The following is a 56,205-nucleotide window of genomic DNA, read 5'->3' on the forward strand; positions in this document are numbered from 1 at the left end:
TCGAAGACGTCGCCGAACTTCCCGGAGCTGGTGTAGGAGCCGCGCAGGAGGAGCAGGCCGAGGGTGGCCGCGGTGAGCGCGACCCACCCCGAGACGACGAGCCGCTGCACGGCCCGTACGCCCGAGCCGCGCGGCCAGCAGGCGAGGACGAAGGCGGCGCCGCCGGCCAGCACGGTGAAGCCGGCGTACGACACATACCGCCCGAACCCGTACAGCCAGCCGACGACCCCGCCCCCCGCCGTCTGGTCCGACACCGTGACGGAGGTCGAGGAGGGGGCGCCGATGGAGAAGGTGTAGGCGCCGGCGACGGGATGGCTGTCGGCCGACACCACCTGGTAGGTCACGGTGTAGGTGCCGTCGGGCAGGCCCGAGTGCAGTTTCACGGCGTACGTCGTTCCGCTGACGTTGCTCGCCGCGCCGGTGTCGGCCCGCTTGCCTTTGGGGTCGAGCACGCGCAGCGAGTCGTCGGAGAGCGAGACGGTCTCGGAGAAGGTGAGCGAGACCTGTGCCGGGGCCTTGTCGACCACCGCCCCCTGCTGGGGGTCGCTGCCGGTCAGCGCGGCGTGTGCGGAGGCCGGTGCGGCGCCGGCGAGGAGCAGGCCGGCGGCGGCCAGGAGCAGCAGCACCAGGCTTCGGACGCGGGGGGCGATGGTCTGCGTCAAGGGGTTCCCTCCCTCAGTGCCCGGTCTTCGGGGTGTACGTCGCCGACTTCACCGGCATGTCCACGGTGACCACGGCCGTGGCGAAGTGCAGCTCGACGGAGACCGTCTCACCCTGCTTCGGCTTGCGCTTCAGCTTCTCGAACATCAGGTGGCTTCCGCCGCTTCTGAAGACGAGCCGACCGTGGGCGGGCACCGCGACCTCCTGGGCCTCGTGCATCGCCTGCCCGACGGTCTCGTGCACGGTGACCTCACCGATGTCGCTGGTGACCGAGGTCAACTCGGCTGCCTTGCCGCTCGAGTTGGCGATCGTCAGGAAGCCCGCCGCCATGGAGTCGGAGACGGGTTGCGGCATGTAGGCGGAGCTGACGGAGAGGGCGCCCTCGGCGTCGTCGGAGTCGGCGCCGCAGCCGGTGAGGGCCAGTGCCCCGGCCGTCACCGCCGCCGCGACAGCGAGACGCCTCACGGGGTCTGCCCCTTGACGAGCTTGGGGAGGTCCTTGGTGTAGTCGTCGACGGTGGCGTCCTCGCCGTAGAGGACGTAGCCCGCGTCGGTCTTCGGGGAGAAGGCGACGACCTGGGTGCCGTGCGTGGAGACGATCTTGCCCTTCTCCTTCTTCGGCGGATCGATCGAGATGCCGAGCGTGCGGGCGCCGGCCTGGATGGTGTCGAAGTCGCCGGACAGGCCGACGGCTTGGGGGTCGATGCCCTTGAGCCACTTGCCGAGCGCGGCCGGGGTGTCCCGCTCCGGGTCGGTGGTGACGAACACGACCTGCAGCTCGTCCTGTTCCGCCTTGGGCAGCTGCTTCTTGGCGACGGCGATGTTGTTCATCGTCAGGGGGCAGACGTCGGGGCAGTTGGTGTAGCCGAAGTAGATCAGCGTCGGCTTGCCCGCGGTCTCCTTGCGGAGGTCGTACTGCTTGCCCCGGGTGTCGGTCAGGACCAGGTCCGGCTTCTCGAAGGGCTGGTCGAGGACGGTGGCGGCCCGGTCGGAGCCGGCCTCCTCGGACACCATGGTGACGGGCGATCCGCCGTCGTCACCACTGCTGCAGGCGGACAGGGTGAGGGTTGCGGCGGCGAGCAGCGCAGCCGCGGTGAACGTCTTCTTGCGCATGGAAAGTCCCAGATGTGAGGTCTCCGGTGCGCGCCGGGGTGCAGGACGACGCCTCATGCATCGTCCGGACCCGGTGCGCACCGACGGAGCGGAAGGCTTCAGGCGTTGCTGCGCCGACGGCCGGCCAGCACGCCGTACGCCACACCGGCCGCGCCGACGACGATGCCGACGACGGCGAGGACACGGGCCGTGGTGTCGGTGCCGTCGGCGGGCTCGGCGGTGTCGGACGCGGTGTTCGCGGCGGCGGCCGAGGCGTCGTCGGTGGCCTCCTCGGAGCTCTTCTCCGCCTCCGAGGAGCCGTGGCTGTGGCCGTCCTCCTCGGCCTCGGACAGCGCGAGCACCGGCGCCGGGTTCTCCGGCTCCTCCTGGCCCTCCTGCGGGACCTCGATCCAGCGGACGACCTCGTCGTCGGAATACGTCTGGATGGCCTTGAAGACCAGCTCGTCGGTGTCCTCGGGCAGCGCGCCGACGGAGACCGGGAACTTCTGGAAGAAACCGGGCTCGATGCCCTTGCCGTCGGCGGTCCAGGTGACCTTGCTGACGGCCTCGGTGATCTGCTGGCCGTGCGAGTCGATCGGCTTGTCCAGCTTGGACTTGGTGACCTTGACGTCCCAGCCCTGGACCGGCTCCGGCATCACGGAGGCCAGCGGGTGGTCGGCCGGGAAGTTGATCTCGAGCTTCGTGGTCGAGGCGTTGTCGCGCTCGTTGGGGACCTTGAAGTCGACGACCGCGTACCCACCCTTGGCGGCCGCGCCCTCGGGCTGCACGGAGACGTGTGCGAAGCAGGGGGAGGACAGAACGACGACGGCCGAGGCGGCGACGGCGCCGACGGTGGCGATACGGGAAGCCTTCATGGGCGGTGAGCACTCCACTTCGAGTGAGGATCCGGTGGTGGTGAAGAGGGGTACGCGCGCGTGCGGGTTGATTGCTCGACGACCCTGGACAGGGCTGCACGCGCGTGTGCCGCGTGACGGCGGCAGGCACCCTCCGGCCGGATTCCGAACGAAGTGGCGGTCGCGTCGCGTCAGGCGGCGAGAGCGAGCGCGGCGGACGGCGGGCCGCGCCGGATCACCGTGTGCTGGAGTGCGGTCGTACGGGGCTGGGGGCAGGTGGGCGCGGCGGCGCGCCGGAAGCGCGGGCCGGCCTCGGGCGCCGCCGGGAGCCCGGTGCACAGGGCGCGCACCAGCGCGAGTGCCCCGCGCAGGGACCGTACGAGCGCCCCCTCCGTGACCGAGTACGCCGAGAGTTCCGTCAGGCGCAGCAGGGCGAGGTCCCCGCGGCGCAGCAGCCAGCCGGCGACGATCGCCGCGAGGACGTGGCCGAGCAGCATCGGCAGGGACGGCAGCAGCGCGACCGGGGAACCGGCGGCGGTGGCCATGGCGTCCGCCGGGTGGTGCGCGGCCTGCGCTCCCGCGCCGGGGGAGATCCCCGCGTCCGTGAGGATCCGCTGGGCCTGCGCCGGGCTGATCGCCGCCGCCGTGGTTCCGCACACCAGCCGTGCGGCCTGTTCGACCAGGGAGGCGTCGGACGGCGGCGTGGCGGAGGCCGTGAGCGGGGCCGACCCGTGCTGTCCCAGCCCGAACAGTGTGTGCAGCGCGATCTGTCCGGCCGCGAGCAGCGCCACGATCCCGGGCAGCGAGCGCTCACGACCGGCGAGCGGCGCGGCGACCACGAGCACCGCGAGGAATCCCGCACCCAGCGTCCACATCGGAACCCCGCCGGAGGCGAGCGCGTGCCCGCCCGCGGACAGCACGACGCAGACCGCGGCGAACACCGCGGCCCGCAGGATCCGGAGGTCGGTTCCGGAGCGCACCGTGCGCGGCTGGGGGGCAGTCATGGCGGGCTCATCATCGCACTGGCCGGGTCGCCGCCGTACGGCAGGTCCGCAAGGTTCCGTACCATCCGGAAGATCACCCGATGCCCCGGACCGGCCCGACTGGTACCCGCCTGGTGTATGCAGGCCCCACATACACCGAGGGCCACCCCTGGCGCATCCACCATATGGGCGGCATCACGTCGGTTTCGCGCTTACACCCGGGCACGCGCGGTAATACGTAACGGTATGTCGAGCCGCGGCCAGGAGGCTGGAGCATGAGCATCTGGTGGTCACTCCATCTTCGGCGCGAGGCCGCAAGCGTTCCGCTCGCCCGCCGCCTGCTGCTCGGCACGATGGAGACCGCGGGCGTCGACCCCGACGTCTCGTACGACCTCTCCGTCGCGCTCACCGAGGCCTGTGCGAACGCCGTGGAGCACGGCGGGGACACCGTGCACGGCTGCACCTCGGAGGCGTACCGGGTCACTGCCTACCTGGACGGCGAGAAGTGCCGTATCGAGGTCGCCGACTCGGGTCCGGGATTCGCCCGTCCCCAGGCCCGTCCGGTGCCCGCCCGCCCAGACGCCGAGCACGGCCGTGGCCTGTGCCTGATCGAGGAGCTCGCCGACCACGTCCACATCGGCAACAAGCCGGGACCGGGCGGGGCGGTGGTGAGCTTCGACAAGATCCTCAAGTGGCGTGACAACTCCCCGCTGATGACGGCGTCCTGAAACCGGCCGGGGAGCGGACCTCCGGCCGGGTACCCCGTAGGTACCCGGCCGTCGGTCCGGACGTCAGCCCTTCAACGAGGCCATCCACGCCTCGACCTCGGCGGAGCGACGAGGCAGCGCGGCCGACAGATTCCGGTTCCCCTCCGCGGTCACCAGGATGTCGTCCTCGATGCGGACACCGATACCGCGGTACTCCTCCGGCACCGTCAGGTCGTCGGCCTGGAAGTACAGGCCCGGCTCCACCGTCAGGCACATCCCGGGCTCCAGGACGCCCTCCACATACGTCTCGGTCCGCGCGGCAGCGCAGTCGTGGACGTCCATGCCGAGCATGTGCCCGGTCCCGTGCAGCGTCCACCGCCGCTGCAGTCCCAGCTCCAGCACCCGCTCGACCGGCCCCTCGACGAGCCCCCACTCGACCAGCTTCTCGGCGAGCACGCGCTGTGCGGCGTCATGGAAGTCCCGGTACTTCGCGCCCGGCTTCACCGCCGCGATCCCGGCCTCCTGGGCCTCGTACACCGCGTCGTAGATCTTCTTCTGGATCTCGCTGAAGCGCCCGTTGACCGGCAGCGTGCGCGTGACGTCGGCGGTGTAGTACGTGTGCGTCTCCACACCCGCGTCCAGCAGCAGCAGGTCACCGGAGCGCACGGGCCCGTCGTTGCGCACCCAGTGCAGCGTGCAGGCGTGCGGGCCGGCCGCGCAGATGGAGCCGTAGCCGACGTCGTTGCCCTCCACGCGCGCGCGGAGGAAGAACGTGCCCTCGATGTAGCGCTCGGAGGTCGCCTCGGCCTTGTCGAGGACCCGCACCACGTCCTCGAAGCCACGCGCCGTGGAGTCGACGGCCTTCTGCAGCTCGCCGATCTCGAACTCGTCCTTGACCAGCCGCATCTCGGAGAGGAACACCCGCAGCTCCTCGTCGCGCTCGGCGGTGACCTTGTCGGTCAGGGCCGCCTCGATGCCGGCGTCGTAGCCGCGGACGACCCGGACCGGGCCGGTGGCCTCGCGCAGGGCACCGGCCAGCTCGCGCACGTCGGAGGCCGGGATGCCGTACAGCTGCTCCGCCTCGGTGAGCGAGTGCCGGCGGCCGACCCACAGCTCGCCCTGGCCGGAGAGCCAGAACTCGCCGTTCTCGCGGTCGGAGCGGGGCAGGAGGTAGATCGTCGCCTGGTGGCCCTCACCCTTGGGCTCCATGACCAGGACGCCGTCCTCGGTCTGGTTGCCGGTGAGGTACGCGTACTCGACCGAGGCCCGGAAGGGGTACTCGGTGTCGTTCGAGCGGGTCTTCAGGTTGCCCGCGGGGATCACCAGACGCTCGCCGGGGAAGCGCGCGGACAGCGCGGCACGCCGGGCGGCGGTCTCGGCGGCCTGGGCGATCGGCTGCAGGTCGTGCAGCTCGGTGTCGGCCCAGCCGGACTTCATGTTCTCCGCCAGCTCGTCGGACACGCCCGGGTACAGGCCGTTCTTCCGCTGCTTGATCGACTCTTCCTCAGAAGCTTCCACCGGGGTCTCCGGGAGCTCTTCGGCCACGGTCATCCTCCTAGATACGGCACTGGACCCCCTCCATCGTACGGTCGCAGGGAAGGGGACCCAGGGCCGAAAGACCTCTTACCGCCTCACTCGAAACGCGCCGCCAGCAGGACGACGTCCTCCTCGCTGTCCCCCGCGTCCAGCCCGTCCGGCAGGACGGTCCGCAGAATGTGGTCGACGATCGCCTCCGGGTCGCGCCGCTTGGTCCGGGACAGTCCGGCCGCCGCCGCATGGAGCCGGGCGAAGGCGCGGTCGACGGGATCGCCGGTGCGCTGCAGCAGCCCGTCGGTGTAGAGCAGAACCGTCTCTCCCGCCGTCGCCTGCACCTCCACGCTCGGCGCCTCCCAGCAGGCGAGCATGCCCAGCGGGGCCGAGACGGAGGTCTCCACGAACGCCGTGCGCCGCTCCCCGATCAGCAGCGGCGGGGTGTGCCCGGCACCGGCCAGCGTGATCTTGTGAAGGTCGGGCTCGCAGTAGGCGAACAGCGCGGTGGCCGAGCGGGCGGGCTCGGTCAGCCGCAGCAGCAGCTCCAGGTCGGACAGGACGGCGACCGGGTCCTCGCCCTCCATCACGGCGTACGCCCGCAGCGACGCCCGCAGCCGTCCCATCGCGGCGACGGCGCTGGGCCCCGACCCGGTGACCGAGCCGACGGCGAGGCTGAGGGCCGCGTCGGGCAGCGGCAGCGCGTCGTACCAGTCGCCGCCGCCGCGCGGGCCGGTGTGGTGCCGGGCGGCGAGCTGGACGCCGGAGATGCGGGGCAGCCGGGAGGGGAGCAGTTCCTCGGAGATCGTCGCCATGCACGCGCGCGTGCGCTCGACTTCGAGGAGCCGCGCGAGGTGTTCGGCTGCGTAGCGGATGTACAGGCCGACGAGGTGCCGTTGCCGCTCGACCGGTTCGGCGGGCTCGTCGTAGACCCACATGGCGGCGCCGACCCGACCGGCGGTCTCGGCGGACAGGGGGAGTGCGTAGCTGGCGGCGTAGCCGAGGCGGGCGGCCACCTCGCGGTGGCGGGGGTCGAGCCCGTCCTCGGCGAACAGGTCGGGCCGGACGATCTCGCGTACCTCGGTGGGCGGCCCGGGCGGCGTGTCGAGCAGTTCGCCGTACGGCATCGAGGCGCGCGGCACGGTCTCGAGGTGACCGAGGTCGGCCTGGCCGAGGCCGAGCCCGAGGGTCGTGCGGGGGCCGAGTCCGTCGGCCGGTTCCAGAACGACGAGCCCGCGCGAGGCGCCCACCAGGGCGGCTCCGGCGCGCAGCAGTTCCTGGAGCGCTGCGGGCAGTGCGTCCGTGCGGGCCAGGCGTTCGGTGAGTTCGTGGAGGGTCGTGAGGTCCGAGACCCAGCCGGCGAGCCGGTCCTGGAGAAGGGCTCCCGGGCCGGTGGTGACGGCGGACGCGGTGGGGGCGGAGGGGGCGACAGTGTGTGCGGGCGCCGGAACCGTTGAATCGATTCCGGCCACTTTCGAAGGATGCGGGGCGTTCATGGCGTCCGGCTTTCCGACCGGTGCGTTTTGCGCAAAAGCATCGCGAACCCCCATGTCATTCTGCGCCGCTAGCAGTGTCTCCACATGTACACGCACTCGTGAGGAGATGTCCAGCATTGTCCTGCTGGGATTCCTGGTGTCCGTGGGGCTGCCGTGGTCTCGGGACGGATCTCCTGGGAACTCTTGCGAAAAGCGGAAGTTGGCTGAAAACTGCCTCGGGTAAGGGCCTATTGCGGTCGACTGGGCTTGCTCGACGGAGCGTCACAGCGGTCGTGATGGGTACGTACTCGGAGAAGGCCAGGGGTGGTTGGGGGTCACCCGGAACCTGGCGACGGACCCGGGCGTCTTAACCACCGACGACCGAGCCCCATCCTCCCGTGGCGGCGGCGGAGAGAAATACTCGGGACGGCAAACGCCACACTTCGCCACCCCACGCCACGCCCATGCTTTTGACAGACGCAGTATGGACGCGGCCGCAGCCAACGCTCGGCCCATAGGGGTTCCCCGTGTTTGAAGAGCACGGGTGTGATGCGCCAACAGGTACGCACAGTGAAGTGATCGACACATGGTGTGATGTGGTCCACGGTGTTGCCAGGCGTGCAACGGAAAGGAACGAGCGCTCATGCGCGAGATCCTCGGAAGGCGACGCAGGCTCCTGTCCAGGCGGAACAACGGGAGGCCTGAGGTGCTCAGCGCGGCCCTGACCTTCGCGACGGAATGGAAGTGGCCGGTACTCCCGGGTGTCACGGCGGACCCGCAGGGACGGGCCCGCTGCGGCTGCCCCGACCCCGAGTGCACGGTGCCCGGAGCACACCCCTTCGACCCCGGCCTGCTCGCGGCCACCACCGACGAGCGCATGGTGCGCTGGTGGTGGACCAACCGGCCCACGGCGCCGATCATCCTCGCCACCGGCGGCCGGGCCCCCTGCGCGGTCAGCCTCCCCGCCCCCGCTGCGGCCCGCGCCCTCGACGTGCTGGACCACAAGGGAATGCGCCTCGGTCCGGTCCTCGCCTCCCGCACACGCTGGGCGCTGCTCGTCCGGCCGTACTCCATGGAGCAGTTGGGCGAACTGCTCTACGCCAAGGACTTCGTCCCCGGTTCGCTGCGCTTTCACAGTGAGGGCGGCTATCTCGCGCTGCCTCCGTCCGAGACCGGCCAGGGTCAGATTCGCTGGGAGCGGGCTCCGCTGCCCGGCTCGGCCGCTCCCTGGGTGCCCGACGTGGAGGCCGTAGTGGACGCGGTGGTCGAGGCTCTCACTCGTACGGGTGTGAGCGCGCCCGAGTTCTAGGGGTGTCGGGCGCGCACGGAACCGGGCGCGCCGGCCGGCTCGTTATCGTCCCTTCATGAATGTCCGCCTGCTCGCCCTCGCGGGCGTCGTGGCGTGCGCGGTCGCGCTGCCACTGGCCGTGGCGTCCGCGGGCCCCGTGGGCGAACCGGACCCCCTGACCGTACGGCTGTCCCCGCGCGGCGACGCCAAAGGTTCCGGCGCCGTGGGTTCCCGCGACGGCGCCGCGGGTTCCCGCCCTGACGCCGGTGCTCCTCACGATGACGCCGTCGGCGAGGGCGCGGCGGCGTCCGCCGACCGGCCCGCGCCGGGGCGCTCCCCGTTCCTGCTCGGCCTGGGCCTGGCGACCGCCGCCCGCTGCGGCCCCGAACTCGCCTCCCCCGACGGCATCGAGGCGCAGACCTGTGTCCTGACACAGGGCGAGCAGACCTGGGCGCGCACCTACTACCGCAATGCGACCGGCGACGCCCTGGACGCCGTACTGAGCCTGATGGGGCCGGGTGACCGCACGGTGCAGATGCGGTGCGCGGTGGGCGCGGAGGACGAGCCGGCCAGCTGCGAGACGCCCCGCGAGCGGACGCAGGGGGACCCGGGGGACTACTCGGCGGTCGCGGAGTACGCGGCGCGCGGCGGACGGGGTCCGCTGCTGCTGCGCTCGGGCAGCAACTTCAGTGCGCCTACGGGCAGTTGACACGTGGCGGCGTTCCGTGAGCGACGCCGCACAGAGAAGGACCCGGTTGCTGGCGACGGGGGATGCACCAGCAACCGGGCTACTGGAACGGTAACAAGAGATCGGCTGTTCGCAAATTCGATCTCCGGTTTTCCTCGGCAATCCGGACACCGACTGGCCTGTTAGAAACGGGAGTTGTGGGTCGATGCGCCGTTTCGCCGGGTGGTTCGGCTGACCGACCGGTCAGCCGAACCCGGTGACTTCGCTGTGCGTCAGCTGAGAGTGACCTGTCGGTTGGTCAGGCCGCCGCGCGCGCGGCGCTCGTCCGCCGTGAGCGGCGCGTTCGTGGCCAGGGCGGCGGCGAGACGCTCGGCGAACTCGACCGCCGGCTTCTCGATGGCCTCGGCGGTGACACCGCTCGGCAGGTCCCAGACCGGGACGGTGAGACCGTGCGCCCGGAAGGAGCCGACGAGCCGGGTGCCCTCCCCGAGGTTCGACCGGCCGGCCGCGTGCAGTCGCGCGAGGGCGTCCAGAAGCTGCTCCTCCGGGTGCGGCATGACCCAGCGCAGGTGGTTCTTCTCCGGGGTCTCGCACCAGTAGGCGGCGTCGACGCCCTGGAGCTTCACCGTCGGGATGGCGGCGGCGTTGGCCCGCTCCAGGGATGCGGTCACCTCCGGCGTGGCGTTCTCCGGGTCCGGGACCCAGAACTCGAAGCCCGGGTGCACGACCGGCTCGAAGGCGCCCTTCGGGTCGAGCAGATCCTGCAGTCGCGGGCCCTCGGCCGGGGCGCGGCGGCCCTGCACCGGCGTGCCCGGCTTGGCCTCCAGGGCGCGCTGCAGGGTGTCGGCGAGATCACGGCTGATGTCACCGGACGCCGTGTCGTTCTGCAGACCGAGCAGGACCGAGCCGTCGTCGCGGCGCAGGGCGGGCCAGGCCATCGGCAGAACGGTGGCCAGCGTGACCGACGGGACGCCCTCGGGGAGGCCGCTCTTCAGGGTCAGCTCGGCCGTGGCCGCCGGGACCAGCTCGCGCAGGGCCACCCAGTCGCACTCGCCGGGCAGGCCCTCGAACGGGCGGTGCACCAGCTCGGTCGCGGCCTGTGCGGCGGCCCTGCCGTGGCAGGCCTTGTACCGGCGTCCGCTGCCGCAGGGGCAGGGCTCACGGGCGCCGACGACCGGGATCTCTCCGTCCGTGAGCTGCGGGCGCGTGGCCTTCGTCTGGGGTCGCTTCTTGGCCATGGTGGGTGTCTCCCGGTTACGGCTCGTCTCGTACGGGCGGGAGCCTAGCCGTTCGTACGCGGGGTGACGGGAACCTGTGGATGACGGCGGCGTTGTGGACAACGGGAGCTGTCGGCGGGTGCCCGGTGCGAGGTGCGGCCCGGGTCGCCCCGTCGGCGGAGCGTTCAGTCCAGGTCGTCGAACGCGTCCGCGAAGTCCAGGTCCGGTATGGACGACACCGAGGGGGCCGTGACACGCGTAGCGAAGTCGTCGCGTCGGTGCGCCGCGTCGGGATCGTGTACGTCGTCGTGGACCACGACCCACACCGTGACCTCGCCCCGGGTGTCGTCCCGGACGCCCCAGTCGTCGGCCAGTGCCGTGATGATGTTCAGCCCGCGGCCCCCGTGTGCGGTGACCGAAGGGGTCGCCGGGGCCGGCCGCGTCGGTCCGCCGCCGTCCGTCACCTCGACGACCAGCCGGCCCCCCGGGTCCACGCGCCATGCGGCCCGGACGTCGCCGTCACCGGCCAGGGCGTCGCCCAGTGGTCGGCCGTGTTTGCACGCGTTGCTCAAAAGTTCGGAAAGGATCAGTACGGCATCGTCGATGACCGATTCCGCAACGCCACCCCTGCGCAACTGGTCACGCATCCGGTGCCTTGCTTCCCCCACGCCCGCAGGGCCATGGGGTACGGCCATGCTCGACGACGTGGGCACCTCCTGTGCCACCACCAACGCCACCCCCGAGACCTCCTTCGCCCCACGCCACGGTGTGGATGCCCCAATGGCCTGTACCGGAAACCGGCCAATCCACCTCCGGTGACGCATTCGCAACGATCGAACACGTACCGAACGCGCCGGTGCACTCCCCGTGATGAGCCGGTCGGCGTGTGGCTGGATTTCGACGGTGTGGCCGAGACGGGAGAATGGTGCAGGTGAACGATCGGGTCAAGGTTGGTTTCATGGGTCAGCGACCCAGCCACCCCAGTACCGCGCGGGGGCGGTTGGTGATGATGGCGTCAACGCCCAGGCCGACGCAGAGATCCACGTCCCCGGGCTCGTTCACGGTCCACACGTGCACCTGGTGGCCGGCCCGCTTCAGGCGCTCGATGTACGTCGGGTGATTGCGCACGATCCGGATCGAGGGGCCCGCGATCCGGACACCCGCGGGGAGCCGTCCGTCGCGCAGCCGGGGCGAGACGAACTGCATCAGATAGACCGTCGGCAGCGTCGGCGAGGCCGCCCGGACGCGGTGCAGCGAGCGCGCCGAGAAGCTCATGACCCGTACCTGCGACTTCTCGGGGGCTGCCGGGGCGTCGAGCCCGAACCGCTTCAGGAGCAGCAGCAGCCGCTCCTCGACCTGTCCCGCCCAGCGCGTGGGGTGCTTCGTCTCGATGGCCAGCTCCACCTGCCGCCCGGAGTCGGCGACAAGCTCCAGCAGCCGCTCCAGGGTGAGGACGGAGGTCTCGGCCGGGTCCTCCGGACGGTGCTCCCAGTCGGGCTCCTCGTCCCGGTGACGCGGGGAGCCGCGGTGCTTCCAGGAACCGAAGTCCAGGGCGGTGAGGTCGGCGAGCTCCAGCGCGGAGACCGCGCCGCGACCGTTGGACGTACGGTCGACGCGGCGGTCGTGGACGCAGACGAGATGGCCGTCCGCGGTCAGGCGGACATCGCACTCGAGAGCGTCCGCCCCGTCCTCGATCGCCTTCTTGTACGCGGCCAGGGTGTGCTCGGGGGCGTCCTCGGAGGCACCACGGTGGGCGACGACCTGGATCCGGTGCTGTCGTGCGTGGGTCACCGCGTCATGGTGCCACCGGGAAGGGGTGGCCGTCGGCTCGGAGGCGTCCCCGCGGCGGTGAGAAGACATCCCTTTAGTCGGAGAGGTTCTATATAAAGGAGAATCGAACACCCACAGCGACCGCTTATGGTGCCCTGACAGCCCGTGGGAAAAGCTGACGGCATACAAAAGCACAAGCGAGCACATGCACAGCTGCATAGCCAGAACAACAGCCGTGGACCGAGGAGAAAAGCTGTGAGCACCGAGAACGAGGGCACTGCGGTACCCCCGGCCCCGTCTGCACCCCCCGTGCCGGTGGACACCCCCGCAGCCTCCCCGCAGCCGACCCCGCCCGCCGCCGACGCGCCGACGACCCCGATCCCGGCCGCGCCGCCGGCGCCTGGGGCCCCGGCTCCCGGCGCCCCTGCCCAAGGGGCGCCCGCATACGCGTCGGCGACCCCCGAGGGCGGCTCCTCGAACCCGCACCACGGCCCCGGAGCCTCCGGCTCCGCACCCGAGGGCGGCTGGCCGCCCCCGCCGCCGCCCACCCCGGCGTACGCCGCCGGCAGCGGCGGGGCGGGTGACGGCTCCGGCTGGGGATCCTCGTACCAGCAGCCCGCACCGAAGCCCGGCCGCCGGCGCGGCGGTCTGCTCGCCGCGGTCCTGGTGGCCGCGCTGGTCGCGGGCGGTCTGGGCGGCGGACTCGGCTACACGCTCGCCAAGAACGAGGACGACACCAGCTCCACCACCGTCTCCGCGTCCGACAGCGGCGGCGACCTCAAGCGGGACGCCGGTACGGTCGCGGCCGTGACCGCGAAGGCGCTGCCGAGCACGGTCACCATAGAAGCCGAGAGCAGCAGCGGCGAGGGCGGCACGGGTACCGGCTTCGTCTTCGACACCGAGGGCCACATCGTCACCAACAACCACGTGGTGGCGGACGCGGTCGACGGCGGCAAGCTCACGGCCACCTTCCCGAACGGAAAGAAGTACGACGCCCAGGTCGTCGGCAACGCACAGGGCTACGACGTGGCGGTCATCAAGCTCGAGGACGCCCCCTCGGGCCTCAAGCCGCTCACCCTGGGCGACTCCGACAAGGTGGCCGTCGGCGACTCGACGATCGCCATCGGCGCCCCCTTCGGCCTGTCCAACACGGTGACCACGGGCATCATCAGTGCCAAGAACCGCCCGGTGGCCTCCAGCGACGGCACCGGCAGCCAGGCGTCGTACATGAGCGCGCTGCAGACCGACGCCTCGATCAACCCCGGCAACTCCGGCGGCCCGCTGCTGGACGCGCAGGGCAATGTCATCGGCATCAACTCCGCGATCCAGTCCAGCAGCAACGGCGGGTTCGGCACCGGCCAGTCCGGCTCCATCGGCCTGGGCTTCGCCATCCCCATCAACCAGGCCAAGTACGTCGCCCAGGAGCTGATCAAGAACGGCAAGCCGGTGTACGCGAAGATCGGCGCGTCCGTCTCCCTGGAGGACTCGGGCGACGGCGCGAAGATCACCGACACGGGCGCCGGCGGCTCCGACCCCGTCGAGGCGGGCGGCCCTGCGGACGAGGCGGGCCTGAAGCCCGGCGACGTCATCACGAAGCTCGACGACACGGTGATCGACAGCGGCCCCACCCTGATCGGCGAGATCTGGACCCACAAGCCCGGCGACAAGGTCACGATCACCTACGAGCGCGACGGCAGGACCAACACCGTCGAACTCACCCTGGGCTCCCGAGTCGGCGACAACTGACCCACACGGCGCGCATGCCAACCGGTTACTCTTGTCCCGCGCCGCCCGTGATCGGCGGCGCGAGGTGGGTTGCCCGAGCGGCCTAAGGGAACGGTCTTGAAAACCGTCGTGGCGCGAGTCACCGTGGGTTCAAATCCCACACCCACCGCAGTGATAGAGAGCCTCTGACCAGCAAGAATGGTCGGAGGCTCTCGGTTTCTCCGCTTACCGTGGTCCCCCGTGGGTTCCCGCCCGATGGCCGTTTCAGGGCCGTACGGGCCTCACTGCCGCTGCTGCGTCAACCGTGCCGCGGACGCGATCGTCGCCCGGGCCTCCCGTTCGCTGAGGCCCCTTCCCCGGGCCGCCTCGATCAGGGCGGGGACCAGTTCGGGGCCCAGGCCGTTCTCGTAGGCGCGGCAGGCTGCCCAGAAGAGGCGGGTGTTGCGCTGGCCCTCGTGTGCCGCGAGGACGAACTGGACCAGGCCCTGGCCGTGTCCGGCGGTCGATGGGCCCGTCGTGCGGTGGGGTGGGCGGGGCGGTGGGAGCAGGAGGCGCAGGAGGGTCGGCGGGCACGGGGCCGGGGCCAGGTGGGCGGTGCCCGGCGCGGTGCTGTACACGCCGTGGTCGGTGCGGGAGCCGGGGCCGACGAGGTAGCCGCCGGCGCCCCGGACGTCGATACCGGGGGCGAGGCGGCCGGCCGAGTTGGGGACGGCCACGTCGGGCGGTCCGGTCAGCCACAGGTGGCGGCCGCCGCTGGGCGTCAGGACGACCACTGTCGCGGGGATCGTGAACAGGTGGCGCAGGGCCAGTTCGCGCAGGGCGGCGGAGGAGTCGGTGCCCGACTTGGTGTCCAGGTCGATGCCGATCAGGTGGTGCGGGGGCAGGCCGCAGGCGATGCCGTAGCCGGTGGCCCAGGGGGCAGCGGCGAAGAGTTCGCGGATGCGGCGCGGGTCGGTCGAGGCGTCGTACACACCGTGTCCGAAGCGGCCGCATTCGCCGTGGCACACGGGGGCGGTGGGGTCGTCCCGGTGCGGGGAGCGCAGGGCCGGGAGTTTCGTCCGGGTCAGGGGGATGACGGCCAGTCCGCGTTCGGCGGCTGACAGGGCGTGTGCGAGGGCCAGCGTCGTGGCCTGCCGGTGGGTGGTGGCCATGGCTTCATTTTCGTACGTACGTTCGAAGAAGGGAAGAGGGGCGGGCGCGGCGCGCCGCTCGCCGGGAGGTTGGCCGGATGTGTGGCGGAACCTTTTACCTGTTGCGGTGCTTGGGCCGGACCCGTCTGTCCCGTCCTGGCCTGTGGGGACAACGTGGTGAAAGGGGTTTATCGACTTGTCATCACGCTTGAGGGCGAATCACGGCTTCCGGGATGGTTCGCCGGGGATTCGGTGGGCAACTCTGGTCTCGCGACGTCGTGCTCACAGCACCGGGGCGGTCGGCCAACTTCCCTGGTGAAAGCCGTACTTCAGCGCTCTCGGCCGCCCGGCCGGTGCGTATTTGGTTCTGGAGGAAACACACATGGCAAACATCCGTACCGCCCGCGTTGTGGCCGCACTGTCCGCCCTTCCGCTCGCAGCCGCCCTCTTCACCGGTGTCGCGACGGCGGACAACGGCTCGTTCGCGGACAACGGATCGAACGCCTCGACCGCCGTCGCGGGCGTCGTCGGCAGTGGTGTCGGCGACGACAACAACGGCAACTCGTCCACCACCCAGCAGCAGGTCGTCGGCTCCGGCGCCTCCAACCAGTCCAACACTGCGCAGGTCGACGGCTCCGCGTTCACGGCCATCAACCAGGGCAACGACAACACGGCCGTCTACTTCACCCCCCTCTGGTGGTGACCCGAGGGGGCCGGCGCCGGCCCCCTCGACTCCCGTGTGGGGTGTGCTCTGTGGGGTGAGCAAGGTCCGTCCGCGCGGCGGTGCTTCGGCACCGCCGCGCAGGCGTGTGCGCCGACCTTGACACAGAGCCTTATCTGACGGACAGTCAGAAACCCGTCGCGGGAAGCACGAGAAGCATCGAGAAGTGCCGGCAAGGGCAGGCAAGGACCGGACGTGCGGGAGGGGATACGACCGTGGAGGACGACGCCGCCGACCTGTCCGCCCGCCTCAAGGCCTACGAAGGCATGCCCGCCACCGTCGCCGGGAGGGGCAAGGACCCCGTCAACCTGCCCATGATCCGCCACTGGTGCGAGGCCCTCGGCGACACCAACCCGGCGTACACCGGCCCCGACGCCGTCGCCCCGCCCACCATGCTCCAGGCCTGGACCATGGGCGGCCTTGCCGGGCACACGGCGCGTACGACGGCGTACGACGAACTCCTCGGCCTGCTGGATGCGGCGGGCTGTACCGCGGTGGTCGCCACCGACTGCGAGCAGGAGTATCTGCGGCCGCTGCGACCCGGCGACGAGCTCACCTTCGACACGGTGATCGAGTCGGTCTCCGACCGGAAGACGACAAAACTGGGCGCCGGATACTTCGTCACGACCCGCACGGACATCCGTACGGCCGGCGAACTCGCCGGCACGCACCGCTTCCGCATCCTCAAGTACGCGCCCGCACGGCAGCAGCAACCCCCGTCGCGGGACCGCCGCCCCCGCCCCGTCGTCAACCGCGACAACGCCGGCTTCTGGGCGGGCGTCGAGCGGCACGAGCTGCTGATCCAGCGCTGCACGGACTGCCGGAGCCTGCGTTTCCCCTGGCTGCCCGGCTGCAACGCCTGCGGCTGCCTCGACTGGGACACCGTCCGCGCGGTCGGCGAGGGCACGGTCCACTCGTACGTCGTCATGCACCATCCCCCCTTCCCTGCCTTCGACCCGCCGTACGCGGTGGGGCTGATCGAGCTCGCGGAGGGCGTGCGGATGGTCAGCAACGTGATCGGGGTGCCGTACGACAAGGTGCGGATCGGAATGCCGGTACGGCTCGAATTCCGGCGGTACGACGAGGAGTTGGTACTGCCCGTGTTCCGAGGGGGGACGGTGTGAGCGTGCGTGTGGGCGACGAACTGCCGCCGCTGGAGATCGATATCACCCGGACGCTGATCGTGGCGGGGGCGGTCGCCTCGCGCGACTACCAGGACGTGCACCACGACCCGGAGTCGGCCCGGCAGAAGGGCTCCCCCGACATCTTCATGAACATCCTGACGACGAACGGCCTGGTCGGCCGCTACATCACCGACCACTTCGGCCCCACGGCGACCCTGCGCAAGGTGGCCGTCCGGCTCGGCGCGCCCAACCACCCCGGCGACACGATGGTGCTGACCGGCCGGGTCGAGGCGGTCGACGCGGACACGGCCGTGGTGCGGGTGACCGGCGACAACGGCATCGGCAGACATGTGACCGGCACGGTCACGGTCACGCTTCCCGCTCGGGGCCCCGTATGAGCGGGCGCGCCGCGATCGCCGGCATCGGCGCCACCGAGTTCTCCAAGGACTCCGGGCGCAGCGAGCTGCACCTGGCCGTGGAGGCGGTGCGGGCGGCCCTCGACGACGCCGGGCTGACGCCGGCCGACGTGGACGGCATGGTCACCTTCACCATGGACACCAACCCGGAGATCACCGTCGCCCAGGCCTGCGGCATGGGCGAGCTGTCCTTCTTCTCCCGCGTCCACTACGGGGGCGGCGCGGCGTGCGCGACCGCGCAGCAGGCGGCGCTGGCGGTGGCAGCGGGCGTGGCGGAGGTCGTCGTCTGCTACCGCGCGTTCAATGAACGCTCGGGCCGGCGCTTCGGTTCCGGCGTACGGCACCGGGAGCCGTCGGCGGAGGGTGTGGCGCTCGGCTGGGTGATGCCGTTCGGGCTGCTCACCCCGGCCTCCTGGGTGGCGATGGCGGCCCAGCGCTATCTGCACACGTACGGGCTGACCGCACAGGAGGCGTTCGGGCCGGTGGCGGTCACCGCCCGCCGCCATGCCGCCACCAACCCGGCGGCGTACTTCCACGGCCGCCCGATCACCCTCGCCGACCACGCCGCCTCCCGCTGGATCGCGGAGCCGCTGCGGCTGCTGGACTGCTGCCAGGAGACGGACGGCGGCCAGGCCCTCGTCGTCACGTCCGTGGAGCGGGCCCGCGACCTGCCGCATCCCCCGGCCGTGATCGCGGCGGCCGCCCAGGGCGCGGGCCGGGCGCAGGAGCAGATGACGAGCTTCTACCGGGGCGACCTGACCGGGCTGCCGGAGGCGGCAGTTGTGGCGCGGCAACTATGGCGGACCTCCGGCCTGGGCCCGGCCGACATCGATGTGGGCATCCTCTACGACCACTTCACGCCGTATGTGCTCATGCAGCTGGAGGAGTACGGGTTCTGCGCCCCCGGGGAGGCGGCCGGCTTCGTCGCCGCGGACCGGCTGCCGCTGAACACGCACGGCGGCCAGCTGGGCGAGGCGTACCTGCACGGTATGAACGGCATCGCGGAGGCGGTACGGCAGCTGCGCGGCACCTCCGTGAACCAGGTGCCGGGTGCGGCACGGGCGCTGGTGACGGCGGGGACGGGAGTGCCGACCTCGGGGCTGGTCCTCACCGCGGACGGATGACCCCCCAGGGGTAAACCCGCAGTACGTCTCCTCCCCTCGTCCACCTCCAGGAGGTGCAGCCGGCACCACCCCTACAACCTGAGGGGGACTCGTCTTCGGCACCTGCGGCCGATCCGCCCGAGGCGGTCGCGAACCTAGCGTTGAGCCATGACCACACCCGTCTGCACCAGCGCTTCGACCGCCGCTGCTTCAGCGAGGCAGAGCCATCCGTGCGCGACGTACCCGTCGTTCTCGTCGTACGTACGGGCCCGCCGGCCGGTGCTGCTGCGCACCGCCCGGTCGCTCACCGCGAACCCGAGCGACGCGGAGGACCTGCTGCAGACCGCGCTCACCAAGACGTACGTCGCCTGGGAGCGTATCGAGGACCATCGCGCGCTGGACGGCTATGTCCGCCGCGCGCTGCTGAACACCCGCACCTCGCAGTGGCGCAAGCGCAAGGTGGACGAGTTCACCTGCGACGAGCTGCCCGAGCCGGAGCCGGTGCCCGGCGGCGACGATCCGGCCGAGCAGCAGGCGCTGCACGACGCGATGTGGCGGGCGATCATGCGGCTGCCCGCGCGGCAGCGGGCGATGGTCGTCCTCAGGTACTACGAGGATCTGAGCGAGGCCCAGACGGCCGAGGTGCTCGGCGTGTCCGTGGGGACTGTGAAGTCGGCGGTGTCGCGGGCGCTCGGCAAGCTGCGCGAGGATCCTGAGCTGGGGCTTGTTCGATAGCGCAGCGTCGTGTCCGGTAGCAGCGCGCTGTTGTGTGCGGCAACGTGATGTGATCGATCGCCGGGATCTAGTGACATACCGCGCGGTATGTGCGCAGAATCAGCGCAACCCTTACCGCCGCGTAGGCAATGTCGCCCCGGGAGGAACCGTGCTGAGCACCATGCAGGACGTACCGCTGCTGATCTCAAGGATCCTGACCCATGGATCCACGATCCACGGATCGTCTCAGGTGATCACCTGGACCGGCGAGGGGGAACCGCACCGCCGCTCCTTCGCCGAGGTCGGCACCCGCGCGGCCCAGCTGGCGCACGCGCTGCGCGACGACCTCGATGTCACCGCGGACGACCGCGTCGCCACTTTGATGTGGAACAACGCCGAGCACGTCGAGGCCTACTTCGCGATCCCCTCCATGGGCGCGATCCTGCACACCCTCAACCTCCGTCTGCCCCCCGAACAGCTGGCCTGGATCGTCAACCACGCCGCCGACCGGGTCGTGATCGCCAACGGCTCCCTGCTGCCGCTGCTCGCCCCGCTGCTGCCGCACCTGAAGACCGTCAAGCACGTCGTCGTCACCGGCCCCGGTGACCGCTCGCTGCTCGCCGACGCGGCCGTCCAGGTGCACGAGTACGAGGACCTGATCGCCGGCAAGCCGACCGCGTACGACTGGCCGGAGCTGGACGAGCGCCAGGCCGCCGCCATGTGCTACACCTCCGGCACGACGGGCGACCCCAAGGGCGTGGTCTACAGCCACCGTTCGGTCTACCTGCACTCCATGCAGGTCAACATGACCCAGTCGATGGGGCTGACCGACCAGGACACCTCCCTCGTGGTGGTCCCCCAGTTCCACGTCAACGCCTGGGGCCTGCCCCACGCCACCTTCATGACCGGCGTCAACCTGCTGATGCCGGACCGCTTCCTGCAGCCCGCCCCTCTCGCCGAGATGATCGAGCGCGAGAAGCCGACGCACGCCGCCGCCGTCCCCACCATCTGGCAGGGCCTGCTCGCCGAGCTGACCGCCCGTCCCCGCGACGTCTCCACCCTCACCCAGGTCACCATCGGCGGCTCCGCCTGTCCGCCCTCGCTGATGGAGGCGTTCGACAAGCTGGGCATGCGGGTCTGCCACGCCTGGGGCATGACGGAGACCTCGCCGCTCGGCACGGTCGCCCGCCCGCCGGCCCACGCGGTCGGCACGGCGGAGGAGTTCGCGTACCGGCTCACCCAGGGCCGCTTCCCGACGAGCGTCGAGGCCCGCCTCACCGGCCCCGGCGGCGAACGCCTCCCCTGGGACGGCCAGTCCGCCGGCGAGCTGGAGGTCCGCGGCCCGTGGATCGCCGGCGCCTACTACAACGGCCCCGACGCCGAACCCCTGTGCCCCGCCGACAAGTTCAGCGAGGACGGCTGGCTGAAGACGGGCGACGTCGGCACGATCTCCCCCGACGGCTTCCTCACCCTCACCGACCGCGCCAAGGACGTCATCAAGTCCGGCGGCGAGTGGATCTCGTCGGTGGAGCTGGAGAACGCCCTGATGTCCCACCCGGACGTGGCGGAAGCCGCCGTCGTCGCCGTCCCCGACGAGAAGTGGGGCGAACGCCCGCTGGCCACCGTCGTGTTGCGGGAGGGCGCCACCGCCGACTTCGAGACGTTGCGGGCCTTCCTCGCCGACGAGGGAAAGATCGCCAAGTGGCAGCTCCCGGAACGCTGGACGATCGTCCCGGCGGTGCCGAAGACGAGCGTCGGAAAGTTCGACAAGAAGGTGCTGCGCAGGCAGTACGCGGAGGGGGAGCTGGACGTCACGCAGCTCTGACGGACGACGGCCACGGCGGTACGGCGGCCTGCACCGCCGTACCGCCGTGGCCGCCCACCGGCATACTGCCTGGCCGCCCACCGCGGTAGCGCCGTGGCCGCTCACCGGCGTGCCACAGCGGCCGGTCACCGCCGTACGGCAGCGGCCGGTCACCGCCGTACGGCCGTCGTCGTCCACCCCAGCACCAGCCACACCGCCGCCACAGCGCACACGCCACCCCAGCCCCAGTGGCTGAAGGCGGAGCCGGCGAGGGCGGACGCGGCGGCGCCGCCCGCGAAGCCGGCGACCACGTAGGCGGTGTTGGCGGTGGCCGGGGTGGAGGTGGTGGTCAGGGCCAGGGTCTGGTTGGCGACGTGCGAGGCGACCAGCGCGGTGTGGATGACGACCGCCGCCACGAACAGGGCCCACAGCACCTGCCCGCCCAGCCAGAACAGCGGCACGGCGACGGCGGCGAGCAGATACGCGGACCGTACGACCCTGGCGGCGCCGAAACGGTCCACCAGACCGCCCGCCAGCGGAGCCACCACGCTGGCCGCGAGCCCGAAGAGGCCGAAGAGCCCGGCGGTGGCGGTGGACAGGCCGTACTCCGGCCCTGTCAGCAGCAGCGCGAGCGAGGTCCACAGGGCGCTCCACGCGCCGAACATTCCCGCCTGCCGCACGCACGCCCGCCACAGGTCGGGGGAGCGGCGGACCAGGCCGGGCAGCGCGGGGATGCCGGAGAACAGACCGCCGGTACGCGGTCGGCGCTCCGACGGCAGCACCAGGGCCGTGGCCAGGCCGAGGGCGAGGGTGAGCACGCCCGCGCCCAGGAACACCGCCCGCCAGCCGAACGCCTGACCGGCCAGTCCGCCGACCACGCGGGCCGCGACGATGCCGGCGAACAGTCCCGCTATCACCGCCGCGACATGACGGGCCCGGCGATCGGCCGGGGCGCGCTCGGCGACGAGGGGGACGAGAAGCTGCGGGACGACGGTCGCCGCGGACGTCACGAACACGGCGGCCGCGAGGGCGGCAGTGCCGGGGGCGGCGGCGGAGGCGGCCAGCGCGGCCGTGGTGACCACGGTCAGGCCGGTGACCAGCCGACGCCGGTTGACGCTGTCGCCGAGCGGGGCGAACAGCAGCAGGCCCACCGCGTAGCCGAACTGCGCGACCGAGGCGATCCACGCCACGGCCGAGGGGGCCGAGCCGAAGTCGCGGGCGATGAGGGAGAGCAGCGGGGCGGCGAGGTAGATGTTGGCGGCCGTGACCGCGCTGCAGACGGCGATGAGGGTGAGGAAGAGGGCGGAACCGGGTTTCCGTTCGGGGGGCGTCGTCTGGTGGGCGGTGGTTGTCGTCTGGTCGGCGGTGGTTGCTGAGGGCATGAGCGGAAGGACTCCTTCGAGTCGGACTCGTTCGAGCCCGCTCTAGCAACTAACTGGTTGGTTGACCTCCGGGTCAACGGCCTGTGAGGCGCATCGATTCCCCCTCAACCAAACAGTTGGTTATTTCGGCCCGCTACCCTGTGCCCATGGCAGTCAGGGACCCCGAGGCCACCAAGGCCCGCATCTTCGAGGCGGCCGTCGCCGAGTTCGCCCGCCACGGGATCGCCGGCGCCCGCATCGACCGCATCGCGAGCGAGGCCAGGGCGAACAAGCAGCTGATCTACGCCTACTACGGCAACAAGGCGGAGCTGTTCGCGTACGTCCTCGAGAAGAAGATGCTCGACCTCGCCGTCTCCGTCCCCATCGACCCGGACGACATCGAGGGCTGGATCGACCGCCTGATGGACTACCACGCCGCCCACCCCGAGCTGCTGCGCCTGCTCTTCTGGGAGGGCCTGGAGTACGGCACGGCCGAACTCCCCGACGAGGCCGAGCGCCAGGACCACTACATCCGCAAGGTCGCCCTGGTCCGGGACGGCCAGGACCGCGGCGTCATCACCGACGCCATCCCGGCCCCCGACCTGCTCTTCCTGCTGACCGCCCTCGCCAACTGGGCCGTCGTCGTCCCCCAGATCAAGCGCATCGTCGTCGGCGCCGACGACACCGACCGCGACCGCCTGCGCACCTCGATCAAGGAGGCGGCGCGCCGGCTGACGGCACGGTGAAGCCACCGACCCGCTTCCGGCGAGCTACCAGCCTCAGTTCGTGCCGATCCGTGCCAGCAGGTCCACGATCCGGCTCTGCACCTCGGAGCTGGTGGACCGCTCCGCGAGGAACAGCACCGTCTCGCCCGACGCGAGCCGCGGCAGGTCGGCCTGGTCGACGGCGGCCGTGTAGACGACCAGCGGGGTGCGGTTGAGCTGCCCGTTCGCGCGCAGCCAGTCGACGATCCCGGCCTGGTGCCGGTGCACCTGGAGCAGATCCATCACGACCAGGTTCGGCCGGAACTGCCCCGCCAGCGTCACCGCGTCCGTGTCGCTCGCCGCCCGCGCCACCTGCATCCCGCGCCGCTCCAGCGTCGCCGTCAGCGCCAGCGCGATCTCCGCGTGCTCCTCGATGAGCAGCACCCGCGGCGGGTGCTGCTCGCTGTCGCGCGGCGCGAGCGCCTTCAGCAGGACGGCGGGATCGGCGCCGTACGCCGCCTCGCGCGTCGCCTGCCCGAGCCCGGCCGTGACCATGACCGGCACCTCGGCGGCCACGGCGGCCTGCCGCAGCGACTGCAGTGCGGTCCGGGTGATCGGCCCGGTCAGCGGGTCGACGAACAGCGCCGCCGGGAACGCGGCGATCTGTGCGTCCACCTCCTCGCGCGAGTGCACGATCACCGGCCGGTAGCCGCGGTCGCTGAGTGCCTGCTGGGTCGACGTGTCCGGCGCGGGCCAGACCAGCAGTCGGCGCGGGTTGTCCAGCGGCTCGGGCGGCAGTTCGTCGTCCATCGGCTGCGGCCGCGGCGGGTCGGCGACCTCGACGGCTCCGCCCGGACCGTCCAGCGGTTCCGGTCCCTCGGCGGCGTTCTCGTCCGGTGCGCCTATCGCGTACGAGCGTCCGGCATCCTCAGTGGCCTGCGCCCCCGCCTGCGCGGCGAGCCGGGACTGCCCCGCGAGAGACGGCTGCGGCTGCTGCTGTACGGGGGGCTGCTCGGCCGGCGGATGCGGGCGGGCGGACTGCTCCGGGCGCGTGCCGGCCGGGTCCGGCGGCGTACCGAGCTTGCGGCGTCGTCCTCCGTTGGTGGACTGCTGCGGGGGAGGCGTGGCGCCGCCCGACGGCTGCTGCACCTGCGCCGCCTGCCGCGTGAACGGCACCCCCTGTCCCAACGTCCGCACACTGATCGCCCGGCCCTGCGTGGAGTTCGGATCCGCGGGCGCGGCGGCGGCCTCGGCGGGCAGCGGCTGCGCGACCCGCGCCTGCTGTGCGGGAGCCGCCTCTGGGGGGAGGGGGGTGCCGGAGGCGGGGGTCTGCGGCGCGGGTCGGGCTGTGCCGTTGGGCGGGGTCTGGGTCTGGGGCTGGGCTGCGGCCTGAGGCTGAGGGGTCGGCTGCGGAGCGGGGGCAGGGGCTGGGGGGACGGGGGTTCCGGCGGTGTTCGGCGGTACGGCGGCGCCCGCGCCCTGCGGAGGTACCGGGGTGCCCGTGCCGGCGGTGTCGTCGGGGTCGGCCGTGCCGGGCCACTGCTGCGGGGCCGGGGTGTCGTGCCCGGGGGTCGCCTCGGCGGGGAGGGGCCGGCCCTGTGCCGTGCCGTTCTGCGCAGGAGCGGCCTGGCCCGGCAGAGGCTGCGCGACGGCCTGGGCGCCCGGCGCGGCAACGGGTGGGACCGGGGCCTGAGCGGGCGCGTGCTGTGCAGGCACGGCTTGGCGCAGGCCGGCGGGTGCGGTCTGGGTTGCTTGAGCACCCTGGGCTGCAGATGCAGCCCGGGGCGCCTGGCCCGGAGTCCCCTGACCCGGGGTCATCTGGGCCGGAATGGCCTGCGGGGACGTCACGGTCGCCGCCTCCGCCGGCTGGGCAACGGCCCGTCGCCGTCGGCCCGTCGGTGCGCTCGCGGGGTGCGGCTGGGGCGGCGTGTGGTCCTCGGACTGGTCGTGCGGCACGGCGTCGTGCCGACCGTGGTCCTCGGCGTGCCCGGCACCACCCGGGGTGGTGCCCTGCCCCGGAACCTGCGCCTGCGCCTGACCCGCCATCTGCACGGACTGCACCTGCGCTTGCGGCTGACCCGGCATCTGCACGGACTGCGCCTGCGCCTGCGGCTGACCCGGCACCTGGGCGACGGCAGCCGGCTGCTGCTCGCCGGACGACCGGTCCGCCTCCGCCGGCGGCAGCGCGAAGACCGTACGCGGCTCCGCTTCCTGCGCGGCGGCACGTTCCTGGGCGGCGGCGAGGGCACGCCGACGCCGCCCGGTCGGCTGCTGGTCCTCGACACCTGAGCCGGCCGGGGCCGGTGATGCCGCTGCCGCGGGCAGCGCCGGCGGCAGGGCGTGCTGTTCCCCCGCCGCGCGCCGGGCCCGCCGTCCGCCACCGGGCGCGGGCACGCCCTGCGGCGGAACGGTCCCGCCCAGCCCCGTGCCCACGGCCGCGGCGCCCGCGGCGTGCTCGGCAGCCATGACGACGGCACCCTCGGCAACACCGCCTGCCCCGGCCTCCGGTGCACCGTCCACCCCGCCGGCGTCCTCGGCCGGCCGCCCGCGCCTGCGCCCCGTACCGCCGGCGACCTCGCTCGCCTCGACCGGCGCTTCCAGGGCCTGGGGTGCGGCAGCACGCCTGCGCCGCCGCCCCGTGGGCGCGGCCGCCTCCGTCTCGGACCCGGCTCCCGGTACGTCGCTCTCCAGGAAGGCGTCCACGGAGGCCCGCCGGGCCCGCCGCCGCCCCCCGCCCGAGGTCTGCTCGGACGAACCGGAACCGGCCTCCTCGCCGCCGGCCTCGGGCGCGGCCGGCGCGGGAACGGCCCCCGCCCCACCCCCGAGCGGAACCTCCAGGACGTACGCACTGCCGCTCATCCCCGGCACCTCGTGCGTCTGCAGCACACCACCGTGCGCCCGCACGATCCCGCGCACGATCGGCTCGTGCACCGGGTCTCCCCCGGCGTACGGGCCGCGCACCTCGATCCGTACGACCTCACCGCGCTGCGCCGCCGCCACCACGACGGTGTTGTCCATGTAACCGCCCGCCGAGACGGGCGAGTTGCCGGTCGCGTCGACCCCGGCGACATCGGCGACGAGGTGCGCGAGGGCGGTGGCGAGAAGCTTCGGGTCGACCTCGGCCTCGATGGGCGGCGCGTGCACGGCGAACTGCATCCGCCCCGGCCCGATGAGCTCGACGGCCCCGTCGACACCGGCGGCCACGACGCTGTCGAGCATGACCTTCGTACGGGTGATGTCCTCGGTCCCGGCGTCCAGCCGCTGATAGCCGAGGACGTTGTCGATGAGCTGGGTGATCCGCGAGTACCCGGCCGAGAGGTGATGCAGCACCTGGTTGGCCTCGGGCCACAGCTGCCCGGCGTCGTCCGCGGCCAGCGCCGCCAGCTCGCGGCGCAGCTCGTCGAGCGGCCCGCGCAGCGACCCCCCGAGCAGCGTCAGCAACTGATCGTGCCGCCCGGCCAGCGCCTCGTACCGGTCCTTCTCCCGCTCGGCGAGCGCGGCGTACCGGTCCTCGCCGGCCGCCAGCTCCTCCTCGTGCCGCTCGCGCAGCTCCTCGAGCTCGGTGACGTGCTGCTGGCGCAGGGCGGTGAGGTCGGAGGCATGCTCCTCCGAGACCCGCTCGAGCTCTTCCGCGTGCTGCTTCTCCGCGGCCGCCTTCTTCTCGGCGAGCGTGTCGTACGGCCGCCGGTCGGTGAACGTCATCACGGCGCCGACCAGCTGGTCGCCGTCGCGAACGGGTGCGGTGGTCAGGTCGACGGCCACCTTGTCGCCGTTCTTGGACCACAGCGCCTGCCCGCGCACCCGGTGCTTGCGCCCGGAACGCAGGGTGTCGGCGAGCGGGGACTCCTCGTACGGGAAGGGCGAGCCGTCGGCCCGCGAGTGCAGGAAGAGCGGGTGCAGTTCCTTGCCGCCGAGCTCGCCGGCGCGGTAGCCCAGTATCTGCGCGGCAGCCGGGTTGACGAGCACGATCCGCCCGTCGGTGTCGGTCCCCACGACGCCCTCGGAGGCGGCCCGCAGGATCATCTCCGTCTGCCGCTGCGAGCGGGCGAGCTCCGCCTCCGTGTCGACGGTCCCGGAAAGATCCCGCACGACGAGCATGAGCAGCTCGTCGCTGCTGTAGCCGTAACTGTCGTAGGCCTGCTGACCGTTTTCCAGATTCGCGCTGGTGACCTCGACGGGGAACTCGCTCCCGTCCGTCCGCCGGGCGATCATCCGGGTCGGCTTGGTAGGCCCATGGGGATCGATGTGATCGGGCCGCCGCATCGAACCCGGGATGAGCTTCGAGTCGAACTGCGGCAACAGATCGAGCAGCCCGCGCCCGACGAGCGCGGTGCCCGGCGCCTCGAAGGCCTCGAGCGCGATGGTGTTCGCGTTGACGACGGTCCCGTTGGCGTTGACCAGTACCAACGCGTCGGGCAGCGCGTCGAGTATGGCTGCGAGGCGAGCAGCGCCTCGGGATGGCCTGCTGCTCACGAGACGCTTCCTCCCTGTTACCGCACCTAGCCGACCGCTCGGGCCATCTTGCCAACCTGCCCGCGACGTGTCACGCGAGGGAGTCTAAGGGCTGGGGTTGCGCTCGCGACGCCGGATGAGAGAGAGCTCGCACGACGAGGCGACGTCCGACGGACGACGAACCAGTGCGGATTCCCCGCCCGTGCACGCCCACGGCACGTGCCCTCCGCGAGACCTTTACAGCACTGTCGTTTCCGCCGGGTTCCCTTGCTTCCGTCGACCGGCCCTGCTGCCGGAACAGCCGCTACGCAGTGCCGCCGGGCCCCGCCTCCGACGGCATCTCCGGCAGCAGCGGCACGAGCCGGTTCCAGCGGGCGATCTCGCACCCGTTGCGGCGGTCGAACGTGGCGTCGACGGGGCGTCCGGCCCACGTTCCGGTGACGTGCGCGGTGGCGGGCCCGCCGTACTGCATGGTGCACACGCTGCCCGACGGCACGGGCGCGAAGGCGCCCACGCCCCACCGCGTCTCCCGGTCGAGGACCCGACACGCCCCGCTCACATCCGGATGACCGCCGCCCTCCGGATGACACCGCAGCTCATACGTCCCGTCCGCGCGCCCGCCGGAATTCCGGACGGTGACGGTGAGGTGATCACCGTCCTGGCCGCGGTCGGGGACGGGCGGAGGTGCTGCAGGGGAAGGAGCGGCCGGTGTGCCGGGCGGGGCGCCGGCGGACGCGGCGGCGGCTGCCGGCGCCGCGGCGAGGGCGGTGAGCGCGGCGAGGGAGGCACCGGCGGCGACGGCGAGCCGCCGGAGCCCCGGGCGGGCTGGGGAGAGGGGGGTGACCTGCAACATGACCTGACTAACGCGGTACGCCCCCGGATGTTGCGCGCCCGCCGTTGCCCGCCGGACGCGCGGCTAAGCCCTTTGCTCTGCGACCCGCCTGCCTAGTACCGTGGGGGGCGATTGGTGACAGCACGCTCGACTGTGTCATCATCTGCACACACCACTCGCGCTCGCGCGGGCGGCTGTGCTGGAGGCGTCGCCTAGTCCGGTCTATGGCGCCGCACTGCTAATGCGGTTTGGGTCTTAAAGCCCATCGAGGGTTCAAATCCCTCCGCCTCCGCGCGATCACCGAAGCCCCGGTCCAACCCGACCGGGGCTTCGCCGTTTCACCCCCTCAGAGTGCATTTCCGCAGGTCACAAGGGGTACGGCTAACGGATTTCACATGGCGGCGGCAGTCATGTAATGTTCTTCCTGTCGCCGCGAGCGGGCCGGAAGGGCCGGGAGCGGCGAGAAAACAGAACAAAGACAAGCACTCGTAGCTTAACGGATAGAGCATCTGACTACGGATCAGAAGGTTGCAGGTTCGAATCCTGCCGAGTGCGCACAGACCAGAGGCCCCGGAGAGATCCGGGGCCTCTGGCATTTCCGGGCCGTACAGCAGCGAAGTACAGCAACGGTCGGTCAGCCGGTCTCGGTGCCACCCATCGCCGCGGACAGCTTGCCGAGCGCGGACCGCACCTCTTCCTCGCTCGCTTCCGCGTAGACCTCCATCGTCATGGCGATCTGCGCATGCCGGAGGCCGGCACGGCGAGCGCGCAGGGCGAACATGCGGGTGAGGTTGTCCGGCCCGATCGGAGTCCCGTACTTCGTGGTGAAGATCAGGCCGCGAGTGTCCTGCCAGAGCTCACCGGCCGCCTTCCGGTCGCCGGTCTGCTGGGCCCGGCGCATCCGGAGCGCCTTCAGGCAGAACTCAGAGCGGATCGGGCGAACGTCGAGCTGGCGGCCGAAGATGAAGATGTGGGCCCGGTCGTCGACCTCCGGTCCGTTGACGCGTGCGGCGGTGGCAGCAGTACGGATGACGTCGGTCAGCAGCTCGGCCGTCGCCCATGCCGGGGGAGGCATGTCGCCGCCCTCCGGGCCGTCCACGGCGGTACGCAGCAGCGAGGCCGGGACCGGAGGCAGTAGCCCATGATCGGCTACACCACGAGAGGGGACACGACCGCCGGCGGCCCGATGTCAGCGCCGCCTGTTCTACTTCAGTACAGGACCGGTGAACGACGGAGACCGACATGGGCGTGCTGTACGACTACTTCCACGCGACCGACCACACCACGGCGGTGAACCAGGCCACCGGCCCTGAGGGCGACTGGCTCCACGGGACGTCGCTGGAGGAGACGGGCGCAGACTGGATCGACGCAAAGGGCCTGGACCCGAACGTCGTCCTGGCCCAACTGGTCGCCTACGCCGAGGGCGTCCCCTTCACCGATCAGCAGGACGCGCCGGAACTGATCTGGCCCGAACCGCCCTACCCCCAGGGTGAGTCCACCGACCCCGAATCTCCCTGGAACACGGGCCTGATCCTCCAACGACTTCCCGATCGCTGGCGGGACGTCCTCGCCACTCTCCCTGAGGACGCCGTCCCGATGGTGGCGGCCCAGTGGTACGAGATCGAGGAGGTCGATTTCGCCGACCACCTCGTCGCCAGGAACGCGGTTGCCACGTTCATGGCCCTGGCCTGCCGCGCGCGGATGGCGGGCGCCCACCTTTACTGCCGGTGCAGCCTGTGAAGCTGCCTGTCCGGTACCGGCTGCAGTACAACAGCGAAGTGCAGCAACCACAGCGTCCTCCACGTCCAGTGGCGACCTTCAAGGCCCACGGCGCAACCACCATGACCGTCACTGTCCGATGTAGACAGAGCTACGGATCGCAAGGCTTCTGACATCCACGGCTGACATCAACGGCGCCGGACGGGGGCGTACACCAGTGTTTCTGTCCGGCCGTCGCACCAGTCGACGACAGCCGCCGGAGCGGGCTCGGATCGAATTCCTGAGGCGGGTGTCAGGGCGCTCTCGACAGAGGCCGGGACCTCGCCGACACTGATCGGCATGGGGGACAGCACGGTTTGGGTTGCTGCTTTCACTGGCGGCACGGCCGTGCTCGCCAGCTGGGTGACCAACCTGGGCAACGTGCGGGCCGCGCGTTCAGGCCGAGGCTTCGGCACAGGCCCAGCACCGGGGACGGGTGCGGGAGTTGCGGCGGACCGCTCACCTGGAGCTGATGAAACCCCAGGTCAGGGGCCTGGGGTTTTTGTTTGTCGTCTAGGCCAATTTGAGGCGCCGTGCCCCCTGCGTGCCTTAAGCCGTGCCCCCCTGCGTGCCTTAAGTCGAGGAAAACCCCTCAAGACCCCCGCCTGTTCGGCACGCCGCCCAGTCAGGGCGCGTCGGGGATGGTCATCCCGAAGCCCTGGGTCAGGCCAGCTTCTTGAGCATTTCGGCTGCGGCGGGTCCGGCAGAGGCGGGGTTCTGACCGGTGACCAGGTTGCGGTCGACGACCACGTTCGGGGCCCACGGCTCGCCCTCCTGGTAGTCCGCGCCGATCTCGACCAGGCGGTCCTGGAGCAGCCACTTGGCGCCTGCCGCCAGACCGCTCTGGATCTCCTCGGCGTTGCTGAAGCCGGTGAGCCGGTAGCCGGTGAAGGCGTTGCCACCGTCGGCCTCGGTGGCGGCCAGCAGCGCGGCCGGAGCGTGGCAGACCACGCCGAGCGGCTTGCCCGAGGCGAGGGTGTCGATGAGGAGCTTGCCGGAGGTGGCGTCGACGGCCAGGTCCTCCATCGGGCCGTGGCCACCGGGGTAGAAAACGGCGGCATAGTCGTCGAGGTCGACGTCCTCCAGCTTGATGGGGCGCTGGATCTCGCTGATCGAGGCGAGGGCGTCCGCCATCTTCTTCGCGCCCTCCTCGCCGCCGTTGAACTGCGGCGCCAGGCTTCCCTGGTCCAGGGGCGGCACGACGCCGCCCGGCGTGGCGACGACGATCTCGTGGCCGGCGGCGGTGAACGCCCGGTACGGGGTCACGGCCTCCTCGGCCCAGAAGCCGGTCGGGTGCTTGGTGCCGTCGGCGAGCGTCCAGTGGTCGGCGCCGGTCATCACGAAAAGGATCTTCGACATGGTGCGGTCTCCTAGAGCGGGGTTCAGCTGGGTCGTTATTCGGTGCCGGCCAAGGCAGCGAGGATCAAGTCGCTGACGGCCTTGGTGGACACCGGGTTCTGTCCCGTGATCAGGCGGCCGTCGCGCACGGCGTGCGGCGTCATCGGGACAGTGGAGCGCACATACTTGGCGCCCTTCGCGCGCAGTTCGTCCTCCAGGAGGAACGGCACCCTGCTCTTGACGCCGGCCAGCCGTTCCTCGACCGTCGCGAAGCCGGTGACGGTGCGGTTCCTTACCAGGGGGTTTCCGTCGGTGTCGCGGAGGTTGATGAGGGCGCAGGCGCCGTGGCATACCGAGGACACGATGCCGCCGTCGGCGTAGATGGCCTGGGCCGTTCGCTGCAAGTCGGCGCTGTCGGGGAAGTCCCACATGGTGCCGTGACCACCAGTGAAGAAGATCGTGGAGTAGTCGTCCGGATCTGTGCCGGCTACAGAAGGGGTGGCTTTCAGGGCGTCCATGAAGGCCGGGTCATCGAGATAACCGCGAACCGTCCGGTCAACGAACAAGCGACCGAGGCTACGAGGGTCGAGCGGCACCTCGCCGCCCGCCGGGCTCACCACGTCCACCGTGTGACCGGCCTTCACCGCCTTGTCGTAGAAATGGACGAGCTCACCCAGCCACAGTCCGGTCTGGTGCTTGCTCGCCCCATAGGTGGCCTGATTGGTCACGACCGCAAGAATCTTTTTCTGTCTCATTTCCCCTCGTCTCCTGGCGGCCCGTGGTTTCGAAGCTAAAGCTGTCGATGCATCGGCGCCAATGAAGAGATCGATACCGGGTATCGAAGAACCGATGCCTGGTCCGGGGACATACAGCACCTGGCCGGTATGCCTACCTCGTAGGCTCGAAGCCGTGAGCGATCACGACACTCATGGGTCCGGTCCGCTGGACCTGAACCTGCTGCGCACCTTCCTCGCGGTGCACCGCCTGGGCTCCTTCACCGCTGCGGCGCGTCAGCTGAGCCTGTCGCAGTCCACCGTCACCACGCACATCCGGGCACTGGAGAGGCGCCTGGGCCGCGAGCTGTTCGAACGCCGGGCGCAAGGCGTCACTCCGCTGCCCCATGCGGACGAACTCGCCACCCGGCTGTCGGCGCCCCTCGACCAGTTGGCCGTCATCACCGGCGAGGAACCGAGCAGCACCGTGGCGCCGGTCCATCTGGCGGGACCAGCGGAGTTCCTGGGCACTCTCGGCCTCACGGTGCTGGCCAAGCTGGTCGCGCAGGGCGTCCGGCTTCGGGTGGCCACCGGGCTGACCGAATCACTGCTCGAAGAACTGCGGGCCGGGCACCACGACCTCGTCATCGCCACCCGGCGGCCCCGTGGCCGGACGCTGTACGCCGAACTCCTCGGCGACGAGGAGTTCGTCCTGGTCGCCGCACCGGTATGGGCAGAACGGCTCAAGGGGCAGGAGCTGCCCACTGCCCTGGAGAGCCTCCCGCTGATCGCCTACGCCGAGGATCTGCCCATCGCCCGCCGCTACTGGCGCCACGTCTTCGACCGTCGCCTGCACGCCCAGGCCGCGATCACCGTCCCCGACCTGCGCAGCGTCCTCACCGCCGTCACTGTCGGCGCCGGCTGGAGCGTCCTGCCCAGCTATCTGTGCCGGACCGAACTCGTCTCCGGCGTCCTCCGTCTGCTGCACCAGCCGGAGGACCCGCCGATCAACACCTCCTACCTCGTCCAGCGCCCGGGCAGCTCCACCAACCCACACGTGACACTCGTCCGTGAGCACCTGCTGGCCGCCGCGAAAACCTGGTGAGCCGACCCAGCGGCGCCGGGGCCTGAAGGGCAGAAGCTCCTCGCCATGCTGAAGGTGATCGACGAGATCCCTGACAGCGTCGAGCAGCAGGGAGAGGCCGCGGTCCGGGCCTACCTCGACGAACACCTTGCCAGTACAAACCGGGGGGTTCGCGGTTGGTGGCAGACAGCCAAGTGCGTGGGTTCCATCACGGCTGCCATCGCCGGCGGCGCGGTTCCCGTCGCGAAGATCCTCAAGCTGAAGGCGTTCATCAAGAAGGTCGGTTCCGTCAAGGAAGCCGCCCACCTCCTCATCCGCGTCTCCAAGGGTGAGGAGAAGATCAGCGAACTGGGTGCCACGCTCGGCGGCCTTGCCTCGGTGATACTCGGGATCGACGGGATCAAGAGGAACTCCCGACAGCCTGCCCGGTCCTACGGATCAGAAGGTCGCAGGTTCGAATCCTGCCGAGTGCGCACAAGTCAGAGCCTGGGCTTGTTCTGTCTTCTGGTCAGCGAGGCTACTGATCAGCAGACCGGCGAGTGAGCGCAAGGTTGTCAAGATCACTACAAGGTTGGCATACTCCTCCCGCCGCCCCCCACGGCAGGAGCTCATGACGAGCTCAACTATCACCCTTGGGGCAGCATGAGTTTGCGTGTTCGATCGCGCGCGTTCACCCGGCTTGCCAGGACTGTTGGCGTTTCCCTGGGCATTGGGGTGGTGGCAGCGGGCCTTCTGGTGAGTTCTCCGGCGCAGGCCGTCGAGATGGAATCCGGGACGTTCGGTGTCGTCAGTGAGGTCGGGGACCCGGTCGGCGGTGGTTACTCCTACTCGTACACCGACGGCGAAGGTTCGGCCGACGCCATGTACGCCGGCTGGGACAACGACCGGAACCGGCTCACCGTCATCGTCCTGGGCGCCAACGGCGATCGGTGGGATGTCGTCATGGGGGCCGAGTACGGGCAGCAGTTGGCGCCGGGAACGTACACCGGCGCCTCCGACACACCGGCGCTCGGTGCGCCGAGGCTCTCCGTCAGTGGCACCTTCTACGGCTGTGAGTCCGAGGGGTCCTTCACCATCGACCGTCTGGTCCTCGGACCGCGGGGCTACGTGGAGGCCCTGGACGCCACCTTCCAGCAGAACTGCGTGGGCAGCGTCCCCGGGCTCACCGGCCAGGTCCACCTCACCAACCCGCCGCCGCCCGCGGAGCTGTCGCTGGGCGTCGACATCGCCGCCTCCGGCACGGTCGGAGCCGACGGCAAGCCCGCCGTGCACGGCACCGTGACCTGCACCGAGCCGGTCAACGTGCTGGTGAACGGCAGGATCGACCAGGTCGTGGCCAAGGGCGCCCTCGCGACCGCCTCGTACTACACGCGGGTGGACTGCACACCCGGCACGCCCGCCACGTGGGCAGCGGTGGGGACCGTCGGCGCCGTCCCCTTCGAAAAGGGCGATGCCGCAGTCGAGTTCAAGGCACAGGCGACTGACCCGGTGTACGGGCACACGGTCGTCACCGCGCCCCAGACGGCCACCGTGTCCCTCCGCAGGAGCTGAAACGGCTGCCGTACTTCACACCCTTCTCCCTACATACGGAGCTTTCCTTGAGACTTCGCGCACGCAACAATGCGTATACGCGCGTCACCACCGGCCTCGCCGCGGCGCTGGCCTTCATGGCTGTCGCGTCGGGCCTGCTGGCCGGCACGGCGCAGGCATATGAGGTCGAGGCCGGGACCTTCGCCTTCAGCGGGGACGCCGGTGAATACATCAGCGCGGGCCAGTCGTACTCCTACACCGATGGTGCGGGTTCCCAGGACGGGATGACCGTTCAGGGTTTCACCAGCAACGGTGTCGGAACCGGCGTCGGCGTCTTCGTCAACAGCGCGGGCGGCGACACCTGGTCCCTGCACATGGAGGCACCGTGGGGCCCGTCGCAGCCGCTGGTCCCCGGCACCTACACCGGCGCCAAGGCCAATCCGGCTCCGGGCGAGCCCCGGATTGAGCTCAGGGGCAACGGCCGGGACTGCCTTGCCGAGGGCTCCTTCACCATCCGTTCCGTGGAGTTCGGACCTTACGGTTATGTGAAGGCTCTCGACGCTTCCTTCGAGCAGCACTGTCCGGGAGCAACGGAGTCGGTGCGCGGCGACGTTCGCCTGACCAATCCGGAGCCGCCCGCCGAGACCGTGCTGGGGCTGCAGGTCGCCGCCGACGGCGTCGCCGACAGGACCAGCGGGAAGGCTGTCGTCCACGGCACGGTCACCTGCAACTCGCCCGTGACGGTTCAGTCGTACGGCACGGTGAGCCAGACAGTCGAGGGTGTCACCGTGCGCGGCTCGTACCGTACGGACGTGGCGTGCGTGCCGGGCCAGCCCACGCCGTGGACCGCCCAGGCCACGCCCACGGGCACCGTGCCCTTCCAGCGCGGCGAGGCCACGGTGATCAGCCGTACCACCGGCACGGATCCCTTCTACGGCCACACGATCGCAGCCGACTACACCGGCTCGCTTCAGCTCGTCAAGAAGTGACGGCCGGCTCACCGGATGCAAGGGTCGGCCACGGTTGACGGCGGCGGTCGGCGGGCGCATCGGGCAGCCGTCGGCGCAGGTATGAAAACCGCAGCTGACACACCCTGACGCTCCGCCTCTCTCCTGGAGCGGGTGTCGCAGGTTCGAAGCCCGCCGGGGGCACCAGCCAAGAGGCCCCGGACCGATCACGGTCCGGGGCCTTCGACGTCCAGGTCTGACATCAACTGTGCCGATCACTGATGACCGGGGCGCCTCCTGAGCAGGCGGTCCATGGGACAGCCGTCGAGAGCGGCGTTCGGGTCACTGCACGTCCACGAAGTCGCCGGTCGCCTTGACGGCCGGGGTGGTGGAGGTGCCTGCGAAGTCCCAGCGCCAGTAGCCGTCTTCGGACGTGGGGACCGTGGTCGTCAGGCTGCCGGTACTGGAGGTGTACACAGTCTTGATGGTCGTGTAGGTCGTGGTGCCGACCTTGCGGAACTGGAGCTTGACCGGCTGGTTGGTGTAACCCCGGTAATCGAGATTGTCCCAGTCGGCCCGGGTGAGCTTGCCGGTGACGGTGAGGGTCTTGCCCTTGGCAATCGGTTCCGGGCCTGCGTCCACGGTGAGTTTGGAGTGCCGCTGCAGACGGGTCGTGGTGTAGCTCGCCGACTGGGTCCAGCTGTCGTCATTGGCCACCCCCTGCACACTGACCTTCCAGGTGCCGGCGTGGGCGTTGGTGAGTGCGGTGCCGCCGTACCTCCAGTCAGGTTCGAGGGAGATCGTCTGCGAGCAGGTGGAGGTGGTGGCACTCGAGGAGACGCAGTCCGCATGGGAGTAGTACTGGTTCGACACGATGCGATCGTCGTAGGTTTCGTAGGGGTTCGCACCATCCGGTCCACGCCACAGGACGAAGTCCGCGTCCTGGATGCCCGACGGGTGGGTGAAGGTCCCTGAAACCGTGATCGTCTTGGCGTAGAGACCGACCACGATGTTCTTGCCACCGTCGAAGGAGACGTTGTTGATTTGGACGTCGGTCTGGGTCGCGTCCGCGTAGGCACCGGGGGCGGCGAAGCCGGCCAGCGCGGCGACGGCACTGAGCAGAGCAAAGGCAGCGCGCTTGTGCATGTATCTCCTTCACGGAGGGAAGAGCGGGAACCCGCCGAGCGGGAGCAGCGGGCAGTTGAAGCCGGTCAGGGACCGGCGACGGACTTGATCGTGTACGGGAAGCTTTCCTGTTGCCAGATCACCGTGAACCGGGAGGTCGGGCGGGTGTCGACCTGGGGTACCCGACCGTCCGACGTGAGTGTCTTCGTGGTGCCGAAGGTGCCGGAACGGCTGATCAGGCGGGCGCTGGTCTTGGTGTAGCTGTACGGGGGCGTCGACTTGGGGACGACCGTGTGGAAGACCAGCATGCCGTCACCGTCGTCGTCGAGGGCCAGGTCGGGGCGGTCGCCGAGACCCAGGCTGGTGACGGCGCCCCGGGCACCGGCCGCGGACAGGTGGCGGCCGAGCAACTCGAGCTTGCCGGTGCTGTTGTAACGGGTCCACACGATCATCGAGTCGCCGTCGAGGTCGGTCGCGAGGGCGTGGTGGAAGCCCACGTTGTCCGTGGAGGCCGAGATGCGCAGCGGGGCCGCCAGCGTGCCGGTGCGGCTCCAGCGCGAGGCCCAGACCTGGGAGCGGTCGCCGCCGCCGGAGTGGTAGGTGATGACCGCGTCGCCGTCCTGGTCGACGCCGACCCGCACCATGCCGAAACCGCCGTACGACGCGATCGGCGAGGTGAGCATCTTCGTCGAGGAGACGGACGTCGACGTGATCCGCCTGGCCACGACGTCCGAGGTGCGCGCCCAGGCGACGACGAACTGTCCGCTGCGGTCCACGCCGATGGCCGGCTTCTCCGCCGAGCCCGAGCCGAGGGTGATGGGCGCGCCGAGCGTGCCGTCGAGCTTAAGGCGGCGGGCGACCGCGTACCAGCTTCCGTCGCGGATCTCCGTCCAGGCCGCCATCGCGGTGCCGCCCGGGGTCACGGCGACCACCGGGGTGGTCGCGGGCGCCGACGTGGACAGCTTCTGCAGCGGTCCGACGAGGCTGCCGGAGGCCGAGACCCGCCGGCCCACGACCTGGCTGTCCTGTTGCCAGACCACCGCCGAGTCGCCGGTGTCGTCGGAGGCGGCCTCCGGCCAGGACGGCGCGGCACCGTCGGGCGACAGGGTGCGGATCGCTGTCACCGTACCGCTCGCGTTCTTCACTCTGGCCTGGATCCGGTAGTAGCAGCCCGGCGTCGACAGGTCGCAGGCATTCCAGGCCAGCAGGGCGTCGCCCTGCCGGTCGACCGACACCGTGGGGGAATCGTCAGGGGTCCAGCCGGAGGCCGACACGTTCCACGTCGACGTCCACGCCGCCTCGGCGTTCATGGCCATCGTCGCGGTGACCGCGATCCCGGCCGCCGCGGCGACGGAAACCCCGGCAAGAACCCGACGCTTCACCGAACGCCGATGACGTGCTGCACGCGGAGCCAACCTCCTCCTCCAGTTCATTCTCGTGACTTGGGCGCAGCCGTCACACAGGCTGCCCGCAATACCCAGCGCACCTGCATGCTCAAACGTCACATGCGATACGGACGGGCTGACCGAGGCCACCTGTCATCACCTGCCGTCCGGTACCGCCCTTGCGGGGGCCTCAGCCGCGCTCGAATATCCGCCACGTCGCCTGTCCAGATAGGCCGAGACGCCCTGCTCGTCGCCCCGTTCGCGGATCACCGGCACGGTGCGGGCTGTCAGGGCCGTGGAGACGCCACTGATTTGCGGACCGTTGGGACAGGTGCCACACCACGAACAAAAGCCGGGGCACCTCTCCGTGCCCTGGAAGAAAGCGCAGGCCAGGCCATGAAACTGACCGAGAACACCCACTCCTCCGTCCGACTGGAGAAGGACGGCCGCACCCTCGTCCTCGACCCCGGCCTGTTCAGCGCTCCGGACGAGACAGCGGGCGCCGACGCCATCCTTGTCACCCACGAGCACACCGACCACTTCCACGAGGACCGCATCCGGGCCGTCCTGGAGGCCAACCCGGCCGCCGAACTGTTGAGCCAGTCCGCCCTCACCGGCCAACTCTCGGCCGCCTTCCCCCGGCCGCGTGCACACCACTGCACACCGTGGGCCAGGGATCCAGGGTCAGGCAGGAGGACGAGTCAAGGGGGGAATGCTGACTCTGAGTTGGTCCATCGCCGCGGTGGCTGCTCACGGAAGCCCTGCGGCAATGGGTCCGCCAAGCCGTGGCCGACCAAGGCGACCGGCCTGATCTGCTCAGCACGGCCGAAAAAAGCGAATCGGACCAACTCTGCAAGGAAGCTCCGAGTTGGCCGGGTCTGAGGCACGGCGGTCGCGGCCGAGGGCCCCGCGGTCGTGGCGGCCAAGGTCTGAGAAGGGGTTCAGACGGGGGGCAGATGGCGGCTCACGAGGGCCCGCAGCCGCTCCGCGTCCTGTGGAGAGCGCAGCCCGCGCTTGGGCAGCACCTCCACGAGCAGGATGTTCGGGTCTTGGCTGAGCAGCACCACGTGGTCGCGAGTCTCGCGGTAACCGCGGAAGACCGACCAGCGCTGTACGAGCGTCACGTGCGCGGTCTCGGCCGCGATCCCCGTCTCGCTCACGGACGTGCGGTAATCGCCCTGCCAGGAGACTGTGCGCAACGCGTGGTGGGCCTGGAGGTGGGGGATCGACCAGATCAGGGCGGCGCAGAAGACGGCGGTCACGAACGACTGCGCGGAGCTTTCCGGTGCGGTCACCACCAGCACGGCGCCAGCCCCGAACAGCCCCGTGCAGCCCCACCTGACCAGGTGGAGGCGCCGACGGCGCTCACGCACCCGGACGCCCGCGAGGAGGTCGGCGCGCGTCGGCCGGTAGACCAGCTCGACCGTGTCCTGCCTTCCGTCCCGCCCCATGTCCACGACCATGAACCGGGATCGTACTGCCCGTGCCGGACGCCGGATCCAGCTACGTCGGGCAACGCTGGATCTCGGCGTTCGCCAGCACGAGGAGAGCCCGCAGGAGCGTGGTCGCGTGGCGGGCGTTCTTGCGGACCTTGGTGAGGACCGCGCCACTTCTCGAGGGCGGCGAAGCCGTGCTCGTTTGCCGCCTTCCGCCGAACTCAACAGCCGCCCACGCGAGAATCGCGATTCCGGTCCACTCGGTCTCGGCCCGCTTCCGGCCTCTGCTTGCGGTTCCGCCGCGGACAGGGGGCCATCGCCGGCCCCGGTGCTGCGGTGAGCCGGGGCTGGTGTTCTCATGCCGGTTGTGGGCGTGATCGTCAGCCGGTGATCATTCGGCGCGTTGCCGGTTCGCCGGCCTCATGGATGCCGCCGCCCTCGAGACCGTCGCGGACCTCGGTCCCTCGGCGCTTGGCGGCCTCCCGGCTGTGTGCCGCGCCGCGTGATCCACCGGTGTGACGTCTGGGAGGACGTTTGCGCTGGATAAGCGCCGCCTGTCGATCATGGCAGTGGCAGTGACGAGCACAGCACCTGACCGCTGTGCTCGTCGTGCCTTCCGCGGAGCTCACCTCCAGACGACGTCCTACTGAAGGAAGCGACCCACCACGTGCGCATAAGACAGTTCGCAGAAAGAGCGGCACTTTCCGCTGCTCTGAGCCTCTCGTTCCTCGGCCTCGGAACGACCGCGGCCGCCGCGGACACCAGTAGCTCACTGCCGATCAGCTCGTATCGGGACATAGCCGTCGACGCAGCTCATCAGCAGGTCTTTCTCAGTGACCCGTTCGGTGACAGCGTTCTGGTGACGGACTACACGGGCCAGGTCGTAAAGCAGATCAGCGGTGCGGACGGCGCCTGGGGATTCGCGCTGTCCAGCGACTCCAGGACGCTGTACGTGGCGCTCCGCGACGCCGGCGCGATCGCCGCGATCGACACCGTCACCCTGCAGGAGACCGTCCGGTACGACACCGGCACCGGCGCGGGTGCCTATGCCGGTCCGACCTCCCTCGCGCTGGCCGGAGGCAGGATCTGGTTCGGCTACAGCCTCGACACCTGGAGGGGCGCCCTCGGCTCCCTGGACCTGAGCGGCGCGCAGCCGGTCGTCACCCGGGGCCAGGGCCTCGACACGTTCCGCGGCTCGCCCCGCCTGGCCGCCACGCCGCAGGATCCGAACACTCTCGTGGCAGCCGAGTCCGACGGCAACGCAGCCGCCGTGGCGGTGTACGACGTGAGTACCGGTCAGGCCGACACCCAGGCGAAGCGCGTCGATCCAGGGCCGGACGGATGCGAGAGCCTGCAGGACGTCGCCCTGACACCGGACGGCCGACAGGTCGTCGTCGCCTGCGCCGCGGCCCATTACCACCAGGTGTTGCGCACAGCCGACCTGGCGGACGACGGCATCTACACCACCAGTTGGTCCCCCACCGCGGTGGCCATCGCCCCCGACGGCACGATAGCGGCGGGCGTCTACGGGCCATCCTGGCCCGACGTGCAACTGTTCGCGCAGGGCAACCCCACGGCCTACACGGCCTGGGATTTCCCGGAGCCCTCCGATTACGCCGACACCACCCTCGTGTCCGGCGGTCTGGCCTGGGCTCCGGACGGCAGCCGGATCTTCGCAGTCACCGAGACCAGCGGCTCTTCGTCCCTGACACTGCAGGTCCTGAATCACCCGCAGGTCGCCACCACCGTCACCGTGCAAGCACCCGCCTCGTCACCCCGGAACCAGAACCTCACCCTCACCGGAAAGCTCGAAGCGCCCGTGGGCTTCGGCGCTGGAAGCACCGTCGACATCTGGCGGATCGACGACCCCATGGCGGGTGAGGGCACGCTGATCGGCTCCGCGACCGTCGCCGCGGACGGCACGTTCAACTACACCGACCAGCCGAAGGCCAAGGGCGATGTCCAGTACACCGTCCAGTACTACGGCGACGCGCGGCACGCCTACGCCTATGGCTCGGTCACGGTCAACATCACCTCGGACTGAGTCCCTTCCACTTTGCGTCACAGGCTCGGCTCGGACCCTGCAGGCTGCATCCGACGCAAGGAGCCGTACCGGCTGACGCGGCTGATGTACTCAAGGGGTCGTTGCAGCACGTGGTGAGTCGGTCAAGCCGCGAGCAGCTCAGACAGGCGCTCGGCTGGGATTTCCCAGCCGAGCGTTCTCGCGTGGGCGGCTGTTGAGTTCGGCGGGGACAGCACTCATCAGGCTCCCGGGATCGACCCGTGCACTCGCGACGGCGCTCCCGAGCACGCCATGACCGCACCCCAGCCGCCGGCCACCCGGACACGCAGGCCGAACAGCAGCAGCGACGCAGTCCTGGCCGGCGCCGACGTCACAACAGCCATGTGCGGCCGCAACGGCACATCGAGGACCAACACGGGCATCAAGCACCCTGGGCGCAGGGTGAGTCGCACGGGCGGCCCGGCAGCCCTCACCGTCTCCCCGTGCCCACAGCGTGCCCGTAAGGGCGGACAACCACGGTCAACAGCGGTGCGATCCGACCCGCACGGCCGCCCCGAGGGAAGGCATCCGCGCAGGTCAGCGCCATAGAAACCGCCCAAGCGCCGTCGCTTCCCAAGCTGAGAGTGCGCCAACGTCGCTCCGGCCAAGTTGGCTCCGTCGACCGCTCTATACAGTGCACGGCGAGGGGGCGACATGGTCGATCAGAACTGGGACGACGACACCGACTACCACCAAGCCGTAGGGCGGGCATGGGTCATGGTGGCGATCGCTTCTTGCTGCTCGCTGGTGGTTATCGGGCTCGTGGCCGCCGCTGTCTTCGGCGCGGGCATCTTCATGGCTCTCACGGAAGCTCTCAGCAGATGAGCGTGCTGCGGTACAGCAGCGAAGTACAGCAACCCCAGCAACCGGCAGTGCACGTCGGCGGCATGATCGGCTGGGTCAACCAGATCGAGCCGGAAGCCGGTCTACTGACCTGGGTCCGTCCCCCACCGCCAAGGGTTCGGAGGGGCTTCCCCGGCCCGCGACGGGTGAGCGGCCCGCCGGTCTGCCGCTACTCGCAGACCGTGCCGTCCTTCGGCACCTTGCCGTCGAGCAGATAGGCGTTCACCGTGTTCGTCACACAGCTGCTGGTGCCGTACGCTCCGTGCCCCTGCCCCTGGTAAATAAGCTCCACGCCGACGTCTCCGCCGAGCCCGTCGGCCATCCGCCGGGTTCCCTCGTACGGGGTGGCCGGATCGCCGGTGGTACCGACGAGGAGGATCGGCGGGGAGCCCTCGGCGGCGACCTGAGGATCCCTGGCCTCGCCCTTGACCGGCCAGTCGGTACACCAGATCAGGCCCCAGGCCGCGGACTCACCGAAGACTGGGGAGGCCTTGCGAAACTCGGGCAGCTTCGCCTTCACGTCGTCGACCGTGTAGCGCTGCTCGCTGTCCGCGCAGCTGATCGCCTTGAGGGCGGGAAACAGATTGCTGTAGTGGCCGTTGGAGTCGCGTTCGACGTACAAGTCGAAGAGGAGGAGCAGCGTGTTCCCGGTCTTCTCCTGCTCGGCTTCCTGGAGGGCCTGCGTCAGGTAGGGCCAGCTGTCCTGGGAGTAGAGGGTCTGAGAGATGGCGGCTTCCGCCATGTCCTGGGTCAGCTTGCGGCCGTCGTCGGTGGGCAGCGGCCGTGCGTCGAGCCGTTTCAGCAGATCGGTGATCTTCCTACGGCCCTCCTCGACGCTGCTGCCGGTCGGACAGCCCGGCTCCCACGCACAGTCCTCCAAGTAGTTGTCCAGCGCGAGCTGGAAGCCCTTGGTCTGGGCGAGGAGTTTCTGCGCACCGTCCTGGGTGGGGTCGACGACGGCGTCGAGAACGGCCTGGCCCACGTTCTGGGGAACAAGTGGGCGTAGACCCCGCCGAGTTCGGTGCCGTACGAGGCGCCGAAGTAGTGGAGTTTGTCGTCGCCGAGGACTTGACGCAGCAGGTCCATGTCGCGGGCCGCGTTGGTCGTGCCGACGTGCGGAAGGACCTTGCCCGAGTTCTTTTCGCAGGCCGCCACGGACTTGTCCAAGAGCGCGAGGGCGGCCTTCAGCTCTTTGTCGTTGTCGGGGGTGCCGTCGACCTGGTACGCGGCGTCAGTGGCCTTGTCGTTCAGGCAGCGCACAGGCGCGCTGGCGCCGACGCCGCGCGGGTCGAAGCTCACCAGGTCTTAGCGGGCGTGCAGATCGCGGTAGTCCTTCACGGCCTGGGGGAGGACGGAAACGCCGGACTCTCCGGGGCCGCCGAAGTTGAAGACAAGTGAGCCGATGCGCGTCTGTCCGTCTTCCGGGCGCGCCTTCGCGCGGATCAAGGCCAGATCGATGGTGTCGCCGCCCGGATCGGCGTAGTCGAGCGGGACCTTGAGGGTGGCGCACTCCCAGGGCGTGCCGTCCGGCAGCTTTTCTGGCGCTCCGGCATCCGCGCCCTGCAGGGTCGTGGGGGCCGGGCAGCTCTTCCAGTCCGGCTTCTGTCCGGTGAGCGATTCGGGCAGGGATGCGCCCGGGCTCGCGGACACAGAGGTGGTGGGGGATTCGACCCCGCCGCCTTCGTGCGCCCCGGCCGGCCGCGTCGCGGGGGCTGTTGCAGGCGAGCCGGCGTACAGGGCGGTCGACAGCACCCCGCAGGCACCCAGCGCCGCCATCCCGCCGCGCAGCCTCCGCCTGGGTATTCGGCCAGTGTCTCGGACAGCGATCATCGCCACGCCTTCCTGGTGCGCCCGTGCGATGCATGGGCCTGTCGGATGCGGCTTCACAACGGACTCGGGACACCCGGCGTCGGGATCGGTCCCCCCGGCGCCTCCCGTCTGCCGAGCCGTGCCCGGGGCCTGTCCCGGAGCGGTCTGCCGCCTTTTGCACCCCGCTGTGTCATCAGTCCATCACGTGCTGTGTTCGCAGGGCGGTCCGAGGGGGCCGAATGCGTGAATCGCGCTGAGTGATACGGCCAGGCTGTGCCACCCTGTCGCCGTGCCGACTGACGCCGCCGCGTGACAGAAAGCGCCCGCCGACACCTGATCAAAGACCGGCTGGCCCAGCGACGACCGCACGGGGGCCTCCTCTGTTGCGTCGCATCCAGGACGGGACGTATCCCTCGCGGACGCGAGTGCCGTCAGTCATCCAGATCACTGCCGAGTTCGGGATCGCTGCTGCGGCCGCTCAGAAGGTTCTCCAGGGTCTGCGACGAGAAGGTCTCATTTACACCGAGCCCGGCCTCGGCTCCTTCGTCGCCGAGCGGCCCGCGAAGCCCGCGGATGAGAGCGAGCCGCAAGGTGGGATCCAGCGCGGCGGAAACGATCCGCTCATTACCCAGCGCACCTGCATGCTCAAACGTCACGGTGCGGCGCGGAGGGGCTGTGCCGGCAAGCCAGGAGGTGGGCAGGCAGGGCTGTCGGTCGTCAATCCACGCTCGGCCATGCAGCGGGGCGGGGGCACCAACACCGCGGAGACCACCGCGTCGGACGATGCCATGACATCGAGCACAAAACGAAGGCGCCCGAGGTCGAGCCGGCGCAACGCCGGGCCGTGGTCAGCAGCAACGACGAGGGAGACCGCGAGCAGGAGAAGCCGCCACTGGGCCATCACCGGGCGGCGCATTGTGCGGGGCAGTTCTGCCAGGGAGGCGTGCAGCCGCTCACAGTGGAACGGGACGTGGCGCTGCTCGTCGGACAGAATCCGTCCCGCCACATCCGAGGTGAGCGAATCCTGGGCACCATCGCGCAGGGCCCGGTAATAACGCAGCGCCACCACTTCCGCGATCATCAGCACCAGCAGTTCCATGCGCAGGCCCATGAGACGCCGCAACCGTACGAAGACCGTGTCGCTCCAGTGGCCGGCCAACGGCGGTATGCCACCCGCAGCCAGCAGCCGAGCGAGTAGACGGGCGTGGTTTTGTTCCTCGGCGATGAAGAGCCGGACCGCCTGCGCATAGTCGGCGTCGCCGGCCTGGTCCGCTTTGCCGACCAGGTTCGCGCCATCACCGTCCTCGCCTACCTGGAAGCGCTGAATACTGGCCCACACCGCCGGATGCAGCGTCGCCCCGCGCCCCCAGTCCGGGTCACTCCGGGCGTGCCTGCGCTCCCCCTCGTCCTCGAACCGCTGTGTCCACTTGGCGAACTCGCCCGTATCCACTCGGTCACCCCTCTCCGGGACACGGCCACCGTGTCCCGGAGAGGGACGACGCCGACAGACACCAGACCGTTCCGCTGCCGCCCGACGGCCTTCGGTCCTGTGGGCCTTCGGGACCAGCCGGTACGCGTGCACCGGCGCCACCGAGGCAAGGCCACGTGGAGGCGGTGCTTCAAGCGGATTCCGGTTGTGCGGCGGGGGTGATGTTCTGGTTGGCGTGGAAGATGTTGTCCGGGTCGTAGGTCCGCTTGACCTGGGCGAGGCGGTCGTAGTGGTTGCGGTATGTGGCACGGACCCGGCCCGGGGCCTCGCCCTCGCCGAGGAAGTTCACGTACGAGCCGCCCATGGAGTACGGGTGCATCTCCTCCCAGTAGTCGACACACCACCGCCTGATGGTCTCGGCATTGGCCGGATCGGGATCGACACCGGCGAAGACGCCGGACCAGACGGCATCCCGGTAGCCCCATGCGGTGTCGTCGGGGCCCACTCGGTGGGCGGCGCCGTCGACGGGGTACAGGTGCATCAGCGACAGCGGGGTGGGGAGGTTCTCGCCGTGTTTGAGGTGTACGGCGACGGCGGCGTCCGGGATGCTGTCGAAGAAGTCGCCGCGCCAGTACCACTGGTATCCGGTGGGGATCAGTTCGTCGAGAGTGCTCTGCAGCGCGGGGTACGGCACCGGTGACGTGAAGTGGAAGGCAGGCGGTCCCGGCTCCTGCGCCGGCGTGAGCGCCTCCTCGAAGCGGCTCAGGTCACCGGTGTGACACCACACGACGCCGCACACCTTCAGGCCGTGGATCTCCTCCGGGAACGGCGGGGCCGGCGGGATGGTGAAGATCGTCAGGAAGCCGTAGACGTCCTCCGGTGCCTGCGGAAGGAAGTCGCGGTACCACGTCAGCACCTCAGGGGTCCGGTCGACCGGCCACACGGTGATTCCGAACCCGATCGTGTCCACCGGGTGGAGGCGGTACGTGAACGAGGTCACGACCCCGAAGTTGCCGCCGCCACCGCGCAGGGCCCAGAACAGGTCCGGGTGTTCGGTTTCGCTCGCGGTGACGAAGCTGCCGTCGGCCAGTACGACGTCGGCTGCGAGCAGGTTGTCCACCGTCAGGCCGTGCTTGCGGGTGAGGTAGCCGTGGCCGCCGCCCAGTGTCAGGCCCCCGACGCCCGTCATGGAGATGATGCCCGAGGGGGTCGCGAGCCCGAAGGCGTGGGTGGCGTGATCGAGGTCGCCGAGCTGGCTGCCGCCGCCGACCTGGGCGGTCCTGGCGGCAGGGTCGACGCGTACCCACCGCATCGGGGACAGATCGATGGTGACACCGCCGTCCACGAGGCAGAGGCCGGGGCCGCTGTGCCCGCCTCCCCGGACGGCCAGTTCCAGGCCCTGATCACGGATGACCTTGATGGCGGCGATGACATCCCCGGCATCGACGCAGTGGGCGATCGCGGCCGGACGCTTGTCGATCATCGCGTTGTAGACCTTGCGGTCCTGGTCGTAGTCGGGGTCCTGGGGCCCTGTGACCGGGCCGCGCAGCGCGGTCCTCATGGCTTCCAGAGTTGAGGTGTTCATGGAGATCTCCCACCCGGCTCACTGGTTGGTCGGCCGCCACAGCCCCGGCATCCGCCCGCCGCACACCGCGGTGCTCACCTGACCAGCGTCCCGCCGACTCGGGTGCCCTGCAATCCGTACCCTCAGCAGGGCGTCGGCTTCCGTTGTCGTCTCTCGTGAAGGTCGTCCGACCGGAGCGGGAGAGGGGCCGGTGGTGCTCGCAGGTGATGAGCCGTCAGTCACCGGGGTGGGAGCAGGAGATCCGCGATGACACCGGTGCAAGTCGACCGGCTGTCCCTGCTGTTCGGTCAGCGCTCGGTGCAGGCAGGGTAGGAAGAGCCGCGGTAGCAGGAGTCGTAGTCGTCACGGGTCACGAAGAACGTCTCCTCCTCGCCGTCCGACGTGCGTACGGTGAGCTCGTTGATCTCGGCCCCCATGCCCGTGTACGTGCGTTTCTTGTCGATGACGCGTCCTGGCGGTCCCTCCTCGTAGCCGCACGCGGTCACGAGGGTGAGGAGGGCGGCGGCGAGGAGGGTCGCAGGAGCAGTGGCGGCGGTGCGGTGCTTCATCGGGTCAGCTCCCGTCGCGGGCCGATGTCTCCACAGCGGACAGGCGCGATCTCCTCTTGCTCGCGGATCCGCAGGGGCATCGTCCCATCACGGGCCCGGGACGGGTCCCCATCAGACGCCTCGCTCCGCGGCAACTTGGCGGGCGAGGATCACCCGTCTGCACCGGTTGCGTACCCCATATGGGTGATTACAGTGAGATTTGACCGTATGTGAATTCCACCCCAGAGGGGGTAGATATGCCCGCTTCGAACAGACGACGGGTCGTCGCCCTGAGCTCGGCTCTTATCGCCGCAACCGTCGTCCTCACTCCGGTCAGCGTTCAGCAAGCAGCCGCGGCCACACCGAGCCAGACTCAGGTCAGTACAGCTTCCACCGCCCCTGAGCAGTACCGGGACCGGGACTACCGGCGGGGCTTCAGGGACGGCTTCCGATTCGGATTCCGCGTGGGCCTGCGGGACTGCCATCGGTACGACCGGCATGACTGGCGCGACCGGTACGACGACAACTACCGACGAGCCGCCGCTGTTCCGGATCGGTACCAGGACTATCGGGACTATCGACGGGGCTTCAGGGACGGCTTCAGAGCGGGATACCGCCAGGGTATGCGGGTGTGCTGAATCCTCCGGGTCGGCCCAGGGAGGTCCTGGGCCGGCTCGCTCACGGTTCGACCCGCGCTGAGGTCGGTGTCACCGACGGTTCCTGAGTGGGGAGTGCCGGGCTGGTCGGGGTGCCGGGTTCGTCGGGCAGAGGGCTTGTGGTGGGGCGAGGGGTGGCGGGCTCGGGCCGCGTTGACGGGGGGCGGGACGGCGAGGGAGTGGAGGGAGGCGGCGTCGCAGGGCCGCTCGCGGGTGGGGGCGCGAGAGGGACCGTCGGGGATCGGGGTGTCTCGGGTGCCGCCAGATGGAGGGGGAGTGCGATGAGGGCGGCGACCGCGCAGGACACGCCGACCCCGGCGGCGGTGCAGAGCAGGCGGCGGCGGGTCGCGGCGCGGCGGATCGCCTCGTATCGGCCCGGGGGTGGGCCGAGGTGGTCGGAGGGGGGCCGCAGGAGCACCGCGAGGGGGTCGTCGGGGTCGAACTCCGGGCCGTCGTCAAAGCGTGTGGTCAAGGCTTCTCCTCAGGTGGGCGCGGAGCAGTTCGCGGGCCGCGTGGAGGTCGGCCTTGACGGTTCCTTCCTTGCGTCCGGTCAGCACGGACACCTCCCGGATCGGCATGTCAGCGTAGTAGTGGAGGAGGATCGGGACGCGGAGTCGTTCCGGCAGGGACTGCACGAGCAGGCGTACGGAGGGGTCGGCCTGTTCGGGGTGGGGGCGGACGGCGGCTTCCGTGGTCGCACGGCGCATGGCCCTGCGCTCGCGCTCCAGCTTGCGCCAGTGGTCCCGGACGAGGTTGGCCGCGGTGACGTAGAGGAAGCCGCGGGGTTCCTCCACGGACGTCCAGCGGGCCCAGAGCCGGGTGAACGCCTCCGAGGCGATCTCGTGGGCCGTCTCGTCGTCGTCGACGAGACGGCGGCACCAGCCGGCGAGACGCGGGTAGAGGGCGGCGAACAGCTCGGACGCTGCCTTGTCGCGGGACCGTTTCAACGCTCTCCATGGTCGTGAGGGCACGTCGTCGTGGGCAGACGTGCTCAGGAAGTCGTGGCGCTCAGCGTGGCGAAGGCGATCACGTTGTCGCGGTACTCGTCGCCGGTGCGGGGGCCGCCGCACGTGATCAGACGTAGTTCCGGACGGTTCACGTTCCCGTAGACGTCGTCGGCCGGGAAGTCCGCCTTGGCCACCGTCCGTACGGTGCTGACGGTGAACACCGCCGCCGTGCCGTTCTCCAGACGCGCGACGATCCGGTCGCCCCGGTGCAGGCGTGCGAGGTGACGGAAGACCCCGTCCCCGTAGGGGCTGACCGTGACATGGCCGAGGATGACCGACGGGCCGATCTGACCCGGTGTCGGCGAGTGCCGGTACCACCCCGCCCGGTCGTCCGCCGTGATGGGCGGCACCTGCACAGTGCCGTCCGGCGCCAACCCCAGCTGCATGACCGGGGTGTCGACGCCGATGGCCGGGATCCGCAGCCTGACCGGGGTCGAACGCCCCAGCGCCTGCGCCGGCTTCACGGTGGGCCGCTGCTGCGGGCTCCGGGGGCTTGCGGTCGTGGCCCGGCCGCTGCAGCCCATGAGCAGCGAGGCCGTCGCGGCGGTGGCGAACGCGCGCCTGGAGAGCGGGGTCATGCTCCGGTCGCCCGGCGGCGGCGTACGACGAAGAACGCGGCGCCGCCGACGCCGAGCACCGCGGCAGCGGCGCCGCCGATCACCCCGTCATCGGTCCCGGACCGCTTGGAGGCCGCCATCACTCCGGTGTCGGGCGCGCCGCTCGGTACGACGGAGACCTGGCTCTCGGCCGGCGCCGGGGTCGGGCCGGTGGTGGCCGGAGGGCGGGTCGGTTCGGCGGTGGGGGCCGGGTCGGTGGTGGCCGGGGGACGGGTCGGGTGGGCCGTGGGGGCCGGGGACGGCCCGTCGGCGAACGCGGGTGCGGTGCTCGCCAGTACCGCGGTGCACGCAAGTGCCATGGCGCTGAGGACAGTTCGGCGCATTGAATCGCTCTCAATCGTCGGGCCGCCCGGGATGCGGCGGGGTGAGTGACGGATCGAGCGGAGAGACGAGGCGGCGGCGGAGCAGGTTGTAAAGAGCTGGCAAAGCGGTTGGTTGGCTGGTCAGAGGGCGTAACAGGGGCATTGTCAGTGGCTGCCCCTACGCTCGGAGGCAATGGCACAGATGTGGCGGTGCTCGGGGCTGCGGTGGGCGGCCGGTGGGCCCGAGTTGGTGTGGAGCGGGGGGCGCGCGAGCGCGCTGGCCTGGGGGAAACGGGTGGCCTTCGGGGTCGTGGAGGGGGGTGTGCGGACGTGCGTGGGTGCGCGGGGGCATGCGTGTCCGGGGAGGGCCGGCGTGCCGGGACGCAGTACCGGGGCGCGGTGCGAGGAGTGTGCGCGGTTGGACCGGGCGCACTCCGTGGCGGCCGATGCGGTTCCCGACGATCCGCGGCCGTATCACGTGTACCTCGCGTGGTTCGGTCCGGGGATGGTGAAGGTGGGGATCACTGCTGTCGAGCGGGGATCGGCCCGGTTGCTGGAGCAGGGGGCGGTCTGTTTCAGCTGGCTCGGTGCCGGACCGTTGATGGCGGCGCGGCGGGCCGAGGAGCTGTTGCGGGCCGCGCTGCGGGTGCCGGACCGGATTCCGTACGCCGAGAAGCGGGCGGTACGGGCCGTGCTGCCGGGGACGGAGGCGGAGCGGGCGGCGGAGATCCGAGAGCTGCACGGGCGGGCGGTGACGCTCGGCGGGTGGCCGGAGTCGCTGGCGCGGGAGCCGTTCCGAGCGGTGGATCATGTGCGGGCGTTCGGGCTGGAGGGGGCGCCGCGCGCGGTCGGGGAGGTGAGCGAGCTCGTCGCCGGTGGGGTGGTGAGTGGGGAGTTGGTGGCTGCCGCCGGGCCTGATCTGCATCTGGCGACCGGAGGGAGGGGCGTCGTCGTTCTGGACACGCGGCTGATGACCGGGTGGGAGCTGGTTCCGGTCGGTGGCGGGGGCGCGGGCGGGGAGACGTCCGTGCCGGTGCGGGAGCTCAAGGGAGGGGGAGGGGGCGGGGTGCAGGACGGGTTGTTCTGATGCGGGCGGGCTGTGATGGCGCAGGTGGGCCGTGATGGCTTGTGGTGATCCGCTCGCAAGCGGTCTCTGCGGTCTCTGCGGTCTCTGCGGTCTCTGCGGTCTCTGCGGCCTCCGCGGCCTCCGCGGTCCTGCGGTCTCCGCGGTCCCTCCCGCGCCCTGCCCCGGCGTTCCCAGGAGCCTCCTGAGAGGTGCCTGTGTGCTTCTCAGGGAAATCACAGGTTGTCGAAAGGGCGCTCTCAGAGCGCGCCTTCATGGTGTCCATCATGACCACGACCTCGCCCCAAGGGCGCACCGAACTGCTGAGGCCGGACGGGAGCCCCGTCCGGGTGCTTGTTGTGGACGACGAGCTGTCGATCACCGAGCTGCTGTCCATGGCCCTGCGTTACGAGGGCTGGCAGATCCGGAGCGCGGGGGACGGCCAGGGTGCCGTCCAGGCCGCGCGTGAGTTCCGGCCCGATGCCGTCGTCCTCGACATGATGCTGCCCGACATGGACGGGCTGGCCGTTCTCGGGCGGCTTCGGCGGGAACTGCCGGACGTGCCGGTGCTGTTCCTGACCGCGAAGGACGCCGTCGAGGACCGCATCGCCGGGCTCACCGCCGGAGGCGACGACTACGTCACCAAGCCGTTCTCCCTCGAGGAGGTCGTCGCACGGCTGCGCGGGCTGATACGCCGGTCCGGTGCCGCCGACCGGCGGTCCGACTCCATGCTCGTCGTCGGTGACCTCACCCTCGACGAGGACAGTCACGAGGTGACCAGGGCCGGCGAGAACATCCACCTCACCGCCACCGAGTTCGAGCTGCTGCGCTTCCTCATGCGCAATCCGCGGCGCGTGCTGAGCAAGGCGCAGATCCTCGACCGGGTCTGGTCGTACGACTTCGGCGGGCAGGCCAATGTCGTCGAGCTGTACATCTCGTACCTGCGCCGGAAGATCGACGCCGGGCGCGAGCCGATGATCCACACCCGGCGTGGGGCGGGCTATCTGATCAAGCCTGCGGCGTCATGAGCCGGCGACGACGGCCGCGGGCGGGCAAGCGCGCAGGCAAGCCGCGCACGCTGCGGACGCGGCTCGTCGTCGCGTCGTTGGTGCTGATCGCCGTGGTCTGCTCGGTGATCGGCACCGTGACCACGCTGGCGCTGCGGTCCCATCTGTACGACCAGCTGAACGGGCAGGTCGTCGAGGCCGGAAAGCGACTCTCGGGGCCCCCGCCCGGGAAACTGGACAAGGAGCTCGCCCTGGGCCAGGACCGGCTCGACGGCTTCATCACCAACGGCCCGACGCAGCCGGACACCGTGGCTGTGCAGGTCGGTGCGAACGGCGCGATCACCAGGGCGGTGGTCGCCGAGCAGGAGTCCGACGGCTTCAAGCGGGTGAAGGCCACCGAGCTGACCGCGGCCCAGCGGGCCGTGTTCGCCGACGTACCCACAACGGGCCACCACACCGTGACCGTCCCCGGCCTCGGTGAGTATCTGGTGCAGTACGTCCAGGGCAACGACGGCAACAACTACTACATCGCCCTGCCGACCGAAACGGTCGACGGCACCATCAACACCCTGATCCTCGTCGAGGTCAGCGTCACCGCCGCCGGTCTCGGCGCGGCCGTCATCGCCGGATATCTGCTCGTCGGTGTCGCGACCCGGCCCTTGCGCAAGGTCGCCGCCACCGCCACCCGCGTCTCCGAACTCCCCCTGCACACCGGCGAGGTCAACCTCAGCGAGCGCGTCCCCGAGTCCGAGACCGACCCGCACACCGAGGTCGGCCAGGTCGGCGCCGCACTGAACCGGATGCTGGACCATGTGCACGGCGCCCTGCACGCACGGCAGCAGAGCGAGACGCGGGTACGGCAGTTCGTCGCGGACGCCAGTCATGAGCTGCGCACGCCGCTGGCATCCATCCGCGGGTACGCCGAACTCACCAGACGCGGAAGGGAACAGGTCGGTCCCGACACCCGGCACGCGCTCGGCCGTATCGAGTCCGAGGCCGGCCGGATGACTCTCCTCGTCGAGGACCTGCTCCTGCTCGCGCGCCTGGACGCCGGGCGGCCGTTGCAGTTCGAGCAGACCGATCTCGTACCGCTCGTCGTGGACACCATCAGCGATGCCCGTGCGGCCGGCATGGAGCACAACTGGCGTCTCGACCTGCCCGACGAACCGGCCCTGGTCTCCGGGGACGCGGCACGGCTCCAGCAGGTGCTCATCAACCTGCTCGGCAACGCCCGCAAACACACCCCGCCGGGTACGACGGTCACCGCGCGCGTGCAGCGGCGCGGCCCCTGGATGTGCGTCGACGTCGAGGACAACGGCCAGGGCATCCCGGCCGACCTGCTCCCGCACGTCTTCGAACGGTTCGCCCGCGGCGACTCCGCGCGCTCCCGCGCCACCGGTTCGACCGGTCTGGGCCTTGCCATCGTGCAGGCGGTGGCGAGCGCGCACGGCGGTGCGGTGACCGTGGACAGCGTGCCCGGACGGACCGTGTTCACGGTGTATCTGCCGGCGTCGGCGCCCCAGCCGGTCGCCGAAACGAACTGGCAGTCGCACTCACAGGCACAGCACAGCGTCAGCACACGGGTGCAACAGGGGGCTTGACAAGAGTCGTTCCCATGCGAACCGACTCTTCTCCCGGCACCCTGCCAGCGCGGGAGCACCTCCCGGCCGCACCAGCCGGTACGCCTGTCCTGGACGTAGTGATTCCCGTCCACAACGAGGAGAAGGACCTCCAGCCGTGTGTGCTGCGGCTGCACCAGCACCTCGCGCGCACCTTCCCGTACCCCTTCCGCATCACGATCGCGGACAACGCGTCGACGGACACCACACCTCAGGTGTCGGCACGGCTGGAGGCGCAGCTTGCGGAGGTCCAGTCCTTCCGGCTGGAGCAGAAGGGCCGCGGGCGCGCACTGCGCACCGTCTGGTCGGCCTCGGACGCCCCGATCCTCGCGTACATGGACGTCGACCTGTCCACCGACCTCAACGCGCTGCTGCCGCTGGTGGCGCCGCTGATCTCCGGCCACTCGGACCTGGCGATCGGCTCCCGGCTGGCCCGCTCCTCACGCGTGGTGCGCGGCGCGAAGCGGGAGTTCATCTCCCGCTCGTACAACCTCATCCTGCGCGGCTCGCTCCAGGCCCGCTTCTCGGACGCGCAGTGCGGCTTCAAGGCGATCCGCAGGGATGTCGCCCAGGTGCTGCTGCCGCTGGTGGAGGACACCGGCTGGTTCTTCGACACCGAGATGCTGGTGCTCGCCGAGCGGGCAGGCCTGCGGATCCACGAGGTGCCCGTCGACTGGGTCGACGACCCCGACTCGACGGTGCACATCGTGAAGACGGCGACCGAGGATCTCAAGGGCGTGTGGCGGGTGGGCAGGGCGCTGGCCACCGGTTCGCTGCCGCTGGACCGGCTGACCAGGCCCTTCGGCGACGATCCGCGCGATCGCGAGCTGACCGACGTGCCCAGGGGGCTGGCCCGGCAGCTGCTCGGCTTCTGTGTGGTCGGCGGTCTGTCCACCCTCTTCTACCTGCTGCTCTACACCGCCTTCCGCGGCTTCACCGGTTCGCAGCTCGCCAACGCGCTCGCGCTGCTGGTCTCCGCGGTCGCCAACACCGCGGCCAACCGGCGGCTCACCTTCGGCGTGCGCGGCCGTGGCGGTGCCGTCAAGCACCAGGCGCAGGGCCTGGTCGTCTTCGGTATCGGCCTGGTCCTGACCAGCGGTTCCCTCGCCGCCCTGAACGCGGCGACCTCCCACCCCGGTCACTCCACGGAGCTGGCCGTCCTGATCGCCGCCAACCTCGCGGCGACGGTGCTGCGATTCCTGCTCTTCCGGGCGTGGGTCTTCCCGGACCGGCGTGAGCAGGACGCGTCGACGGCCGTCACCTCGCCCACCACCCCCTACCACTCGCCCACCCCGCACCAGCCGCACCCGCCGCTGCCCCACCGCTCGGCCAGGGCCCACCAGCCGTACGGCACAGACCACTTCCGCGCCGGTTCCGCCGCGGACCGCACCACCTGGGGGGACGCAACGGTGCAGCTGCAGCCGGTGCGCCCGAACGACACCGACCCGAGGGACTTCCGATGACGACAACGACCGTGCCGGCTCCGCCGGCCGACACACCGACGCCGCCCGCGCCCGACGAACCCGGGCAGAACTTCGTACGACGGCTCTGGCGCGGTCGGCCCGAGGATCCGCGCTGGATCCGCCCCGTGTTCCTGGCCACCCTCCTCGCCATCGGCGCGCTGTACACCTACAACCTCACCGCCTCCGGCTACGCCAACTCCTTCTACTCCGCGGCCGTCCAGGCCGGCAGCCAGTCGTGGAAGGCGTTCTTCTTCGGCTCGCTGGACGCGGCGAACGCCATCACCGTCGACAAGCCCCCCGCCTCGCTGTGGCCGATGGCCCTGTCGGTGCGGCTCTTCGGACTGAACTCGTTCGCGATCCTGTTCCCGCAGGTGCTGATGGCGGTCGCGACGGCGGGCGTGCTGTACGCGTCCGTGCGCCGCCGGTTCTCCGCCGGCGCCGGGTTCGTCACGATGGCGGTGTTCGCGCTCACGCCGGTCGCCGCGCTGATGTTCCGGTTCAACAACCCGGACGCGGCCCTCGCCCTGCTGATGGCGACCGCCGTGTACTGCACC

The 56,205-nt window shown here is 70.7% G+C and carries 50 protein-coding genes, 3 tRNA genes and 3 pseudogenes (2 of these 56 only partly in view); 27 read left to right on the forward strand and 29 right to left on the reverse strand.

Annotated features, from left to right (window positions below; all coding sequences use genetic code 11):
• The 5 genes from ACFV7R_RS17435 to ACFV7R_RS17455 form a co-directional block, all read right to left on the reverse strand.
• Nucleotides 1-662, reverse strand: the beginning of a protein-coding gene (locus ACFV7R_RS17435; RefSeq protein WP_385264231.1) for a copper resistance CopC/CopD family protein. It extends 1,342 nt beyond the left edge of the window; only the first 662 of its 2,004 coding nucleotides appear in the window; it begins with the start codon at nucleotides 660-662; the stop codon falls past the left edge of the window.
• Between the two features lie 13 nt (nucleotides 663-675).
• Nucleotides 676-1,125, reverse strand: a complete 450-nt coding sequence (locus tag ACFV7R_RS17440; protein WP_385264233.1) for a copper chaperone PCu(A)C — start codon at nucleotides 1,123-1,125, stop codon at nucleotides 676-678.
• Nucleotides 1,122-1,772 carry an SCO family protein gene (locus ACFV7R_RS17445; RefSeq protein WP_385264234.1) on the reverse strand — a complete coding sequence of 217 codons (651 nt, stop codon included), beginning with the start codon at nucleotides 1,770-1,772 and terminating at the stop codon, nucleotides 1,122-1,124. The genes ACFV7R_RS17440 and ACFV7R_RS17445 overlap by 4 nt, the downstream gene beginning before the upstream one ends.
• 98 nt (nucleotides 1,773-1,870) lie before the next feature.
• Nucleotides 1,871-2,626: a YcnI family protein gene (locus ACFV7R_RS17450; RefSeq protein WP_385264235.1), complete on the reverse strand. Its 756-nt coding sequence runs from the start codon at nucleotides 2,624-2,626 to the stop codon at nucleotides 1,871-1,873.
• Nucleotides 2,627-2,796: 170 nt separating this feature from the next.
• Entirely contained in the window at nucleotides 2,797-3,609 is an 813-nt protein-coding gene (locus ACFV7R_RS17455) for a hypothetical protein (protein WP_385264237.1), read from the reverse strand.
• A gap of 254 nt (nucleotides 3,610-3,863) precedes the next feature.
• On the opposite strand from ACFV7R_RS17455, the gene ACFV7R_RS17460 reads away from it, so the two are divergent.
• Nucleotides 3,864-4,316, forward strand: a complete 453-nt coding sequence (locus ACFV7R_RS17460) for an ATP-binding protein (protein WP_385264239.1) — start codon at nucleotides 3,864-3,866, stop codon at nucleotides 4,314-4,316.
• Between the two features lie 63 nt (nucleotides 4,317-4,379).
• Here the strand turns inward: ACFV7R_RS17460 and ACFV7R_RS17465 are convergent, their stop codons facing one another.
• A complete protein-coding gene (locus ACFV7R_RS17465) occupies nucleotides 4,380-5,846 on the reverse strand; it encodes an aminopeptidase P family protein (RefSeq protein WP_385264240.1) in 1,467 nt (488 codons plus the stop codon).
• An 80-nt stretch (nucleotides 5,847-5,926) separates the two neighbouring features.
• Nucleotides 5,927-7,435 (reverse strand): PP2C family protein-serine/threonine phosphatase, encoded by a 1,509-nt coding sequence (locus ACFV7R_RS17470; RefSeq protein ID WP_385264242.1) that lies wholly within the window; start codon nucleotides 7,433-7,435, stop codon nucleotides 5,927-5,929.
• 505 nt (nucleotides 7,436-7,940) lie between these two features.
• Here ACFV7R_RS17470 and ACFV7R_RS17475 point away from each other — a divergent pair.
• A complete protein-coding gene (locus ACFV7R_RS17475) occupies nucleotides 7,941-8,606 on the forward strand; it encodes a bifunctional DNA primase/polymerase (RefSeq protein ID WP_129798766.1) in 666 nt (221 codons plus the stop codon).
• A gap of 55 nt (nucleotides 8,607-8,661) precedes the next feature.
• Nucleotides 8,662-9,294 (forward strand): hypothetical protein, encoded by a 633-nt coding sequence (locus ACFV7R_RS17480; RefSeq protein ID WP_385264244.1) that lies wholly within the window; start codon nucleotides 8,662-8,664, stop codon nucleotides 9,292-9,294.
• Between the two features lie 251 nt (nucleotides 9,295-9,545).
• On the opposite strand, the gene ACFV7R_RS17485 is transcribed toward ACFV7R_RS17480, so the two are convergent.
• The 3 genes from ACFV7R_RS17485 to ACFV7R_RS17495 form a co-directional block, all read right to left on the reverse strand.
• Entirely contained in the window at nucleotides 9,546-10,511 is a 966-nt protein-coding gene (locus tag ACFV7R_RS17485) for a DUF5926 family protein (RefSeq protein ID WP_385264245.1), read from the reverse strand.
• Nucleotides 10,512-10,675: 164 nt separating this feature from the next.
• Nucleotides 10,676-11,314, reverse strand: a complete 639-nt coding sequence (locus ACFV7R_RS17490) for an ATP-binding protein (protein ID WP_129798763.1) — start codon at nucleotides 11,312-11,314, stop codon at nucleotides 10,676-10,678.
• 139 nt (nucleotides 11,315-11,453) lie between these two features.
• Nucleotides 11,454-12,281: a glycerophosphodiester phosphodiesterase gene (locus tag ACFV7R_RS17495; protein WP_385264247.1), complete on the reverse strand. Its 828-nt coding sequence runs from the start codon at nucleotides 12,279-12,281 to the stop codon at nucleotides 11,454-11,456.
• Between the two features lie 234 nt (nucleotides 12,282-12,515).
• Between ACFV7R_RS17495 and ACFV7R_RS17500 the strand changes: the two genes are divergently transcribed.
• Together ACFV7R_RS17500 and ACFV7R_RS17505 are read left to right on the forward strand one after the other, a co-directional pair.
• Nucleotides 12,516-14,006: a S1C family serine protease gene (locus ACFV7R_RS17500; RefSeq protein WP_385264248.1), complete on the forward strand. Its 1,491-nt coding sequence runs from the start codon at nucleotides 12,516-12,518 to the stop codon at nucleotides 14,004-14,006.
• 63 nt (nucleotides 14,007-14,069) lie between these two features.
• Nucleotides 14,070-14,154 (forward strand) — tRNA-Ser (locus ACFV7R_RS17505).
• A gap of 112 nt (nucleotides 14,155-14,266) precedes the next feature.
• On the opposite strand, the gene ACFV7R_RS17510 is transcribed toward ACFV7R_RS17505, so the two are convergent.
• Complete coding sequence (locus ACFV7R_RS17510) at nucleotides 14,267-15,136, reverse strand: bifunctional DNA primase/polymerase (protein WP_385264249.1); 870 nt, start codon at nucleotides 15,134-15,136, stop codon at nucleotides 14,267-14,269.
• Nucleotides 15,137-15,497: 361 nt separating this feature from the next.
• On the opposite strand from ACFV7R_RS17510, the gene ACFV7R_RS17515 reads away from it, so the two are divergent.
• From ACFV7R_RS17515 to ACFV7R_RS17540, 6 genes are all read left to right on the forward strand, one after another.
• Nucleotides 15,498-15,818 (forward strand): hypothetical protein, encoded by a 321-nt coding sequence (locus ACFV7R_RS17515; protein WP_385264250.1) that lies wholly within the window; start codon nucleotides 15,498-15,500, stop codon nucleotides 15,816-15,818.
• A gap of 284 nt (nucleotides 15,819-16,102) precedes the next feature.
• Nucleotides 16,103-16,960: a bifunctional MaoC family dehydratase N-terminal/OB-fold nucleic acid binding domain-containing protein gene (locus ACFV7R_RS17520; RefSeq protein ID WP_385264428.1), complete on the forward strand. Its 858-nt coding sequence runs from the start codon at nucleotides 16,103-16,105 to the stop codon at nucleotides 16,958-16,960.
• A 2-nt stretch (nucleotides 16,961-16,962) separates the two neighbouring features.
• On the forward strand, nucleotides 16,963-17,358 hold the full coding sequence (locus ACFV7R_RS17525; protein WP_385264430.1) for a MaoC/PaaZ C-terminal domain-containing protein: 396 nt from the start codon (nucleotides 16,963-16,965) through the stop codon (nucleotides 17,356-17,358).
• Nucleotides 17,355-18,500: a lipid-transfer protein gene (locus ACFV7R_RS17530; protein ID WP_385264251.1), complete on the forward strand. Its 1,146-nt coding sequence runs from the start codon at nucleotides 17,355-17,357 to the stop codon at nucleotides 18,498-18,500. Before ACFV7R_RS17525 ends, ACFV7R_RS17530 begins: the two co-directional genes overlap by 4 nt.
• A 147-nt stretch (nucleotides 18,501-18,647) precedes the next feature.
• Entirely contained in the window at nucleotides 18,648-19,214 is a 567-nt protein-coding gene (locus ACFV7R_RS17535) for a SigE family RNA polymerase sigma factor (RefSeq protein ID WP_385264252.1), read from the forward strand.
• A 148-nt stretch (nucleotides 19,215-19,362) separates the two neighbouring features.
• A complete protein-coding gene (locus ACFV7R_RS17540) occupies nucleotides 19,363-21,018 on the forward strand; it encodes a long-chain fatty acid--CoA ligase (protein WP_385264253.1) in 1,656 nt (551 codons plus the stop codon).
• A gap of 149 nt (nucleotides 21,019-21,167) precedes the next feature.
• On the opposite strand, the gene ACFV7R_RS17545 is transcribed toward ACFV7R_RS17540, so the two are convergent.
• Entirely contained in the window at nucleotides 21,168-22,379 is a 1,212-nt protein-coding gene (locus tag ACFV7R_RS17545) for an MFS transporter (protein WP_385264254.1), read from the reverse strand.
• A gap of 146 nt (nucleotides 22,380-22,525) precedes the next feature.
• Between ACFV7R_RS17545 and ACFV7R_RS17550 the strand changes: the two genes are divergently transcribed.
• The gene (locus ACFV7R_RS17550; RefSeq protein ID WP_385264255.1) at nucleotides 22,526-23,104 is read left to right on the forward strand and encodes a TetR family transcriptional regulator; all 579 of its coding nucleotides are present in this window, start codon (nucleotides 22,526-22,528) and stop codon (nucleotides 23,102-23,104) included.
• A 33-nt stretch (nucleotides 23,105-23,137) separates the two neighbouring features.
• On the opposite strand, the gene ACFV7R_RS17555 is transcribed toward ACFV7R_RS17550, so the two are convergent.
• Together ACFV7R_RS17555 and ACFV7R_RS17560 are read right to left on the reverse strand one after the other, a co-directional pair.
• The gene (locus ACFV7R_RS17555; protein WP_385264256.1) at nucleotides 23,138-27,535 is read right to left on the reverse strand and encodes a PAS domain-containing protein; all 4,398 of its coding nucleotides are present in this window, start codon (nucleotides 27,533-27,535) and stop codon (nucleotides 23,138-23,140) included.
• 283 nt (nucleotides 27,536-27,818) lie between these two features.
• On the reverse strand, nucleotides 27,819-28,367 hold the full coding sequence (locus ACFV7R_RS17560) for an SSI family serine proteinase inhibitor (RefSeq protein WP_385264257.1): 549 nt from the start codon (nucleotides 28,365-28,367) through the stop codon (nucleotides 27,819-27,821).
• Between the two features lie 180 nt (nucleotides 28,368-28,547).
• Between ACFV7R_RS17560 and ACFV7R_RS17565 the strand changes: the two genes are divergently transcribed.
• Nucleotides 28,548-28,638, forward strand: a tRNA-Ser gene (locus ACFV7R_RS17565).
• Between the two features lie 190 nt (nucleotides 28,639-28,828).
• Nucleotides 28,829-28,901, forward strand: a tRNA-Arg gene (locus ACFV7R_RS17570).
• Between the two features lie 79 nt (nucleotides 28,902-28,980).
• Here the strand turns inward: ACFV7R_RS17570 and ACFV7R_RS17575 are convergent.
• Nucleotides 28,981-29,445 (reverse strand): annotated as a pseudogene (locus tag ACFV7R_RS17575) (replication initiator); the annotation flags it as partial.
• A gap of 143 nt (nucleotides 29,446-29,588) precedes the next feature.
• Here ACFV7R_RS17575 and ACFV7R_RS17580 point away from each other — a divergent pair.
• Complete coding sequence (locus ACFV7R_RS17580; protein WP_385264258.1) at nucleotides 29,589-30,086, forward strand: hypothetical protein; 498 nt, start codon at nucleotides 29,589-29,591, stop codon at nucleotides 30,084-30,086.
• 681 nt (nucleotides 30,087-30,767) lie between these two features.
• Here ACFV7R_RS17580 and ACFV7R_RS17585 read toward each other — a convergent pair.
• Nucleotides 30,768-31,463 carry a type 1 glutamine amidotransferase domain-containing protein gene (locus tag ACFV7R_RS17585; protein WP_385264259.1) on the reverse strand — a complete coding sequence of 232 codons (696 nt, stop codon included), beginning with the start codon at nucleotides 31,461-31,463 and terminating at the stop codon, nucleotides 30,768-30,770.
• A 35-nt stretch (nucleotides 31,464-31,498) separates the two neighbouring features.
• Nucleotides 31,499-32,170 (reverse strand): type 1 glutamine amidotransferase domain-containing protein, encoded by a 672-nt coding sequence (locus ACFV7R_RS17590; protein WP_385264260.1) that lies wholly within the window; start codon nucleotides 32,168-32,170, stop codon nucleotides 31,499-31,501.
• Nucleotides 32,171-32,351: 181 nt separating this feature from the next.
• On the opposite strand from ACFV7R_RS17590, the gene ACFV7R_RS17595 reads away from it, so the two are divergent.
• From ACFV7R_RS17595 to ACFV7R_RS17610, 4 genes are all read left to right on the forward strand, one after another.
• Entirely contained in the window at nucleotides 32,352-33,260 is a 909-nt protein-coding gene (locus ACFV7R_RS17595; RefSeq protein ID WP_385264261.1) for a LysR family transcriptional regulator, read from the forward strand.
• A 45-nt stretch (nucleotides 33,261-33,305) separates the two neighbouring features.
• Complete coding sequence (locus ACFV7R_RS17600; RefSeq protein WP_385264263.1) at nucleotides 33,306-33,782, forward strand: hypothetical protein; 477 nt, start codon at nucleotides 33,306-33,308, stop codon at nucleotides 33,780-33,782.
• Nucleotides 33,783-33,974: 192 nt separating this feature from the next.
• Entirely contained in the window at nucleotides 33,975-34,790 is an 816-nt protein-coding gene (locus tag ACFV7R_RS17605) for a hypothetical protein (RefSeq protein WP_385264265.1), read from the forward strand.
• A 47-nt stretch (nucleotides 34,791-34,837) separates the two neighbouring features.
• A complete protein-coding gene (locus tag ACFV7R_RS17610; RefSeq protein ID WP_385264267.1) occupies nucleotides 34,838-35,758 on the forward strand; it encodes a hypothetical protein in 921 nt (306 codons plus the stop codon).
• A 300-nt stretch (nucleotides 35,759-36,058) separates the two neighbouring features.
• Here ACFV7R_RS17610 and ACFV7R_RS17615 read toward each other — a convergent pair whose 3' ends face one another.
• Together ACFV7R_RS17615 and ACFV7R_RS17620 are read right to left on the reverse strand one after the other, a co-directional pair.
• The gene (locus ACFV7R_RS17615) at nucleotides 36,059-36,862 is read right to left on the reverse strand and encodes a calcium-binding protein (RefSeq protein ID WP_385264269.1); all 804 of its coding nucleotides are present in this window, start codon (nucleotides 36,860-36,862) and stop codon (nucleotides 36,059-36,061) included.
• A 65-nt stretch (nucleotides 36,863-36,927) separates the two neighbouring features.
• Entirely contained in the window at nucleotides 36,928-38,223 is a 1,296-nt protein-coding gene (locus ACFV7R_RS17620; protein ID WP_385264270.1) for a hypothetical protein, read from the reverse strand.
• A gap of 399 nt (nucleotides 38,224-38,622) precedes the next feature.
• Here ACFV7R_RS17620 and ACFV7R_RS17625 point away from each other — a divergent pair.
• Nucleotides 38,623-38,890, forward strand: a pseudogene (locus ACFV7R_RS17625) (MBL fold metallo-hydrolase); the annotation flags it as partial.
• A gap of 277 nt (nucleotides 38,891-39,167) precedes the next feature.
• Here ACFV7R_RS17625 and ACFV7R_RS17630 read toward each other — a convergent pair.
• Entirely contained in the window at nucleotides 39,168-39,689 is a 522-nt protein-coding gene (locus tag ACFV7R_RS17630; RefSeq protein WP_385264272.1) for a YcxB family protein, read from the reverse strand.
• Between the two features lie 832 nt (nucleotides 39,690-40,521).
• On the opposite strand from ACFV7R_RS17630, the gene ACFV7R_RS17635 reads away from it, so the two are divergent.
• Both ACFV7R_RS17635 and ACFV7R_RS17640 read left to right on the forward strand, forming a co-directional pair.
• Nucleotides 40,522-41,706, forward strand: a complete 1,185-nt coding sequence (locus ACFV7R_RS17635) for a YncE family protein (protein ID WP_385264273.1) — start codon at nucleotides 40,522-40,524, stop codon at nucleotides 41,704-41,706.
• A gap of 672 nt (nucleotides 41,707-42,378) precedes the next feature.
• The gene (locus ACFV7R_RS17640) at nucleotides 42,379-42,549 is read left to right on the forward strand and encodes a hypothetical protein (RefSeq protein ID WP_385264275.1); all 171 of its coding nucleotides are present in this window, start codon (nucleotides 42,379-42,381) and stop codon (nucleotides 42,547-42,549) included.
• Between the two features lie 187 nt (nucleotides 42,550-42,736).
• Here the strand turns inward: ACFV7R_RS17640 and ACFV7R_RS17645 are convergent.
• The 9 genes and pseudogenes from ACFV7R_RS17645 to ACFV7R_RS17685 form a co-directional block, all read right to left on the reverse strand.
• Nucleotides 42,737-44,343, reverse strand: a pseudogene (locus tag ACFV7R_RS17645) (alpha/beta fold hydrolase).
• A gap of 464 nt (nucleotides 44,344-44,807) precedes the next feature.
• Nucleotides 44,808-45,032, reverse strand: a complete 225-nt coding sequence (locus ACFV7R_RS17650; RefSeq protein ID WP_385264276.1) for a hypothetical protein — start codon at nucleotides 45,030-45,032, stop codon at nucleotides 44,808-44,810.
• Nucleotides 45,029-45,826 carry a ferritin-like domain-containing protein gene (locus ACFV7R_RS17655; protein ID WP_385264278.1) on the reverse strand — a complete coding sequence of 266 codons (798 nt, stop codon included), beginning with the start codon at nucleotides 45,824-45,826 and terminating at the stop codon, nucleotides 45,029-45,031. The genes ACFV7R_RS17650 and ACFV7R_RS17655 overlap by 4 nt, the downstream gene beginning before the upstream one ends.
• Before the next feature lie 169 nt (nucleotides 45,827-45,995).
• Nucleotides 45,996-47,390 carry an FAD-binding oxidoreductase gene (locus ACFV7R_RS17660; protein WP_385264279.1) on the reverse strand — a complete coding sequence of 465 codons (1,395 nt, stop codon included), beginning with the start codon at nucleotides 47,388-47,390 and terminating at the stop codon, nucleotides 45,996-45,998.
• 287 nt (nucleotides 47,391-47,677) lie between these two features.
• The gene (locus tag ACFV7R_RS17665) at nucleotides 47,678-47,938 is read right to left on the reverse strand and encodes a hypothetical protein (RefSeq protein ID WP_385264280.1); all 261 of its coding nucleotides are present in this window, start codon (nucleotides 47,936-47,938) and stop codon (nucleotides 47,678-47,680) included.
• Nucleotides 47,939-48,595: 657 nt separating this feature from the next.
• On the reverse strand, nucleotides 48,596-49,045 hold the full coding sequence (locus tag ACFV7R_RS17670; protein ID WP_385264281.1) for a hypothetical protein: 450 nt from the start codon (nucleotides 49,043-49,045) through the stop codon (nucleotides 48,596-48,598).
• A complete protein-coding gene (locus ACFV7R_RS17675) occupies nucleotides 49,029-49,520 on the reverse strand; it encodes an RNA polymerase sigma factor (RefSeq protein ID WP_129798683.1) in 492 nt (163 codons plus the stop codon). The genes ACFV7R_RS17670 and ACFV7R_RS17675 overlap by 17 nt, the downstream gene beginning before the upstream one ends.
• Before the next feature lie 44 nt (nucleotides 49,521-49,564).
• Nucleotides 49,565-50,158: a class F sortase gene (locus ACFV7R_RS17680; protein WP_385264283.1), complete on the reverse strand. Its 594-nt coding sequence runs from the start codon at nucleotides 50,156-50,158 to the stop codon at nucleotides 49,565-49,567.
• On the reverse strand, nucleotides 50,155-50,520 hold the full coding sequence (locus tag ACFV7R_RS17685) for a sortase-dependent protein (protein ID WP_385264285.1): 366 nt from the start codon (nucleotides 50,518-50,520) through the stop codon (nucleotides 50,155-50,157). The genes ACFV7R_RS17680 and ACFV7R_RS17685 overlap by 4 nt, the downstream gene beginning before the upstream one ends.
• A 172-nt stretch (nucleotides 50,521-50,692) precedes the next feature.
• Here ACFV7R_RS17685 and ACFV7R_RS17690 point away from each other — a divergent pair, with 172 nt between their 5' ends.
• From ACFV7R_RS17690 to ACFV7R_RS17710, 5 genes are all read left to right on the forward strand, one after another.
• Complete coding sequence (locus ACFV7R_RS17690) at nucleotides 50,693-51,586, forward strand: DUF2797 domain-containing protein (RefSeq protein ID WP_385264287.1); 894 nt, start codon at nucleotides 50,693-50,695, stop codon at nucleotides 51,584-51,586.
• Between the two features lie 263 nt (nucleotides 51,587-51,849).
• Nucleotides 51,850-52,590 carry a response regulator transcription factor gene (locus ACFV7R_RS17695; RefSeq protein WP_385264288.1) on the forward strand — a complete coding sequence of 247 codons (741 nt, stop codon included), beginning with the start codon at nucleotides 51,850-51,852 and terminating at the stop codon, nucleotides 52,588-52,590.
• The gene (locus ACFV7R_RS17700; RefSeq protein WP_385264290.1) at nucleotides 52,587-54,170 is read left to right on the forward strand and encodes a sensor histidine kinase; all 1,584 of its coding nucleotides are present in this window, start codon (nucleotides 52,587-52,589) and stop codon (nucleotides 54,168-54,170) included. Before ACFV7R_RS17695 ends, ACFV7R_RS17700 begins: the two co-directional genes overlap by 4 nt.
• 14 nt (nucleotides 54,171-54,184) lie before the next feature.
• Entirely contained in the window at nucleotides 54,185-55,651 is a 1,467-nt protein-coding gene (locus ACFV7R_RS17705) for a glycosyltransferase (RefSeq protein WP_385264291.1), read from the forward strand.
• Nucleotides 55,648-56,205, forward strand: partial view of an ArnT family glycosyltransferase gene (locus tag ACFV7R_RS17710; protein ID WP_385264293.1) — the 5' end (the start) only. The gene runs 1,584 nt beyond the window's last position; only the first 558 of its 2,142 coding nucleotides appear in the window; the start codon lies at nucleotides 55,648-55,650; the stop codon falls past the right edge of the window. The genes ACFV7R_RS17705 and ACFV7R_RS17710 overlap by 4 nt, the downstream gene beginning before the upstream one ends.

This window comes from Streptomyces sp. NPDC059866 (genome assembly GCF_042731325.1).
Lineage (GTDB): Bacteria > Actinomycetota > Actinomycetes > Streptomycetales > Streptomycetaceae > Streptomyces > Streptomyces flavusporus.

Bases quoted from the DNA above. Each gene is read 5' to 3' on its own strand.
- ACFV7R_RS17445 (WP_385264234.1), bottom strand. From the start codon at position 1,772: ATGCGCAAGAAGACGTTCACCGCGGCTGCGCTGCTCGCCGCCGCAACC.
- ACFV7R_RS17450 (WP_385264235.1), bottom strand. From the start codon at position 2,626: ATGAAGGCTTCCCGTATCGCCACCGTCGGCGCCGTCGCCGCCTCGGCC.
- ACFV7R_RS17455 (WP_385264237.1), bottom strand. From the start codon at position 3,609: ATGACTGCCCCCCAGCCGCGCACGGTGCGCTCCGGAACCGACCTCCGG.
- ACFV7R_RS17460 (WP_385264239.1), top strand. From the start codon at position 3,864: ATGAGCATCTGGTGGTCACTCCATCTTCGGCGCGAGGCCGCAAGCGTT.
- ACFV7R_RS17465 (WP_385264240.1), bottom strand. From the start codon at position 5,846: ATGACCGTGGCCGAAGAGCTCCCGGAGACCCCGGTGGAAGCTTCTGAG.
- ACFV7R_RS17470 (WP_385264242.1), bottom strand. From the start codon at position 7,435: ATGCTGGACATCTCCTCACGAGTGCGTGTACATGTGGAGACACTGCTA.
- ACFV7R_RS17475 (WP_129798766.1), top strand. From the start codon at position 7,941: ATGCGCGAGATCCTCGGAAGGCGACGCAGGCTCCTGTCCAGGCGGAAC.
- ACFV7R_RS17480 (WP_385264244.1), top strand. From the start codon at position 8,662: ATGAATGTCCGCCTGCTCGCCCTCGCGGGCGTCGTGGCGTGCGCGGTC.
- ACFV7R_RS17485 (WP_385264245.1), bottom strand. From the start codon at position 10,511: ATGGCCAAGAAGCGACCCCAGACGAAGGCCACGCGCCCGCAGCTCACG.
- ACFV7R_RS17490 (WP_129798763.1), bottom strand. From the start codon at position 11,314: ATGCGTCACCGGAGGTGGATTGGCCGGTTTCCGGTACAGGCCATTGGG.
- ACFV7R_RS17510 (WP_385264249.1), bottom strand. From the start codon at position 15,136: ATGGCCACCACCCACCGGCAGGCCACGACGCTGGCCCTCGCACACGCC.
- ACFV7R_RS17515 (WP_385264250.1), top strand. From the start codon at position 15,498: ATGGCAAACATCCGTACCGCCCGCGTTGTGGCCGCACTGTCCGCCCTT.
- ACFV7R_RS17520 (WP_385264428.1), top strand. From the start codon at position 16,103: ATGCCCGCCACCGTCGCCGGGAGGGGCAAGGACCCCGTCAACCTGCCC.
- ACFV7R_RS17530 (WP_385264251.1), top strand. From the start codon at position 17,355: ATGAGCGGGCGCGCCGCGATCGCCGGCATCGGCGCCACCGAGTTCTCC.
- ACFV7R_RS17535 (WP_385264252.1), top strand. From the start codon at position 18,648: ATGACCACACCCGTCTGCACCAGCGCTTCGACCGCCGCTGCTTCAGCG.
- ACFV7R_RS17545 (WP_385264254.1), bottom strand. From the start codon at position 22,379: ATGCCCTCAGCAACCACCGCCGACCAGACGACAACCACCGCCCACCAG.
- ACFV7R_RS17550 (WP_385264255.1), top strand. From the start codon at position 22,526: ATGGCAGTCAGGGACCCCGAGGCCACCAAGGCCCGCATCTTCGAGGCG.
- ACFV7R_RS17560 (WP_385264257.1), bottom strand. From the start codon at position 28,367: ATGTTGCAGGTCACCCCCCTCTCCCCAGCCCGCCCGGGGCTCCGGCGG.
- ACFV7R_RS17580 (WP_385264258.1), top strand. From the start codon at position 29,589: ATGGGCGTGCTGTACGACTACTTCCACGCGACCGACCACACCACGGCG.
- ACFV7R_RS17585 (WP_385264259.1), bottom strand. From the start codon at position 31,463: ATGTCGAAGATCCTTTTCGTGATGACCGGCGCCGACCACTGGACGCTC.
- ACFV7R_RS17600 (WP_385264263.1), top strand. From the start codon at position 33,306: ATGCTGAAGGTGATCGACGAGATCCCTGACAGCGTCGAGCAGCAGGGA.
- ACFV7R_RS17615 (WP_385264269.1), bottom strand. From the start codon at position 36,862: ATGCACAAGCGCGCTGCCTTTGCTCTGCTCAGTGCCGTCGCCGCGCTG.
- ACFV7R_RS17630 (WP_385264272.1), bottom strand. From the start codon at position 39,689: ATGGTCGTGGACATGGGGCGGGACGGAAGGCAGGACACGGTCGAGCTG.
- ACFV7R_RS17640 (WP_385264275.1), top strand. From the start codon at position 42,379: ATGGTCGATCAGAACTGGGACGACGACACCGACTACCACCAAGCCGTA.
- ACFV7R_RS17660 (WP_385264279.1), bottom strand. From the start codon at position 47,390: ATGAACACCTCAACTCTGGAAGCCATGAGGACCGCGCTGCGCGGCCCG.
- ACFV7R_RS17665 (WP_385264280.1), bottom strand. From the start codon at position 47,938: ATGAAGCACCGCACCGCCGCCACTGCTCCTGCGACCCTCCTCGCCGCC.
- ACFV7R_RS17680 (WP_385264283.1), bottom strand. From the start codon at position 50,158: ATGACCCCGCTCTCCAGGCGCGCGTTCGCCACCGCCGCGACGGCCTCG.
- ACFV7R_RS17685 (WP_385264285.1), bottom strand. From the start codon at position 50,520: ATGCGCCGAACTGTCCTCAGCGCCATGGCACTTGCGTGCACCGCGGTA.
- ACFV7R_RS17690 (WP_385264287.1), top strand. From the start codon at position 50,693: ATGGCACAGATGTGGCGGTGCTCGGGGCTGCGGTGGGCGGCCGGTGGG.
- ACFV7R_RS17695 (WP_385264288.1), top strand. From the start codon at position 51,850: ATGACCACGACCTCGCCCCAAGGGCGCACCGAACTGCTGAGGCCGGAC.
- ACFV7R_RS17700 (WP_385264290.1), top strand. From the start codon at position 52,587: ATGAGCCGGCGACGACGGCCGCGGGCGGGCAAGCGCGCAGGCAAGCCG.
- ACFV7R_RS17705 (WP_385264291.1), top strand. From the start codon at position 54,185: ATGCGAACCGACTCTTCTCCCGGCACCCTGCCAGCGCGGGAGCACCTC.